Source organism: Nonomuraea sp. NPDC049419 (assembly GCF_040676995.1).
GTDB classification, from domain to species: Bacteria; Actinomycetota; Actinomycetes; order Streptosporangiales; family Streptosporangiaceae; genus Nonomuraea; species Nonomuraea salmonea.
In genome coordinates, this window is sequence record NZ_JBFAQB010000005.1 from 449,622 (window position 1) to 505,666 (window position 56,045).

A 56,045-nucleotide genomic window follows, 5' to 3' on the forward strand; every position below is an offset into this window, starting at 1 on the left:
GCCACCGCTACTGAGCGCTCAGACGCCGGGTGCGACGCGCTCCAGCACGCGCAGCGACCCGGTCACCGACACCTCTTTGAACGCGCCGGAGGCCAGCGCCCGCAGGTAGACCCGGTAGGGGGCCTGGCCCCCGTCGGCCGGGTCGGGGTAGATGTCGTGGAAGACGAGCGCGCCGCGCTCCATGACGTGGGGCGCCCAGCCCTCGTAGTCGCGGGTGACCGGCTCGTCGGAGTGGCCGCCGTCGATGAACAGCAGGCCGAGCGGGGTGCTCCAGAGCCGGGCCACCTGCTCGGAGCGCCCGACGACGGCGATCACCTCGTCCTCGAGCCCGGCCGCGGCGATCGTGGCGCGGAAGACCGGCAGTGAGTCCATCTTGCCGAAGCGCGGGTCGACCAGGCTCGGGTCGTGGTGCTCCCAGCCGGGCTGGATCTCCTCCGAGCCGCGGTGGTGATCGACGGTGACGACGACGGTGCCGGTCTGCCGGGCCGCCGCGCCGAGGTAGACGGCCGACTTGCCGCAGTAGGTGCCGATCTCGCCGATGGGGCCGAGCGAGCCGTAGCGGCGGGCCGCCTCATAGAGGGCCAGGCCCTCGTCGTCGGGCATGAATCCCTTGGCCTCGCGGGCCGCGCGCAGCAGCTCTGGCGGCATCGTCATAGCCCCTGACCCTAGCCGAACCGAACAACATTCCGCCGGGCTCTTGCCGGGCCGTTCTGGAACCTGTTCTACTTGGCACGTGAATCAGCGCGCTCGCATCGCGATGCCGGACGACGACGTCGCCGCGTTCCTCGAGAACTCCGGCAAACTGCAGCTGGCCACCATCAATCCTGACGGAACACCGCACCTGGTCACCATGTTCTACGGCCTCGACGAGGGCCGCATCGCGTTCTGGACGTACGCCAAGTCCCAGAAGGCCAGGAACCTCGCCCGCGACCCCCGCGTGAGCTGCCTCGTCGAGGCCGGCGAGAGCTACGACGAGCTGCGCGGCGTGCTCGTCTACGGCACCGCCACGCTCGTGGACGAGCGCGACCACGTCATGGCCGTCGGGCTCAAGGTCGCCCGCCGCACGACGCCGGGCGTCGCCGACGAGCTGCTGCTCCCGTACGTGGAGAAGACCGGGCTCAAGCGGGTTGCGTACGTCGTCGAGAGCACCAAAGTGGTCTCATGGGATCACAGGAGGCTCAGATGAAGGTGAAGGTCGACGAGCTGGTCTGCGAGGCCAACGCCGTGTGCATGGGGCTCGCGCCCGAGGTGTTCGAGGTGGACGACGACGACCGGCTCCACATCCTGCTCCCCGAGCCACCCCCCGAGTTGCGGGACCGCGTCCGCCACGCGGTCAGGTCCTGCCCGAAAGCAGCCCTGTTCATTGAGCCGTCCATCGAGGACTAGCCCCCCAGCACGAGGAGGAACCTCATGCGCGCCGCGATCCTGCACGCCGTAGGCACCGACAGCAAGCTCGACCTCCGCGACGACGTCACCCTGGCCCCCGTCGGGCCGACCGACGTGCGCGTCAGGATCCGGGCCACCGGCGTGTGCCACTCGGACCTGTCGGCCATGTCCGGCGTGCTGCCGCAACCGGTGCCGCTCATCCCGGGCCACGAGGGCGCGGGCGAGGTGGTCGAGGTGGGCGAGCACGTCAGCACCGTCAAACCGGGCGACCACGTGGTCATCAGCTGGCGCCCGGCGTGCGGCGAGTGCGACCTGTGCGTGGGCGGGCAGCCGTACCTGTGCATGAAGTACGTGATCGAGTCCTTCAGCAAGGGCAACTTCCGCTTCGGCGGCGACGGGGCGACGGCGTTCGGCATGGCCGGCTGCGGCACCTGGGCGGAGGAGGTGATCGTGCCCTGGCAGGGCGCGATCAAGATCGACGAGGACGTGCCGTGGGAGGCCGCGGCGCTGATCGGCTGCGGCATCACGACCGGCGTCGGCGCCGCGATCAACACCGCGAAGGTGCGGCCGGGCTCGACGGTCGTGGTGATCGGCTGCGGCGGCGTCGGCCTGTCGGTCATCCAGGGCGCCCGCGTCTCCGGCGCCAGGACGATCCTGGCCGTCGACCCGCTGGTGTCCAAGCACGAGCTGGCCAGGAAGGTCGGCGCCACCCACACCGCCACCCCCGAGCAGGTGCCTGAGTCGCTCAGCGAGCTCACCGGCGGCGCGGGCTTCGACTACGGCTTCGAGGTGGTCGGCAAGTCCGCCACGATCCAGAGCGCGTGGCAGCTCACCCGCGCGGGCGGCGACGTGATCGTGGTCGGGGCGGGCGCGATGGACGACATGGTGTCGATCTCGGCGTTCAGCCTGCTGTTCGACGGCAAGAACCTGCTGTCCAGCCTGTACGGCGAGGCCGACGTGCGGCACGACTTCCCGTACTTCGCCAAGCTCTACAAGGCCGGCCTGCTCGACCTCGAGTCGATGATCAGCTCCCGTATCCGGCTCGGCGACCTCAACGAGGCCGTCGAGGCGCTGCGCGGCGGCGAGGTGCTGCGGCAGATCGTCGTCATGGACTGAGACCCCGCCACATGGGCACGACATACGCCGGCCGGCGCCCCTCCCAGAGGAAGGGAGGCGCCGGCCGGTTCGGTCCCCCGCCGCTCAGGTGGTGGAGAAGGCGGCGTCGAAGGCCGTGGTGGGCGGGGTGATGGCGTTGAGCCTGCGGATGTAGCCCAGCGCCTCCTTGGCCCCGTCGAGCCGGTCCATGCCCGCGTCCTCCCACTCGACCGAGATCGGCCCCTCGTAGCCGATCGCGTTGAGTGCGCGGAAGCAGTCCTCCCACGGCACGTCGCCGCGGCCGGTCGAGACGAAGTCCCAGCCCCTGCGCATGTCGGCCCACGGCAGGTGCGACGACAGGCGGCCCTTGCGGCCGTCGCCGACGCGGAGCCGGGTGTCCTTGCAGTCGACGTGGTAGATGCGGTCCTTGAAGTCGAGGATGAACCCGACCGGGTCGATGTCCTGCCACACCATGTGCGAGGGGTCCCAGTTGAGGCCGAACGCCGGCCGGTGGCCGATGGCCTCGAGGGTGCGCACGGTGGTGTGGTAGTCGTAGGCGATCTCGCTCGGGTGCACCTCGTGGGCGAAGCGCACGCCGACCTCGTCGAAGACGTCGAGGATCGGGTTCCAGCGGTCGGCGAAGTCCTGGTAGCCCGCGTCCACCATCGAGGCGGGCACCGGCGGGAACATCGCGACCGTGTGCCAGATCGACGAGCCGGTGAAGCCCACCACGGTGTCCACGCCGAGCGCCGCCGCGGCGCGCGCGGTGTTCTTCAGCTCCTCCGCCGCCGCCTGGCGCACCGATTCGGGGTCGCCGTTGCCCCAGATGCGGGCGGGCAGGATCGCCTTGTGCCGCTCGTCGATCGGGTGGTCACAGACGGCCTGGCCCACCAGGTGGTTGGAGATCGTCCACACCTTCAGGCCGTGCTTGTCGAGCTGGGCTCGCTTCTGCTCCACGTACGAGGGGTCGGACACCGCCTGCGCCACGTCGAAGTGGTCGCCCGAGCAGGCGATCTCCAGGCCGTCGTAGCCCCACTCGGCGGCCAGCCTGCACACCTCCTCGAAGGGCAGGTCGGCCCACTGTCCGGTGAACAGCGTGACTGGTCTCATCAATCCTCCACGTTCGTGTAGCGGCTGCCGTCAGCCGCGCTGCGCTCGACCGCCTCCAGCACCCGCTGCACCCGTAGCCCGTCGGCGAACGAGGGCGTCGGGTCGGCGCCGGTGGCGACCGCCTCCAGGAAGTCCCTGACCTCGTGGGTGAAAGTGTGCTCATAGCCGAGGCCGTGGCCGGGCGGCCACCAGGCGCCGACGTACGGGTGGTCGGGCTCGGTGACCAGGATGCGCTCGAACCCGCCGCCGCCGGCGCTGAACCACAGCTCGTTCATCGACTCGAAGTCGAACGCGAGGCTGCCGAGCGAGCCGTTGATCTCGATGCGCATCGCGTTCTTGCGCCCGTTGGCGAAGCGGGTGGCCTCGAAGGAGGCCAGCGCGCCGCCGGACATCCGCCCGATGAACAGGGCGGCGTCGTCCACCGTGACCTCGCCCCTGGCCGACGAGCCGGTGGCGCCGAGCCCGGCCGACTCGGTGGCGAGCGGACGCTCCTTGATGAACGTCTCCGTCAGCGCGGAGACGCCCACGAGGTTCTGGCCGGTGATGAACTGGGCGGCGTCCACGATGTGGGCGCCGATGTCGCCCAGCGCGCCCGAGCCGGCCTTGTCCTTCTGCAGCCGCCAGACCAGCGGGAACTCCGGGTCGACGATCCAGTCCTGCAGATAGACGGCGCGGACGTGCCGGATCTCGCCGATGCGTCCCTCTTCGACGTAGCGGCGGGCGAGCGCGACCGCGGGCACCCGCCGGTAGTTGAAGGCCACCATGCTCTTGCCCGGCGCCGTGGCGGCCGCCGCCGCCATGGCCTCGGCCTCGGCGACGGTGTTGGCCAGCGGCTTCTCGCAGATCACGTGCTTGCCTGCGGCCAGCGCGGCGATGGCGATCTCGGCGTGCGAGTCGCCCGGCGTGCAGATGTCCACGATCTGCACGTCGTCACGCTTGATGACCTCTCTCCAGTCGGTCTCGGCGTCGGCCCAGCCGAGCTGCGCCGCGGCCGCCGCGGTGCGTTCCTTCGACCGGCCCGCGAGCACCGCCATGCGCGGCGCCAGCGGCAGGTCGAAGAACGCTCCGACACTGCGCCAGGCCTGGGAGTGGACACGGCCCATGAAGGCGTAGCCGATCATGCCCACGCCGATGGTGGTTCTGTCTGACATGCAACCCCCGATCAGGATCAGGATTCGAAGCCGAGCGCCAGGTACTTCTCGACGTTCTCCTTGGTGATGGTCTCGGACGCGAGCGTGATGGACTGGGGAACCTGGTTCTCCACCAGATCACTCATGCCCTTCCCCTGTGCTATCAGACGCGCCAGCTTGATCGCCGAGGAGGCCATGGTCGGGCTGTAGGTGACCGTCGCCTGCAGCACGGACGAGCCCGACTGGATCTCCCGCATCGCGTTCAGCGAGCCGGCGCCGCCGACCATGATGAACTCGTCGCGGCCGGCCTCCTTGATCGCGGCCAGCACGCCGACGCCCTGGTCGTCGTCGTGGTTCCACATCGCGTCGATCTTCTTGTGCGCCTGCAGCAGCGAGGTGGCGACCTCGTTGCCGGTCTCGACCGTGAACTGCGCGTCCTGCTTGGCCGTGACGCTGAACCCGTACGTCTTCAGCGCGTCCTCGAAGCCCTTGGTGCGGTCCTGGGTGAGCGGCAGCGTGGCGATGCCCTGGATCTCGACGATCACCGGGTTCGACACGCCCTTGTCCTTGAGCTGCTTGCCGATGAAGTGGCCGGCCGCGACGCCCATGCCGTAGTTGTCGCCGCCGACCCACGTCCGGTAGGCCAGCTTGTCGGGGAAGATGCGGTCGAGGTTGACGACCGGGATGCCCGCCTCGGTGGCCTGCAGCGCGACCTGGTTGAGCTGCTGGCCGTCGTTGGGCAGGATCACCAGCGCGTTCACCTTGGCGGCGATCAGCGACTCCACGGCGGAGATCTGCTGGTTGATGTCGTTGGTCGGCTCGACCGGCTTGAACTCGATGTCCGAATACTGCTTCGCGGTCGCCTCGGCGTTCTTGGCGATGGCGGCGATCCAGCCGTGGTCGGCCGCCGGAGCGGAGAAGCCGATCACCACCTTCTCGCCCGGCTGGTCGTTGCCGCCGGTGGCAGCGGGGGCCGGCTGGGGCGCCGCGCTGCTCGGCGCCGCAGCGGGCTCGTTGCTGGTGCAGCCCGCCGCCAACAGCACGGCTCCGCCGACGAGGAATCCCCTGCGCGCGACGTTGTCACTCATGGTGCTCTCTCCTTCAGGTTCCGCCGCTGGAGAAGGACGGCGACGACGATGATCAGGCCCTTGGCGATCAGCTGGTCGCTGGTGTTGAGGCCGTTGAGGATGAAGAGGTTGGTGATCAGGGTGAAGATCAGCAGGCCCAGGATCGAGCCGATGATCGTGCCCCGGCCACCCGTGAGCAGCGTGCCGCCGATGATGACGGCCGCGATGGCGTCCAGCTCGTACAGGTCGCCGTGGGTGGACGAGCCCGTCGTCGTACGCGCCATGATGAGGATCGCGGCGATGCCGCAGCACAGCCCCGACAGGGCGTACAGCAGCATCGTGTGCCTGCGTACGTCGATGCCGGCCAGGCGGGCGGCCTCGGGGTTGCCGCCCACCGCGTACGTGCGCCGCCCGAAGGTCGTGCGGTTGAGCAGGATCCAGCCCAGCACCACGACCAGCGCGAAGATGTAGACCAGCAGCGGCATGCCGAGCAGCCGGGTGGTCGACAGGTCCACGATGGCCGTGTTGTCGGCCTGGATGAGCTGCGTCTTGCGGTCGGACATGCGCTGGGCGAGCCCGCGGGCGGCCACCAGCATGGCCAGCGTCGCGATGAACGGCACCAGCCGCCCGTACGCGATGAGCCATCCGTTGACCAGCCCGGCCCCGGTACCGACGAGGATGGCGCAGATCGCCATCACCACCGGCCCGTACGACTGGGTGGCCAGCGTGGTCGCCCACACGCTGGCCAGCGCCATGACCGCGCCCACCGACAGGTCGATGCCCCCGCCGATGATGACGAACGTGGCACCGACCGTGATGACGCCGATCGTGGCGGCCAGTGACAGGATGCTGACCAGGTTGGAGGCGGTCGCGAAGTTCTCGTATCTGGTGACCAGGCCGACGACCACCAGCAGCGCGAGCGCGCCGATCAGCCCGAGGTGGCGCATCTCGCTCACCCCGCGGATCGACGGCAGCGCCGGCAGGCTCGCCTTCCCGGCACGCCGGTCTGTTGCGGGCTCGCTCATCACGCCGCCCTCCCATTCATGATCATGTCCAGTACGCGATGCTCGTCCAGCTCGGCCGCCTCCCCTTCGTGGATGACCTGGCCCTCGCGCAGCACCAGCACCCGGTCGGAGAGCCCGAGCACCTCGGGCACCTCGCTGGAGACCAGCAGCACCCCGATGCCCTGCTCGGCGAGGTCGCGGATGACCGCGTACAGCTCGGCCCTGGCGCCCACGTCCACGCCTCTGGTCGGTTCGTCGAGCAGGAGCAGCTTGCGGCCGCCGAGCAGCCAGCGGGCCAGCACGGCCTTCTGCTGGTTGCCGCCCGACAAGGTCCTGATCGGGCGTTCGGGGTCGGGTGGCCGGATGTCGAGCATCTCCGACAGGCGGCGGGCCTCGGCGCGCTCCCGTTTCCTGTCCAGCCAGCCGAACTTCGCGAAGCCCGGCAGGGTGCCCAGCGTGATGTTCGCGGTGACGCTCTGGTCGAGGAGCAGGGCCTGGGCCTTGCGCTCCTCGGGGGCGAGCCCCATGCCGCGCCGTACGGTGCCGACCACGCCGCGCCGCGTCCGGCGGCCGTCCAGCAGGACGCGGCCGGTGGCGTGGCGGGCGCCGTAGACGGCTTCGAGAATCTCCGAGCGGCCCGATCCGACGAGCCCGGCGAGGCCGACGATCTCGCCCGCCCGCACCGAGAACGACACGCCGGAGAAGACGCCCGGCGAGGCCAGGTTCTCCACCCTGAGCACCTCCTCCCCCGGTTCGCGGCCGGCCCTGGGCGGGAAGACGTACTCGACGTTGCGGCCGGTCATCAGGGAGACGATCTCGTTGGTCGGCGTGTCGCGGGCGGACAGGCCGACCGCGACCGTGCGGCCGTCCTTGAGCACCGTCACCCGGTCGCCGATCTCGCGGATCTCCTCCAGGCGGTGGGAGATGTAGACCACGGCGACGCCCTGGGCGGTCAGCTCGCGGATGATGCGGAAGAGGTTGTTCACCTCGTCGTGGGCGAGCGCGGCCGACGGCTCGTCCATGATGATGAGGCGGGCGTCGTGGGAGAGCGCGCGGGCCATCGAGACGACCTGCTTGGCGGCCGGCGACAGCCGCCCGACCTCCGCCGACGGGCGGATCTCCGCGTGGCCGAGGCGTTCCAGCACGGCCGTGGCGGCGCGGCGGCCCGCCGCCCTGTTGACGAAGCCCAGGCGGGCGTGCTCGTGGCCGAGGAAGATGTTCTCGGCCACGGTGAGCCCGTCGACCAGGTCGAGCTCCTGGTAGATGGTGGCGAAACCGAGCCTGATGGCGTCGATCGGGCTGCCGGGGCGCACTTCCGCGCCGTTGAAGCTGATGGTGCCCTCGTCCGGCTGGTGCACCCCGGCCAGTACTTTGATCAGGGTGGACTTGCCGGCGCCGTTCTGGCCGAGCAGGCAGTGCACCTCGCCCGCCCGTACGTCCAGATCGACCCCGTCGAGCGCGCGCACGCCGGGGAACTGCTTGACGATGCCCTTCATGACCAGCATCGGGGAGTCCCTTTCAGGCGTTGACGATGCGGTTGATGTTGTCCGGTGACAGGTAGTGCTCTATCGCGAGGATTCCGGCGCCCAGTGCGGCGGCGTTGCTCCCCGTACGACTCGGCGTGATCGACAGATGGTGGGTGGCCAGCGGCAGCGACCGGCGGTAGACGGTCTCCCTGATGCCGGCCACCAAGTGCTCGTGCACCCGCGACAGTGCGCCGCCGATGACGATGACCTCGGGGTTGAAGAAGTTGACCAGGCTGGCCAGCACCTCGCCGATGAGGCGGCCGGCCTCCCTGACCAGGCGCAGCGCCTGGGTGTTGCCGGACTGCACGAGCGCCACCACGTCGCCGCCCGACTCGGCGGGCAGGCCGAGCTCGCTCAGGCGGCGCGCGATGGCGGCGCCGCCTGCCACGGCCTCCAGGCAGGCGCTGTTGCCGCACCGGCAGCCGGCGTCGTCGTGGCCGCTGACCCTGATGTGGCCGATGTCGCCGGCCGAGCCCTGGGCGCCCCTGTGCAGCCGGCCGGCGGCCATGATGCCGCAGCCGATGCCGGTGCCGACCTTGACGAACAGCAGGTGGCGGGTGTCGGGGAAGGCGTTGCGGTGCTCGCCCAGCGCCATCACGTTGACGTCGTTGTCCACCAGGACCTCGACGCCGTCGAAGTACTCGGGGATGGGGTAGTCGTTCCAGCCGGGCATGATCGGCGGGTTGTTGGGCCGGCCGGTGGCGAACTCGACCGGGCCTGGCACGCCTATCCCGAGCGCGCGCAGTGCGCTGCGGGGCCGGCTCGCCTGGTCGAGCAGGTGGTCGAGGCGCTGGTCCACGTGGGCGAGCACGCTTTCAGGGCCGTCGCCGATGAGCAGGCCGTCCTCGCACTCGGCGAGCACGTTGCCCGAGATGTCCATGAGCGCGACCCGGCAGTGGGTGGCGCCCAGATCCACGCCGGCGAAGGCGTGGTCCTCGGTGTGCAGGCGCAGCTGGCGCGGCGGCCGGCCACCGGTGGACTCGCCGCTCTCGGTCTCCTCGATCAGGCCGCGCTCGATCAGGGCGTCGACACGCTGGGAGATGGTGGATCTGGCCAGGCCGGTGAGCCTCGCCAGATCGGAACGGGTCGTCGCCGAGCCCGCGCTGATGAGCGTCAGCACGTCGCCGGCGGAACCCGGCTGGGGGGTCATGCCGCGACAATAAGATCACCGATGCGGCAAATCAAGAGCCTTAATCGACCAAACTCGCCTAACTTCCGCCGAAGATCGAACAAAGACCTGTTTGTGCTCAAAATTCCACCGTTCCGACACAAAGGCCCTGTCATCGCGCGCACGACGACAGGGCCCCCGAGAAAAAGCGGACGTGCTAGAGCATGGCCTTCATGGAGTCGCCCGCGGTCAGCACGTACGGCTGCTCGGCCATCACCGACTCCCAGTTGCCGGCGATCACCTCGGGCGTGACGTCGTCGGTCTTGAAGCCGGGGCCCTCAGCCACGAACACCCGCGCCACCCTGCCGCCCCCGACCGTGAACACCTCGCCGCTCGTCTCGCACGACTCGTGCACGAGGTAGGCGACCAGGGCGCTGACCCGCTCGGGGGTGAACTTGGCCTCGAACTCGGCCGGCAGCAGCGCCTCCGTCATGCGGGTCCAGGCGATGGGCGCGATGGCGTTGGCCCTGATGCCGTTGCGCGCGCCCTCGATGCCGATCGTCTTGGTCAGGCCGACCAGGCCCATCTTGGCGGTGGAGTAGTTGGCCTGGCCGAAGTTGCCGAACAGGCCGGCCGGGCTCGAGGTGTTGACGACGCGGCCGTAACCGGCGGCCTTCATCAGCGGGTACGCGGCCTGGCTGACGAGGTAGGAGCCGCGTACGTGCACGGCCAGCACCTGGTCGAAGTCCTCGACGGTCATCTTGCCGAACGACCTGTCACGCAGGATGCCCGCGTTGTTGACGACGATGTCCACCTTGCCGAAGGCGTCGACGGCGGTCTGGACGATGGCCCTGGCGCCTTCGGGGGTCGCGACGTTGTCGGTGCTGGCCACGGCCTGGCCGCCGTTCTTGACGATGAGGTCGGCGACCTCGGCGGCGGGGCCGGCGGACGCGCCGGTGCCGTCGAGCGCGCCGCCGAGGTCGTTGACGACGACCTTGGCCCCCCGCTCGGCCAGCAGGAGCGCGTGCGACCTGCCGAGGCCGTGCCCGGCCCCCGTGATGATCGCGACCCTGTCATCGAACCGAAGCATCGAACCTCCCAGGCAGGAGAACAACATTCTAGTACGCCTACGATAACCGGCTCAGGGCGCGCGCCACAGGTCCGGCTCGCCCGGCTCCCTGACCACTCTCCCCTTGGCCTCCAGCCACGCCAGGTGCGCCAGCGTCTCGTTGTTGGCCGAGCGCCGCATGAACGGCGGGATCGTCTCCCAGGGCCGCGACCAGGTGAGCCGGGTGGCGACGTCCCAGCAGGCCGCCGCGCCGCCCTCGGCCAGCACCTGCTCGATCTCGGCCAGCCGGGCGTCGTGGTGCGCCATCGCGGTGTCCACCCGCTCGGCCAGCTCCAGGAAGCGGTACTCGTGCGCGGGCAGCACCTCGTCCACCTCCAGCTTGCGCACGGCGGCCAGCGCGTCGAGGTAGTCGGCCAGCGGGTTCGGCCCCGACTGCGGGTGCACGGCCACGATGGGCGTGATCTTGGCGAGCACGTGGTCGCCGGAGAACAGCACCCGCCGCTCCGGCGAGACGAAGCACAGGTGGCCGGGCGAGTGCCCCGGCGTCCAGACGGCGCGCAGGTCCCAGCCGGGCAGCTTCATGTCGTCGCCGTCCTCGACCAGGCGGTCCGGCTTGGCCATCGTGACCACGTGCCTGATCATCATGGAGGCGCCGGCCAGCTCGTCCAGGGTCAGGTCGGGCACGCCGCAGCGGCGCAGCAGCGCGCGCTCGCGCTCCACCAAGGAGTCGATGAGCGCGTCGTCGTAGCGCTCGCGGATGAGGCGGGCGTCGGCCGGGTGCAGCGCGATCCAGGCGCCCGACGCCTCGCGGACCCGCCCGGCCAGGCCGTAGTGGTCGGGGTGGATGTGGGTGACGAGCACGCCCTTGACGTCGGTGATCGCGTATCCGGCCACGCCCAGGCCGGCCGCGAGCGCGTCGTACGCCTCGTCGGTGTTCCAGCCGGCGTCGATGATCGCCACGCCGTCGGGCAGCTCGAGTGCGTAGACCAGCACGTACCGGAGGGGGTTGATCGGGATCGGGACCGGGATGGACCACAAACCGGGACGTACGCGCTCGACGCCGGGGACGGCCCCGCCGAGCCACGCCTCCCGCTGTGCCACGTTCGCAGGGGTCACCATGAATTTCGCCACGTGCCGAATATAGTTCTGTAGCAGAATCGTGTTCTACTAGGGGTCATGAAGCTGAGCCGCGAGATCTCGAATGATGGCCGCTTCGTCCGCCAGCCGAACCGTTTCACGGATCGGCTCGGCCCGCCCGAGCCCGGCCGCTACCGCCTCTACGCCTCCTACGCCTGCCCGTGGGCCCAGCGCGTGCTCATCGTCCGCAAGCTGCTCGGCCTCGAAGAGCTGCTCGACGTCGCGATCACCGACCCCATCCGCGACGAGAAGGGCTGGCGGGTGCCCGGCGGCGACCCCGAGTACCTGTCGGAGCTCTACCACGCCACCGACCCCGGCTACGTGGGCCGCTACACCGTCCCGTGCATCTGGGACACCCAGGACGAGCGCATCGTCACCAACGACTTCCCCCAGATCACCCTCGATCTGGAGACGTCATGGGGCACCTCGCCCAACCTCTATCCCGAGCGCCTGCGCCCCGACGTCGACATCATGAACGACCGCCTCTATCACGGCCTGAACAACGCGGTCTACGAGGCGGGCTTCTCCCGTGACCAGCAGGTGTACGAGGAGGCGGTGGCCCGCGTCTTCACCACCCTCGACTTCCTGGAGGTGCGCCTGGCGGAGTCGGAGTTCCTCTTCGACACCCTCACCGACAGCGACGTGCGCCTCTACACCACGCTGGCGCGCTTCGACACGGTCTACCACACGCACTTCAAGTGCTCCGTCCGGCGACTGGTGGACTATCCGGCGCTGTGGGCGTACGCCAGGCGCCTCTATGCCATCCCGGCCTTCCACGAGACCACCGACTTCGACCAGATCAAGCGTCATTACTACCTCACCCAGACCGCCATCAACCCGAGCCGGATCGTGCCGGTAGGGCCTGAGCTGGACTGGAGCCTCTAGCGCCGCCGGCCGGCATCCGGACGAACAGCAGCGTCGAGGCCAGCAGCACCACGACCACGACCCCCCAGGCCGTGGCCAGGCCCGCCTGGGCGGCCAGCGCGCCGAGCGCCAGGTTCGCCGCCGCGCCGCCGCCCTGCAGGGCCAGCGAGGACGTCGAGGTCACGGTGGTGCGGTCGGCCGCGGTGACCGCCTTGTGCGTCAGCTCCAGGCAGAGCACCGAGGCGATCGCGAGGCCGACGAACAGCACGACGTAGGCGAGGCCCGCGCTCGCCGTGCCCGCCGGGCCGTCCAGCTCCGCCGTGGCGGCCAGCGCGGCGACGGCCAGGGCGCTCAGCACCGTCCCCGTGATCGCTCCCCGCGCCGAGCTCCCGGTGAGCCGGGCCGCGCGGGGCGCGAGCGCGCTGCCCGCCGCGCTGCCGGCGAACCCGAGCGCCGCGACCACCGCGTAGAACAGGCTGCCCCGCTCGGCCGTGCCGGCCAGCTCGGCCAGCCGGCCCGGCGTGAGCAGCTCGACACTCGTCAGCATGACGCCCGAGACCGCGGCGGCGCCCATCATGCGGCGCAGCACCGGCCCGCCCGCCGCCAGCCTGACGCCGGAGACGATCGTGGCGGGCACCTCGCGCAGCACGTCCGCGAACGTCCTGCGGCCGTGCGCCGGCTCGGGCAGCGTGAACAGCACCACGACCAGCAGCACCGCAGCAGCCACCGCGCCCGCCAGCGGGGGCGCGGCCAGCGGGAACATCAGCGAAGGCGGCACCAGCAGCGGCAGGCAGCCGCCGGCCAGCACGCCCGCGCACAAGGCCACGGACTCCATCACCGCGCCCTTGGCCAGGCCCGGCTTGAGGTCGGCGTCGTGGCCCTCGACGGCGTGCAGCGTGTCGACGTACCAGGAGGTGGCGGGGCCGCTGGACAGCGCCCTGGCCACGCCCTTGAGCACGCCGCTCACCAGGAACATCCAGAACGTCGTTGACACGCTGAGCATCGCGAGCGAGACCACCGTGAAGGCGGCCGACGCGGCCAGCACCACCCGGCGCCCCACGACGTCGGACAGCCCGCCGGTGGGCAGCTCCAGGCTAAGGGTGACGATCGAGAACACGGTGGTGACCAGCCCGATCTGGGCCAGGCCGAGCCCCCGTTCGCTCATCAGCAGCACCATGCCGGCCACCATCAGCCCCATGGGAAGCCAGGTCAGGAAATTGACCAGCATGTAGCGACGCAGTGCCGATCGTGCGGTCATGACTCGTCCCTCCGCTTCTGGGGAAAGCCCCCCACGAAAACGTGGACCGGCTGCACGCCGGGGGCGCTCTCGTGGCGGGCGGCGAGCTCGTTCAGCAGGTCCTGGGACCGCCTCAGGAACTCCGTCAGCGCCGCAGGGGGCAGCTCGAAGAGGTGGTCGTCGATGCCGGCCGCCTCGACCCACTCCGGCGACCAGGCGTCCTCGTCGAAGCCCAGCACCGCCTCGGCCAGCACCTCGGCCTGCCGCGTCCTGATGACCTCGACCGCCTCGCGCCCGCCCGGCACCTCGACCATCTCGCGGCTGTTCCACGAGGTGTAGCGGTGGCGGGCGCGCCAGCGGCGCTCGCGGCCGTCGCGGCCTTCCGTGTCCTCCTCGATGAAGCCGTACTTGAACAGCTCGCGCAGGTGGTAGCTGGTCGAGCCCGAGCTCTCGCCGGTCCTGCGGCCGAGCTCGCTGGCCGTGGCGGGGCCTTCCGAGCGCAGCAGGCCGAGCAGTCGGCCGCGCAGCGGGTGCGCGACCACCTTGAGCGCCTGCGGGTCACTGATCTTGTACCGGTCCTCCATGTCCCTGACGATAGACCGCAAAGACCTTTTTGCAAAGGGATTTTTGCGGTTTTCCCGGCTCCTAGACTGTGGGGATGCTCGACGACATCTGGGTTGACGACTCCGTCTTCGCACTGCGCCCCGACTTCGCGGTGCTGGTCATGACCGCACACGGCCTGCGCAACGGGCCCACCGACGACCGGTCGCGCGCCTGGCTGAAGGCGGCCGGCGAAGAGGAGATCCAGACCGCCAAGATCGACGCCTGGAAAGAGGCCTACCGCGCGTTCGGCGCCAAGCCGCAGCGCACCCGCCCCTCGGTCGACGCGCTCACCCGGCGCATGCCGCTGCCGGAGATCAACCAGGCGGTCGACGCGTACAACTCGGTGAGCGTCAGGCACGCGCTGCCCATCGGCGGCGAGGACCTCGACCGCTACGTCGGCCCCGCGCGGCTCGTACGGGCCGCCGGCGACGAGCCGTCGGAGGAGGCGCTCGGTCAGCCCGAGCCAGGCGAGGTCATCTGGCGCGACGACGAGGGCGTCACCTGCCGCCGCTGGAACTGGCGCCAGGTCGTGCGCACCCGGCTCACCGAGGACACCACCAACGCGATCTTCCTGCTCGAACGCCTAGAGCCGATGTCGCTGGAGGAGCTGGAGCAGGCCGGCGACGAGCTCGCCGCGCTCCTCGCGGAGCTGTCGCCTGACGTGCGCATCGCCCGCAGACTGCTGACCTCGGGGAAATAAACCTCCCCCACAGGTGTTGATACCAAAGAGTAATAAAGGCTGCACCACCCGGATTGACTAGGGGGGCGTGACGTCTTTGCACGGTCCTGGGACGATCGTTCGAGGCGGCACGCCCTCTTGGGCGCGCAGTGCCGGTCCGGGCGAGTAGCCTTGGACAGGTTCTCTAACATCAACGCCGATCTGCGGAAGAGGGCGATTTCCGCCGTGTCGTCTGAGTCGTCGCGGACAAACCCGCTGGCAAGCTTTGGTCAGAACGAATGGCTTGTCGACGAGCTGTACCAGAAGTACCTCCAAGATCCAGAGTCGGTCGACAAGGCCTGGTGGAACTTCTTCGCTGACTACAACCCTGATTACGGACCGGGCCGATCCCCGGTCAGGGAGGCGGCGAACGGCACTGTGACCGCGCCCGCGCCTCCCAAGGCGCCGCCGAAGGCGCCACCCGCGGCTCCGGCCGCGGCTGACAAGCCGAAGCAGCCCGCCACCCCGGTGCCCAAGGGCGCCGAGGAGGTCAAGCTGCGCGGTGCGGCGGCCCGCACGGCCGCCAACATGGACCTGTCGCTGTCGGTGCCGACCGCGACCAGCGTCCGTGCCATCCCGGCCAAGCTGCTCATCGACAACCGCATCGTGATCAACAATCACCTCAAGCGGGGCCGCGGCGGCAAGGTCTCCTTCACGCACCTGATCGGGTTCGCGATCGTCAAGGCGCTGAAGGCCATGCCGGAGATGAACTACTCCTACGCGGAGATCGACGGCAAGCCCACGCTGGTCAAGCCCGAGCACGTCGGCTTCGGCCTGGCCATCGACGTCCAGAAGAGCAACGGCGACCGCCAGCTCCTCGTGCCCTCGATCAAGGGCGCCGAGGAGATGGACTTCCGCCAGTTCTGGATGGCCTACGAAGAGGTCGTACGCAAGGCGCGGGCCGGCAAGCTCGGCGTCGACGACTTCTCCGGCACCACGATCTCGCTGACCAACCCCGGCACCATCGGCACCGTCCACTCCGTGCCGCGCCTGATGCCCGGCCAGGGCACCATCATCGGCGTCGGCGCCATGGAATACCCGGCCGAATACCAGGGCGCGTCGCCCGACACGCTGTCGCGCCTGGCCGTCTCCAAGGTCATGACGCTGACCAGCACCTACGACCACCGGATCATCCAGGGCGCCCAGTCGGGCGACTTCCTGCGCCAGATCCACCGGTTGCTGCTCGGCGAGGACGGCTTCTACGACGAGATCTTCGAGGCGCTGCGGATCCCGTACGAGCCGGTCCGCTGGGTCCAGGACATCTCGGCCTCCCACGACGACGACGTGGCCAAGTCCGCCCGCGTGATCGAGCTGATCCACGCCTACCGCGTGCGCGGCCACCTCATGGCCGAGACCGACCCGCTGGAGTACAAGCAGCGCAAGCACCCCGACCTCGACATCCAGAGCCACGGCCTGACGCTGTGGGACCTCGAGCGCGAGTTCGCCACCGGCGGTTTCGGCGGCCGCCCGCTGATGAAGCTGCGCGAGATCCTGGGCGTGCTGCGCGACTCCTACTGCCGCACGGTCGGCATCGAGTACATGCACATCCAGAACCCCGAGGAGCGGGCCTGGATCCAGGCGCGGGTGGAGAAGCCGCACAAGTCGCCCGAGCGCGACGAGCAGCTCAACATCCTGTCGCGGCTCAACACCGCCGAGGCGTTCGAGACGTTCCTGCAGACGAAGTTCGTCGGCCAGAAGCGCTTCTCGCTGGAGGGCGGCGAGTCCCTCATCCCGCTGCTCGACTCGGTGATCAGCGACGCCGCCGACGAGGACCTCGACGAGGTCGTCATCGGCATGGCCCACCGCGGCCGGCTCAACGTGCTGGCCAACATCGTCGGCAAGTCCTACGCGCAGATCTTCGGCGAGTTCGAGGGCAACATCGACCCCCGCACCGCCCACGGCTCCGGCGACGTGAAGTACCACCTGGGCGCCACCGGCACGTTCACCGCGCCGAGCGGCAAGACGATCACCGCGTCCGTGGTCGCCAACCCCTCCCACCTGGAGGCGGTCGACCCGGTGCTGGAGGGCGTCGTCCGCGCCAAGCAGGACCTTCTCGAACGCGGCGAGGAGGGCTTCACCGTCCTTCCCGTCCTCGTCCACGGCGACGCGGCCTTCGCCGGCCAGGGCGTGGTGGCCGAGACGCTCAACCTGTCGCAGCTGCGCGGCTACCGCACCGGCGGCACCGTGCACGTCGTGGTCAACAACCAGGTCGGCTTCACCACCTCGCCCGCCTCGTCCCGCTCGTCGGTCTACGCGACCGACGTCGCGCGGATGATCCAGGCGCCGATCTTCCACGTCAACGGCGACGACCCCGAGGCCGTCGTGCGGGTGGGCCAGCTGGCCTACGAATACCGCCAGGCGTTCCGCAAGGACGTCGTCATCGACCTCATCTGCTACCGCCGCCGCGGCCACAACGAGGGCGACAACCCCGCCTTCACCCAGCCGCTGATGTACGACCTCATCGACGCCAAGCGCTCGACCCGCAAGCTCTACACCGAGGCCCTGATCGGCCGCGGCGACATCACGGTCGAAGAGGCCGAGCAGGCGCTGCGCGACTACCAGGCCAAGCTGGAGCAGGCGTTCACCGAGGTCCGCGAGGCGGCGAAGAAGCCCAAGGAGGCGGCCGCCATGCGGGTGCCGCCGACCGAGGTCGTCAAGTGGTCCCACGCCGACACCCCGACCGCGATCAGCGACGAGACGCTCAAGCGCATCGTCGACACCCAGCTCAGCCTGCCCGAGGGCTTCACGCCGCATCCGCGTCTCGCGCCGGTGCTGCAGCGCCGCGGCCAGATGGTCGAGCAGGACTCGATCGACTGGGCGATGGGCGAGACGCTGGCCTTCGGCTCGCTGCTGATCGACGGCCACCCGGTGCGCCTGGTCGGCCAGGACTCCAGGCGCGGCACGTTCACCCAGCGCCACGCCGTCCTCGTCGACCGCATGACCGGCGCCGACCACACGCCGCTCAAGACCTTCAACCAGGGCACCACGAAGTTCTACGTCTACGACTCGCTGCTCAGCGAGTTCGCGGCGCTCGGCTTCGAATACGGCTACAGCGTGGTCAGGCCCGACGCCCTGGTCTGCTGGGAGGCGCAGTTCGGCGATTTCGTCAACGGCGCCCAGACGATCATCGACGAGTTCATCTCGTCGGGCGAGCAGAAGTGGGGCCAGAGGTCCTCGGTCGTGCTGCTGCTGCCGCACGGCTACGAGGGCCAGGGCCCCGACCACTCCTCGGCCCGCATCGAGCGCTTCCTCCAGGTGTGCGCGCTCGACAACATGACCGTCGCCCAGCCCACCACGCCGGCCAACTACTTCCACCTGCTGCGCTGGCAGGTGGAGTCCGAGCGGCACAAGCCGCTGGTGGTCTTCACGCCGAAGGTGCTGCTGCGTCACAAGGCGGCCACCTCCAAGGCGTCCGACTTCACCTCGGGCACCTTCCAGCCGGTCCTCGGTGACACCACCGTCGACCCGGCCAAGGTGACCAAGGTCGTGCTCACCTCGGGCAAGCTCTACTACGAGCTGCTCGCGCAGCGCGAGAAGACCGGGCGCGACGACGTGGCGCTGGTCCGGCTGGAGCGGCTCTACCCGTTCCCGGCGGAGGAGCTGGCGGCCGAGCTGACCCGCTACGGCGCGCAGGCCGAGCTGGTCTGGGCCCAGGACGAGCCCACCAACATGGGTCCGTGGCCCTACCTCACGCTCAAGCTGGCCGAGGACCCGCAGGTGCTGGGCGGCCGGTCGCTCCGCCGGGTGTCGCGGACGGCCAACAGCTCGCCGGCGACCGGTTCGCACAACGCGCACGACCGGGAGCTCGAGGAGATCCTGCACCAGATCTTCGGCTGAGCATTCATGTGATCGACGGTGAGCCCCCTGCCCCGCGTGGCCGGGGGCTCACTGCTGTCAGTCAGACGGGGCGGCGTCGCCCCGGGTAGTCGAGGGAGAACCATGTACTTCACCGATCGGGGGATCGAAGAGCTGGTCGAGCGGCGTGGCGAGGAAGAGGTCAGCCTGCTGTGGCTGGGCGAGCGGCTGCGCGAGTTCGTCGATCTCAACCCCGAGTTCGAGACGCCGATCGAGCGGCTGGCCACGTGGCTGGCCCGGCTCGACGACGACGAGGACGACTGACCGCCGCTCGCCTGGAGGAGCGCGGCGGTAGTCTCGAAGCAAAACGCGATACATCTTGAGTTTCGGGCATACGCGACATATCGTGTCTTGCGTAGGGATGACGCCAGGGAAAGGGCGGGAGCATGCAACAGTGGACGATCGACGCGCCGGACCGGCTCACCTTCGACCAGGTCGACGACCTCGACGTACGCATCGTCGCGGGTCGGCTCGACGTCCTGGCCAGTGACGGACCGCCCACCCTGGAGATCGCCGAGATCGCGTCGGCCTCGCCGCTCCTCGTCACCTACGACGAGGAGACCCGCACGCTCACCGTCGCCTACCGCGACCTCACCTGGGACGGCCTGCTCGGCTGGCTGCGCCGCGACCAACGCAGAACCGTGCTGTCCATCGCCGTCCCCAAGACCTGCCGGGTCAAAGCGGGCGTCGTCACGGCGCCGGCCGTGGTCGCCGGGTTCGAGCGCGTCACGGACGTCAAGAGCGTCTCCGGCGAGATCGTGCTCGACGGCGTCAGCGGCGAGGTGACGGCCAACACCGTCTCCGGCCCGGTCGAGACCCGCGCCATGGACGGCGACCTGTCGTTCATCAGCGTCTCGGGCGACCTCACCGTGGCCGACGGCACGCCGCACCGGCTCAAGGCCAACACCGTCTCCGGCCGCATCACCGCCGACCTGTCCCTGCGCCCCACCGGACACGTGACACTCAACAGCGTCTCCGGTGACATCCTGGTCAGGCTGCCCGAGAACGTGGAGGCGGACGTCACCGCCCGATCCACCTCCGGCCGGCTCGTCAGCACCTTCGAGGAACTGTCCACCAAGAGCTCCCCCGGCATGAAGTCGATGTCCGGGCGGCTCGGCGGCGGCATGGCCTCGCTGTCGGCCACCACGGTCTCCGGCGAGGTCACGCTGCTCAAGGGAGAGAAGGAATGAGCCCTGTCTTCGGTCACGGCCGGCTCCGGCTGTACCTGCTCAAGCTGCTGGACGAGAGCCCGCGCCACGGCTACGAGGTCATCCGGCTGCTCCAGGACCGCTTCCTCGGCGTCTACTCGCCCTCCCCCGGCACCATCTACCCACGCCTGGCCAGGCTGGAGGAAGAGGGCCTGGTGACGCACGAGGTGGTCGAGGGCAAGAAGGTGTTCTCCATCACCGACAAGGGCCGCGAGGAGCTCAACGACCGGCTCGACGAGCTCGCCGACCTGGAGCAGGAGATCTCCGCCTCCGTCCGCGACATCGCGCGCGAGGTCAAGGAGGACGTTCGCGACACCGTACGCTCACTGCGCGACGAGCTGACCCGAATGGCCAAGGACGTGCGCACCGGCGCCGCCGAGGACACCAGGCGGCTGCGCCGCCAGCAGAAGGAGGACCTCAAGCGGCTGCGGGACGAGCAGAAACGCCAGTGGATGGAGCACGCCTACCACTGGCAGGACGAGGGCGAGCGGCTCAGCAGGGAGTGGCGCAGGATCTGGCAGGAGGCGTGGAGCACGCTCGGCGGCCCACCGCCCGGCGGCCCCGCCGGCCGCGCCGACCTGGACGCCGAGCTGGGCGAGCTGCTCGCCGACTTCGTCGGCCAGGCCCGCCGCGACGCCTCCGAGGCCCGCCTGACCCCCGACAAACTGGCCGAACTCCGCACGACCCTCACCGAAAGCGCCACCCGCATCCGCGAAATCCTCGACCGCTGACCCACCCACACCCCTGGCCGGGGCGGGGGCTCCTCCGGCGAACGTGGAGTCAGGCGGAGCGGAGGTGCTGGGGGGTGGGGCGGCGGGTCCGGCGGGCCGCTCGGCGGGCCTGGTAGGCGAGCGGCATGTAGCGCAGGCGTTCCGGGAGGCGCGGGTTGAGCATCGCCACCGCGTGGCCCAAGCGGCGTAAGCGGCGTTCGTCGCGGGCCGTCCAACGTAAGCCGAGCGTGCGCCGGACGGCCGGTGGCAGGGTGCCGGCCGTGAGGAAGGACGTCAACTCCCCCGCTCCGGCCCCGACCGGCCGCCACAACCGCCGCAGCGGAACGGGCAGTCCGGGCGGCGCGGGAGTGCCGCGCATGGCGGCCAGCACGTCGAGGGCGGTCGGGTGAGCTTCGAGCCGCTCGGCCACCATCCTGTCGAAGTACGCACGGAACGCCGGCAGATCGGCGGGCACCTCACGCTCGGGCACCCGCAGGATCGCTCCGAGCTGCCGCGACTCCTCGTAGAACAGCTCCAACTGGCCCGTCGTGTACGGGGTGCCGAAATAGCGGTTGAGCGTGATGAACCGCTCGAACAACGTCAGATGCACCCAGGCCCACGCCTCACCGTTCAGGGCGTGGTAGCGCCGGCCCTGCTCGTCCACACCGCCGATCGGCTCGTGCAACCGCCGCAGCCGCTGCCCTTCGGCCGGCCCCTCGGCGCCGCCGTACACCCACTTCTGCACGGAGATCAGCGTGCGCTGCAGCCGCCCCCACGGATCCTGCTTGTACGTCGAGTGCTCCCCCACCGCGGCCCCCACGGCCGGATGCATGGTCTGCAGCACCAGCGCGCTGCCCGCGATGAGCAGGTTGCGGTACTCCCCAGCGGTGTCCCAGTGCATCGAACCCGGGCCGAACGGCACAACGTCCACGCTGATCACTCCTGGGTGAGACGCCTCATCCTTCTTGTATCACCCAGAAGTCAGCAGAAGTAACTTGTCACTTATCTAACGGGTAAAGACGATCTTCCCGAAGATGTCCCCTGACGCCAGCGCGGAGAACCCGTCGCGCGCCTCCGCCATCGGCATCACCCGGTCGACCACCGGCCGCACCCCCGTCTGCTCCAGGAACACCGCCAGCCGCCGCAACTGCTCCCGCGTCCCCATCGTCGAACCCACCACCGACAGCTGCAGGAAGAAGACCCGGTTGAGGTCGGCGGGCGGCACCGCGCCACTGGTCGCCCCGCACACGACGATGCGCCCGCCCGGCTTGAGCGACTTGAGCGAGTGGTCCCACGTGGCCTGCCCGACCGTCTCCATCACCGCGTCCACCCGCTCGGGCAGCCGCGCCCCCGGCTCGAACACCTGGTCCGCACCCAGCTCCAGGGCCGCCGCCCGCTTGCCCTCCGTCCGGCTGGTGGCCCAGATCCGGTAGCCGGCCGCCCGGCCCAGCGCGATCAGCGCCGTCGCCACGCCGCCGCCCGCTCCCTGCACGAGCACGGTCGAGCCCGGCTCCAGCCCGGCCTTCTCGAACAACATCCGGTACGCGGTCAGCCACGCCGTCGGCAGGCAGGCGGCGTGCTCGAAACTCAGCGCCGCCGGCTTGGGCACCAGGTTGCGCCGCGGCACCGCCACCCGGTCGGCGAACGTGCCGTCGTGCACCTCCGACAGCAGCGAACGCTTCGGGTCGAGCGTCTCGTCGGGGCCGGAGCCGATCACGGAGTGCACGATGACCTCGTTGCCCTCCTCGTCCACGCCGGCGGCGTCGCAGCCCAGCACGATCGGCAGGCGGTCCTGGCGGATGCCGACGCCCTTGAGCGTCCACAGGTCGTGGTGGTTGAGCGCGGCGGCGCGTACGGTGACGGTCGTCCACCCGTCCGGCACCTTCGGCTCGGGGTGCTCGCCCAGCGTCAGTCCGGCGAGCGGGTTGTCGGGATCGATCTGCGTGGCGGTAACGGCGAACATGGCCGCACCCTACAACCGCCACCCACATCCGGCGGTCAGCGGAGGGTGATGCGGAGGTCGTTGAGGACGGCGCGGCGGAACTCGGGTGGGCCGGTGACCGCTACCAGGACGTCGCCGCGGCAGACCATCTCGCCGCGCCGCCCGCGGCCGTCGGTGACCGCCGGCATCTTGGCCTTGGACGCGCAGTCGGGCGTCGGGACGAGTGCCACCAGCTCGCCCATCCCGCCGCCGAACCACAGTTGCGGCCCCGCGGGATAGCCCCGCACGACCGTGCCGGGCGGGGCCAGCCGGACGTCCTTGCCGGCCGACAGCACGAGGTAGCCGTCCTTGGTCACCCGGCCCTTCATCTGGCGGGCCAGCGTCATCCGCTGCTCGAACGTCAGCCCCGGCCCCCGGTCATAGACGGCCAGCCGCCACGGCCCGAACGCGAACAGCAGCACCTGCCCGTAGGACCCGCCACCGGCCTGGCGCGGCCAGAGGGTGACGTTGGAGGTGAAGTTCCTGATGGGCTGCCCGCCCCGGGTGATCTCGACCTCACCGAGGTAGGGAGCGACGAACTGCCGGAACCGCCCGTCGACCCACCCGCCCCAGAACGGCCGCGACCCCATCTCAGCGAGCCCCAGCTCAGCCGGATAGCGCACCTCACCCCGGGCGCCGTCGGGGAACACGAGCCGCAGCACCCGGTCGCCGCCCTTGCGGGTGGCGGGCGCGGTGAGGATGTTGGGCTCGCTCTGCACCCTGGTGAGGGACCGGACCGGCGCGGGCGTCGGCCCCTCGGCGTCGGTCATGGGGGCGGGCTCGCGCCGGTTGAGCAGGTTGACGGCACAGATGACCACCAGCGCCACCACCACCGTCACTCCGACCCACCGGCGGCGGCCGCGCCCTCCTGCCTCGATGACGTCGAACCGGTCAGCCACCGAAGTTCCTAGCCGAGTAGTGCTGGCTTGCGCCCTTTGTCCTCAGTTCAGTTGAGCGGCGACCGCCAGCGCAACCCCTCGAACCGGGCGAAGTCGGTATCGCAGGTCACAAATTCACAACCGTGCTCGATGGCGAGCGCGGCGAGATAGGCGTCGGGGATGAGGTTGCCCATGGCCCCGGCCTGGCGACTGAGCCGGGTGAAGATCTCCCAGTGTCGGCCGGCGGCGCTGATCACCGTCGCCTGCGGCCGGTCGCGATAGGCCTCGGCGAAGGCCAGGGCGCTTTCCAGCGGATCGGGCTCCTTGTAGATGCGCGAATGGGTGACGATGCGGATGAAGCCGTTGACGACGAAGTCGCTCACGGCGTAGGCGGACTCGCCGTTGACCATCTCCTCGAGGAAGGCGTGGCAGAGCTTGTGGTCGGCCGACTCGGGCCGGAAGGCGTTGACGAGGACGTTGGTGTCAGCGAGCAGCATCGCGCGCCTCCTTGAGGATCCGCTCCTCGTCGTCGAGGTCGTAGACGATGTGCTCCAGCTTCTCGCCGGCGTCGAGCCGCTCCTGAACCCAGGGCTGGAACCCGGCCGGAGCCGTTGACATGACGAGCTCCACGCGGGGCCGTTCGGCCGCCTCCGTGGAGCGGTTGAGCAGTTGGCGCAAGGCGTCCTCCATCACTGAGGTGAGACTTCGTCCGTTTCTGGCCGCGTATGCCTTCGCCTCGTTGAGGAGCGCTTCGTCGATGCGCACTGTTGTCCTCCGCATGGCTCCAGCGTGGGCCGGTGACATAAAAATGTCAAGAACAGATAGTAGTCACATCGTCACAGCTTTGCGCTCACTTCACGTCACCACGAGGCCACATTGACCTTGCCGTCCGTGACCACCCGCACCTCCTGCCCGACCAGTTCCCGCGACTCGGCCTCGGCCAGCAGCTCCTCCTCCACCACCACCGCATAAGCCCGCCCAGAGCCCGGCACCTCCACCACGACGAACCCCTTCTCGAACCCCCCGTCCCGCCCGTGCGCCACCGTGTACCCGGCCACCGTCCCGGTCCCCGAGCAGGCGGAAACCAGGGGCACCTCCTTGCCGACGTGAACGGGGGCGGGGTCCCCCACCCGCCCGCCTGGCTCGCTCGACCACACCGCGCAGCTGTGCTTGGTCAGGTGCATCCCGACCCCGGTCACCAGCCCGTGCCCCGACTGGGCGCGCAGCAGGCCGGCCATGGTGGCCGTCGAGTGCAGCACGTAGTCGCTGGCGGGCCCGCCAGCGTACGGCAGCCCGCCCGTGACGGTGAGCCCCCGCCGATCAAAGGGGTCGAGCCCGAACGCGTCGCACGCCTGCCGGAGCGCGACCGCGAAGCAGCTGTAGACGTCGAGCGCGTCCATGTCGCCGAGCCCGAGCCCGGCGCGGTCGAAGGCGGCGCGGGCGGCGGCGCCGGCGGCGGGCGACGAGCCCAGCGAGGGCCGCGCGGCCACCTCCCAGGTGTCCTCCGCGTACGCCCACCCCCGCAGGTACACCCGCTGCTCGGCGGGCACCCCCAGCCGGTCGGCGAGCGCGGTGGCGGCGAGCACGACGGCCGCCGCCTGGTCGACCTCCAGCACGGCCACGGTGGAGCGCGTGTACGGCCAGCCGACGTACCGCGGGTCGGCGGCCAGCTCGTCGGGGGTGCGCACGGCCCGCCGCCACGCATGGGGGTTGGCGGCAGCGACCTCGGTCATCGGCGCCATCATCAGAGCCCGTTCGCGCACCTCCTCCTCGATCGTCACCCCGAGGCGGGCCCGCCGGGCGGTCTCCATGATCGGGTAGGTGTGCACGGGCAGGAACAGCCCGTGCGCCAGCGCGGACGGGTGCGGCGGGCGCTCCCACCCGTATGGCGGCTTGGGGTCGGCCGGGTGGCTCCACGGCACGTGCTCCCCCGCCTTCCTGTACGCCCGCCGCGTCGCCAGCGCCTCGGCCCCGGCCACGAGCGCGCTGTCGAACTCGCCCGCCGCGATCCCGGCCGCCGCCGCCCCGATGAGCAGCTGCGGCGCCGTGCCGCCGACGGCCGAGTACGCGCGATGGCGTGGCGCGGCCCCCAGCCGCTCCGCGAGCCGGCCGACGGGCGAGTCGTACTGCCAGGAGTCGGTCCAGACGACCTGGAGCGAGCCGAGCCGCGAAAGAGGCAGCCGCGCGTCGTCGGCGGCCTCGCGCGCGACCGACTCCCACAGATCGAGCGGTTCTGGGCCGGGCTGTTCGCGAATGGTGCGTTGCGCGATGCCGATGAGACAGGGGGTGCGTGGATCCATGAACACAGCTAACCAGAACATCGCTCTGTTGATAAGCACCGTGCGTCGAGTGGCCCGTGATAATAACGGTTACCACTGATGCTCAGGACAATAAAACACGGCTCCGACCAGCGAAGATGCTCAGAGGTAATACCTGCGACTTCGCCATTCAGGTAACGGAACGGAACCGTCCCATGCTTTTTCTCGTCGCTTTATGGCGACCCGGGAGCGCCATTCATTAACGTTTCGAACGTTTTCCTGGCCCACCGGGGCGCAGTACCCCGCTCTGGGCCGCCGAAAGCCGAGAGGAGCTCCATGTTTTCCCGAGCAAGGCGCGTCGCGATCCCCCTGGCCGGCCTGATGGCCATCGGGCTGACGGCGGGGACGGTCAACAGCGCCGCAGCCGGCACCGCGACAGGCACGACGGCACGCTCCGACGTCATCTCCAGGAACGCGGCCACCCCCGCCGAGCAGGCCGTCCAGTTCTGGACCCCCGACCGCGTCAAGCGAGCCACCGACTACGACGACGGCCTCGACGTCTCCACCAGGGGCGTCAAGGGCAGCAACGACACCCCCGACGGCCCGCCCGGCTCCGTCCCGCCGATCGGCGCGGAGAAGAGCGGCAAGACCAAGAAGAGCAAGCAGGTCAACCTGCCCAACACCGTCGGCCGGGTGTTCTTCACCCTGCCGAAGACCGACCCCCGCAACCCGAAGAACTGGCGCTACTGCTCGGCCAGCTCCGTGCAGGGCAAGTACCGCAACCTCGTGGCGACCTCGGCCCACTGCGTGTACGACACGAAGAAGAACACCTTCTACGACAACTGGGTCTTCATCCCGTCGTACTGGGACGGCGACACCGCCTGGACCGGCAAGGCCCCCTACGGCATCTACGCCGCCAAGACCTTCAACGCGCACGACGACTTCGTGGTGAAGGAGGACTACGACTACGACTACGCGTTCGTCAACGTCTACAACGGCATCAAGGTCAACTGGGAGAAGTCCGGCAACCGGTGGCGGTGGACGGTCAAGAACGTCGGCAGGCTCGGCGACAACGTCGGCGGTCAGGGCTTCACCTGGAACAGGAGCACCAAGCTGAACGTGTTCTCCTTCGGCTACCCCGCGGGTGAGCACCCCGACGGCGACAAGCCGTTCACCGGGCGCACGATGAAGTGGTGCTACGGCAAGACCAAGGCGATGCCGGAGGCCAGGAAGTACAACCTCCAGGAGCACATCGGCGTCAAGTGCTCGTTCACGGCCGGCGCGAGCGGCGGCCCGCTCCTCTACAACTACAAGAGCGCGTCACGCACGGGTTACCTCGTCGGCGTCAACAGCGTCGCGTGGGACACCGACGGCAACGACCGCTACGACCACATCTCCTCGCCGTACTTCAACGGCGACACCTACAAGGTCTACAAGGCCGCGGCCAACCGCTGGACCGGCAACATGCCGCGGTGATCGAACGGCACCCGGGCCCCGGTTCCCCTGGTTCCGGGGCCTCCGGCCATGCCCAAATGCGATCGCGCCGAGCACCCGCGCCCCCGCCGTGCCACGCACAATTCCAGGTGCGCCGAACCCGCCCCCGACCTGCGGCAACACGGCAAGTTAATGATCATTTACGCGTATGCCTGACGGAGTCCTTATACCTCACGGCGCACTCTTGATCAGGTAACGAATCTCTATCCGAGCTGCAATACAGTCAACACTTCTGGAAAAATCCACCCTTACGACCCGAGAAAGGCAATTGATGATCCCCCGAGCCAGGCACCTCGCGGCCGCTGCCCTCAGCAGCGCGCTGCTGATGCTGCCTGCGCTGACCCTGTCCACCTTCACGGGGATCGCCCATGCCGCCCCGGCGAGCAAGGTCTACGCCGTCCCGCTGGCCAAGACCGCCGCCGACGTCCAGCGGGTCGCCGAGTACTGGAAGCCCGACCGCCTGAAGAAGGCCGACAGCTTCAACCCGGCGACGCCGGGCACCTCGGAGAACGCCGCCGCGACCACCACCGCCTCCGCCGCCCCCGTGGCGGCGGTCAAGCGCTCGATCGCCGCGCAGAGCGTCAACGCCGTGCCGCCGCGCAAGGGCGGTGCCGCCGCCACCATGGGCAAGGTCTTCTTCCGGTTCGGCGACAAGGAGTACTGGTGCTCGGCCAGCTCGGTCGCTGCCAGGAACCGCAGCGTCGTCGCCACGGCGGGACACTGCGCGTACGACTCCCGCCAGGCCAAGCCCGCCGACTACTGGATCTTCGTCCCCAACCCCGGTCCCAGCGGCGAGACGCCGTACGGCATCTACGTGGGCTCGTCGATCAGCCTGCACGAGGACTGGTCGGGCCGGGCCGACTACGACTTCGACTACGCGTTCGTCACCGTGCACCGGGGCTTCACCTGGACGGCCAAGGACGGCGGCTACGTCATGCAGGACGTCGGCCGGCTCCAGGACAACGTGGGCGGGCTCGGCATCGCACTGAACAAGAAGCCGGGCACGTACGCCTCGGCCGCCTTCGGCTACCCGGCGGGCGTGCAGCCCGACGGCTCGACCCCGTTCAACGGCAAGAAGCTGATGAAGTGCAGGGAGCGCACGACGCGCTTCACCGTCGCACCCAGCCGTGACCTGCAGAAGGGCGTGGAGCTGGCGCCGTGCGACTTCAGCCCGGGCGCCAGCGGCGGCCCGTGGGTGATCGGCTACGACGACACGCGCCGGCTCGGCAGCCTCAACGGCGTCAACAGCCTGACCTGGAACAGAGACGCCAAGGGCGGCTATGACGCGGTGTCGTCCCCTTACTTCGACACCACCACCGGGGAGGTCTACCGGCACGCGGCCGGGCTGACCACGCCGGCAAATGTGACGTAGATCATAGAAACCGATCGGCACCCTCAGACGTCCAGCAGCTTCTCTGTCACGAGACGATCACGGCGCGCTTGGAGACCATGGGGATGATCTACAGCAAATTCCCAGGAAGAGGATCAAAGCTGTAGGTTCCGGGCTGTCCATTTGCTGAGTTCAGGAGGGCCACGAGGCGCCTCCTCGCCAGCGCAACCTGGAGTTACGTTGAAGCGAATCCTCCTGCCCGCCGGCGGCGCCGTCCTGGCCACCGGTCTGCTCGCCACCGGCCTGACCGGGACATCGCAGGCCGCCGCGCGTGTCGCCCACGACCCGATGGCCCGCAACTCCTCGGCCGCGGTCTCCATCGCCTCTTTCTGGCTCGCCTCCAACGGTGCCGCGCTCCGATCGGCGACCCAGTACACGTGGGACTCGAAGGAAGTCAGGAAGGTCGTCTCCAAGGGCGGCTACACCCCTGACGGCCGGCCCGGCACGACCGCGCCCACCGGAGGCACGAAGGCAGCCGGCGGCCAGAACGTGAACCTGCCCAAGACCGTCGGCAAGGTCTTTTTCGTCGACGCGCACGGCAAGTTCCGCTGGTGCTCGGCCACCTCGATCCAGTCGAACTACCGCAACCTGGTCGCCACGGCCGGCCACTGCGTGTACGACACCGACAGCAACAAGGACACGCTCGACAAGTGGGTCTTCGTCCCCGGCTACTACCAGGGCAAGGCTCCTTGGGGCATCTACGTGGGCAAGCAGGCCTTCACCCACTACGACTTCGACGTCTACGAGGACTACGACCGCGACTACGCGTTCGTCACCGTCTACAACGGCATCACCCTCCAGCGCGTCAAGCCGGTGAGCAAGCGCGACTACCAGCGCTTCACCGGCCCCAAGCGCTCCTGGGGCGGCCGCTACCACCTCCTGGTGGTCAAGGACGCGGGCCGGCTCGGTGACAACGTCGGCGGCCAGGGCTTCGCGTGGAACCAGCCCACGGGCAAGCCGGTCCGCACGTTCGGCTACCCGGCCGCGCCGCACCCCGACGGCGACCGGCCGTACAGCGGCGTGACGCCGAAGCACTGCTACGGCAAGACGACCGGCAAGAAGCTCGGCGCCTCCTGGCTGAAGATCGAGGAGCACGTCGGCCTCAAGTGCGCGGTGACCCCGGGCTACGACGGCGGCCCGTGGCTGCTGAACTACAGCAACGGCAAGCGCACCGGTTACGTCAACGGCGTCACCAGCACCTTCGCCGACCAGGACGGCAACGACCGCATCGACTACATCACCTCGCCGTACTTCGACGGCGAGACGGCCTCGGTCTACAACGCGGCCAAGAACGTGTGGTCGGGCAAGATCGTCGGCCCGAACGGCGAGCTGTACAAGTAAGCCCTACCAGGGGAAGCGAGGGCCTCGGTCTCCGAGGCCCTCGTCTTGTTTACGGGCCCAGCAAGGCCCCTGGCGCCCTCAGAAGACCTCCGGCCGGCCAACGGCACGGAGGTCTTCGCATGTCCGGAACCTTTCCGGAACCTGTCGGGAACGTGCCGGGAACGCGTCCAGAAACCCCGCGCGGACGGCCTTCCTGAGAGGTCAATAGACCGAAGCTGAAGATCACCTGGGAGCGAGGGTGAGCTTAGACGGGCTGAGGCTCCAATTCGGTTCCTGTGATCTGAGTCACGATCAGCCGATCACCGAGAGTATCGGGGCACTAACGAAACTTCCGTACCAAGAGCATCACCCCACGCGTACCCTGCAAAAACGTGATCTCCCCGTCACGCCGCGCGAAGATCTCTGACTGGTAACGGAAAGGTCACGGCGGTAAGGGTGACTACCGGATCTTCCCAACCGGGTTTCACCTGCGGAGATCACCACGCTATGTTCCTTGCTATCCCTTTACTGACGCATGGGACGCAAATTGCGACCCACGACAGAGCAAGGAGCAGTTCCCTTGAAGCGCATCCTCATCCCCGCCGGTGGCGTTATCGCCGCCACCGGTCTGCTGGCCGCCGGCCTCGCCGGTACGGCCTCCGCCGCGTCTGACGTCGCCAAGGACAACCTGGCGACCTCTGCGGCCAACGCGAACGCGATCGCCTCCTTCTGGGCCGAGAACAACGGTGCCGCCCTCAAGGCCGCCACCGAGTCCAACGTCTGGGAGAAGAGCGACGTCGCCAAGCTGCAGAGCAAGGGCGGCTCCACCACGGACACCAAGCCGGGCTCCACCGCGCCGATCGGCGAGGAGAAGAAGACCGCCGCCAAGGTGCAGAACGTCAACATGCCGAAGACCATCGGCAAGGTCTTCTTCGTCAACGGCAAGGGCGAGAAGAAGTGGTGCTCCGCCACCTCGATCCAGTCGCAGTACCGCAACCTGGTCGCCACGGCCGGGCACTGCGTCTACGACACCGGCGCCAACGCTGACGTGATGGACAAGTGGGTCTTCGTCCCCGGTTACTACCAGGGCAAGGCTCCTTGGGGCATCTACGTGGGTAAGCAGGCCTTCACCCACTACGACTTCGACGTCTACGAGGACTACGACCGCGACTACGCGTTCGTCACCGTTTACAACGGTGTCAAGGTCGACGGTTCCGAGTCCAGCAAGAACGTCTCCAAGGCCGAGTGGGACAAGTACACGGGCCTGAAGGACTCCAAGGACGTCGAGATCAGCAAGGAAGAGTACCTGAAGGGTTCGGTTGACCCCACGTCGACCGAGTCCTACTGGGTCAAGCGTGGCTCCGCCCCCGAGGCGACGGGCCCCGACTTCCCTGGTGCCACCGTCGGCAAGGTCGAGGTCTCCGAGGGTCGTTACAACCGCGCCGGCATCGGCAAGGGCAACGGCCGCAAGTTCGGTGAGCCCGTCACCGAGAACGTGACCGCCAACGAGGCCGCTGCCTACAAGGCCAAGCAGCGTCGGAACTCCTTCAAGTACCCGGCCAAGGTCGAGCGCGACCGTCGCGGCAACTGGACCATCACGCACTTCTTCGTGCAGCAGTGGTACAAGCCGGGCTCGGACACGAAGTTCTACAAGACCGTCTTCTACATCATCGACCACAAGTCCCTGGACGCGGGTCGGCTCGGTGACAACGTCGGCGGTCAGGGCTTCGCGTGGAACCAGCCCACGGGCAAGGCCATCCGCGTGTTCGGCTACCCGGCCGCTGCGCACCCCGACGGCAACAAGAACTACACCGGCATTACTCCGAAGTGGTGCTACGGCAAGACCACCAAGAAGCTGGTCGGTTCGGCTGCCAAGAAGATCGAGGAGCACGTCGCCCTCAAGTGCGCCATGACCGAGGGCGCCGACGGTGGTCCGTGGCTGTACAACTACAGCAACGCCAAGCGTCTCGGCTACGTGAACGGTGTCACCAGCACCTTCAACGACCAGGACGGCAACGGCCGCGTTGACTACATCTCGTCGCCGTACTTCGACGGCGAGACCAACACCGTCTACAAGGCCGCTGCGGCCTCGTGGTCCGGCAAGGTTGTCTGACGTAACAGCCGGCGACCGGTCCTGAACCGTTCGTAGACCTGTTACACGCGAAGGGCCCGGCATCTGCCGGGCCCTTCTGCGTTCCGTCCCCGGATGTGAAGCGCTTTGGACGCACGGGAGCCCGATACGGTGCCATCAACCCAATGTGATGTGCGTCACATGGTCAACGCCGGCCGGAACGACGCAACGCCTCGCTCCCCGGGCGCCCCACTGACACCGTCTTTATGTTGATCAGGGCAAATGGAAGAGAGATCGCCTTCTTCCGAGCTTCTGCGCCAACGCCTCTTAAACATCACAGATCGATCACGCCCGACGAGTCGCCTCTTTTCCTTCCAAAGCGGCTACCGGACCTCAAGATCGACACTGTATGTTCCTGCCATCCCTTTACTGACGCATGGGACGCAAGAGGCGTTCCACGACAGCGCAAGGAGTTACCGTGAAGCGCATCCTCCTCCCGGCCGGTGGCGCCGTTCTGGCCACTGGTCTCCTGGCTGCCGGCCTGGCCGGCACCGCTCAGGCCGACAACACCGTGGCCAACGCCGACCTGGCGAAGACCGCGGCCCAGGCCCAGGAAGTCGTCGAGTTCTGGACCAAGTCGAACAACGCGGCGCTCAAGGGCGCCACGGCCTTCAGCCCCGACGCGCTCGAGGTCAAGAAGACCGTGACCGGTGGCGGCTATACCTCTGACACCAAGCCGGGCTCCACGCAGCCCATCGGCGAGGAGAAGAAGACCACCGCCAAGGTCCAGAACGTCAACCTGCCGAAGACCATCGGCAAGGTGTTCTTCGAGGGCCACGACGGCAAGCTGTACTGGTGCTCCGGCACCTCGATCCAGTCGCAGTACCGCAACCTGGTCGCCACGGCCGGGCACTGCGTCTACGACGTGGTCTCGAACAAGGAAGTCGTCTCCCGCTGGGTGTTCGTCCCCGGTTACTACCAGGGCAAGGCTCCGTGGGGTCTGTACGTGGGTAAGCAGGCCTTCACCCACTACGACTTCGAGGTGTACGAGGACTTCGACCGCGACTACGCCTTCGTCACCGTCTACGACGCCCTCGCCGGTTCCGCCAAGGAGCCCAAGAAGGTGTACTGGGACGAGTACCGCAAGTACCGCGGCGAGAAGTTCGTCAAGGAGGTCCCGGTTAGCCGGGAAGAGGCTCGCAAGCGCCTCGACCCGCACAACAAGGACGTCTACTACTTCAAGGGTGGTACCCCCGACGAGGCTGTCGGCCCCAACTACCCGGGCGCCGAGGTGACCAAGCACGAGGTCACCGCGCGCGAGTACTTCCGCGCCCGCTCCGGCCAGGGCCAGGGCCGCAAGTACGGTGAGCCCGAGGTTGAGCAGGTTACCTACAACCAGGCGCTTGAGTACCTCAAGGGTCAGGGCTGGAAGCCTGGCACGGAGGCCAAGCCGAACGCGGAGTTCCCCGGCACCGTCAAGCTGGACCGCGCGGGCAACAGCACCATCACGCACTACTACACCCAGCTGTGGGTGAAGAAGGGCGAGGACAAGGGCTGGGTCCGCAAGGACTTCTACACCGTGGTCAGCGGCCTCAAGAGCGGCGGCCGTCTGGGTGACAACGTCGGTGGCCAGGGCTTCGCGTGGAACCAGCCGTCCGGGAAGTACGTCCGGACGTTCGGTTACCCGCAGGGCGCGCACCCCGACGGCAACAAGCCCTACACGGGTGTCACGCCGAAGTGGTGCTACGGCAAGACCTCGCACAAGGCCCTGCAGATCCCGTCCCGCAAGGTCGAGGAGCAGCAGTCCTTCAAGTGCGCCGTGACCGCCGGCTACGACGGTGGCCCGTGGCTGTACAAGTACAGCAACGCCAAGCGTCTCGGCTACGTCAACGGTGTCACCAGCCTCATCGCCGACACCGACAAGAACAACCGCTACGACACGATCACCACGCCTTACTTCGACGGTGAGACCAACGTCGTCTACAAGGCCGCTGCGGCCTCGTGGTCCGGCAAGCTCGTCCCGTAGTAAGACGCGGCTTCGTGGACAGCGATTTGTTCCTGTCCAGCAGCTAGGAACCGAAGGGCTCGGCAGCCAGCCGGGCCCTTCGGCCTTTTTCGGCCCAATTTGGGAATATCCCTTACCAGAGTGACTGGTGGGTCGATAGGGTCTTTACACCCTTTTTGACAACAGTGGAGCCCCCGTTGAAGCGCCTGCTCATCCCCCTTGTAAGCGCCGGCCTCAGCGCCGCAGTACTCGCCGCACCCGCCTCAGCCCAGCCGAGCTGGGCTTCCGAGAACCTCACGCCGAAGGCGGCCGACGCGTACGGCGACGCCTTCTTCTGGCTGGACGCCAACGGAGCCGCGCTCCGCAAGGCGACGCAGTACACCCTGGACACCAAGGACGTCCCGAAGCTCGTCTCCGCGCAGAGCAAGACCGTGCCGGACGGCAAGCCGGGCATGACCGGCCCGACGACCACCAGCAAGGCCACCACCAGCAAGAACGTCAACCTGCCCAAGACGATCGGCAAGGTCTTCTTCCTTGACGAGCAGGGCCGGTACCGCTGGTGCTCCGCCACCTCCATCCAGTCGAGGAACCGCAACCTCGTCGCCACCGCCGGTCACTGCGTGTTCGAGCACGGCAAGGACGACGTGTTCGACAAGTGGGTCTTCGTCCCCGGCTACTACCAGGGCAAGGCCCCCTGGGGCGTGTACGTCGGCGCGTACGCCTTCACCGCCTACGATCTCGACACCTACGACGACTACGACGGCGACTTTGCCTTCGTCGCGGTCCACAACGGCTTCGCCCTGGCTCCCGAGCGGGCGGTCTCCCGCAAGGAGTTCAACGAGTGGCTCGGCGACAAGTGGATGAAGCCGCGCGAGATCACCGCGCAGGAGTTCGTCAAGTGCAAGCTCAACCTGGGCGAGTGCTGGTCGCAGGGTCACGGGACGCCGTCGCTGGTCGGTCCTGACCACCCGGACGCCGCGCTCGAGCGGGTCGAGGTCAGCAAGGCGACCTACGACCGTGCCGGCGAGGGCAGGGGCCAGGGCTTCAAGTTCGGCGAGCCGATCGTGGAGCAGGTGACGGCCAACCAGTACCAGGCGTACAAGGGCCTCGGCACCAAGGGCAAGGACAAGGTCGGCAACTACACCATCACCCACTACTACACGCAGAAGTGGGTCAAGCCCGACAGCGGCCGTAAGTACTACCAGGCGCAGTGGATGGTCGGCATCGCCAAGGACCTCGGCGCGCTCGGCGACGTGGTCGGCGGCCAGGGCGTGGCCTGGAACCAGCCGCTGGGCCAGAGCGTGACGGCCTTCGGCTACCCGAGCGCCCCGCACCCCGACGGCAACAAGCCGTACTCCGGTGTGACGCCCAAGTGGTGCTCCGGCAAGACCTACACCAAGTCCGTGCAGGTCAACACGTTCAAGGTCGAGACGCACCAGATGCTGAAGTGCTCGATGACCGGCGGCGCCGACGGCGGCCCCTGGCTCATCAAGTACAACAACAGCAAGCGCACCGGCTACGTCAACGGCGTGACCAGCGTGTTCGCCGACAACGACGGCAACGACCGGATCGACCACATCAGCTCGGCCATCTTCGACGGCGAGGTCGCCGACGTCTACAACAAGGCCAGCTTCAAGGACACCGGGGCCATCGTGACCCCCAAGGGCGAGCTGCTGACGTAAGCACCAGCCACCGACGGCCCGCACCCCGGCGTTTCGCCGGGGTGCGGGCCGTTCGCGCGTTCATACGGCAGGTTCATACGGCCGTGAGCTCGCGGGTGCGCTCCCGCAGCACCATCACCGGCCGCTCGTTCTTGTACGGTTCGAGCCGCCGCCGCAGGTCGGCCGCGTACGACCGGGACCGCGCCGACTGCAGCTCACCCGCCAGCGCCAGCGCGCCGCCGGCGGCCGAGCACGCCTCCTCCAGCTCGCCGCACTGGAGCAGCCCCGCCGCCAGCAGCGACAGGTTGAACATCCGCCCCCGTACGTAACGGCCGTCCATGTCGAGGGACCGCCGCGCCTGGCGGACGACCCGCTCGCCCTCACCGAGGTCACGGAAGCAGTGGGCGAACTTGGCGGACAGATAGGCCTCGTCGAAGTAGCCGAGCCAGGTGGGCTCGTCGGCGGGCCTGCGGGTCTCGAAGGCGCGCTCCGCCTCGTTGAGCGAGGCGCCGCAGGACCGGGCGTCACCCAGCCCGGCGTGCGCGTGCGCCTCGAGGACGTGGGCGGAGGCGAGGAGCGTCTGCACGCCGGCCTTGCGCGCCGCCAGCTGGGAGGCCCTGGCGAGGTCGAGCGCGTGTGCCGGCTGGCCCATGTAGATGGCCTGGTGAGCCATCCCGGCCAGGATCTCGCCGCCCAGGGTCTGGTCGTCGGCGCCCCTGGCCAGGCGCAGGGCCTGGATGAGGTAGCGCTGGGCGAGACCGTGCTGCTCCATGTCGTAGGCCATCCAGCCGGCCAGCCTGGTCAGCTCCGCGGCCGCGGAGGCCAGCTTGCGGCCGGTGGCCTCGTCGTAGGCGCCGTCCTTGAGCAACGGGGAGACGGCGGTGTCGAGGTATTTGATCACGGACGAGCGGACCCTGCCGCTGCCGAACCGGTTGTCGAGCTCACTGAACGAACGGGTGACCTCGTGGATCGCGGCGATGTCGGCGCGGCCTATCCGCCGCGTCCCCATGCCGCTCATGCGTCCCTCCTGCGGGGACGTCAGCCAGCGTACGGCTCCAACGGAGCCGGCTCCTATCGCGAACGTCGAGTCGATCAGGAACCTCCGTCTCTCTACATCGGCCCGCCACAGTGCCGTCACGGTCGCGACCCCCTCCTGCCACGTGTGCGTGAACTCCTGCCCGAGATCGAGGGGTGTGATGGTGGCCGGCATGCCGAGGTCCTCAGAGGTGACCGGCCTGCCCAGCCGCAGCGCGAAGATCTCGCCGAGCAGGCTGGGAACCGGGTCGCGCGGCCGTTGACCGCCGATCCAGCGCAGCACGGAGCTGTGGTCGTACTTGAGGCCCGGGGTGCCACGGGCGGCTCCGAGATCATTGAGGCGCCTGGCCAGTCCCTTGTGGGAGAAGCCCGCCTCTGCGATGAGCTGCTGCAGCAGTCGGTTCGGCTCGCGTTCCATCGCTCTCCTCGTCACAGGAGTCGGCGCCCACATCCTTACAGAGAGCTACTGTTATAGCACCTTGAGTAAAGGATTTTTGACGGTTCCCAAAGGTCACCCCAACTCCATCCCACCCCACCGCCGGTCTCGCGCCAGGTCGTGCCGGCGACCCTGCTCCTGGACGGCGACTTCACCTACCCGCGAAACGGTGGGGTAATCGGCGCGTCGAGGAGTGCGAAAGGGGCGGGCGCGGGCCGGAAGGCCCGCACCCGCCCCTGTGCGGAGTCAGAGGCGTGCGACGCCGTCGGCCCTGGCCTGCGCGGCCACCGCGGCGATGACGGCCGGCGCCACCCGCTCGTCGAAGGGGCTGGGGATGACGTACGCCGCCGACAGGTCGTCGCCCACGACCCCGGCCAGCGCGTCGGCGGCGGCCACCTTCATGTTCTCGGTGATCGATCCGGCCCGCACGTCGAGCGCGCCGCGGAAGACGCCGGGGAAGGCGAGCACGTTGTTGATCTGGTTGGGGAAGTCGGAGCGGCCGGTGGCGACCACCGTGGCGTGCCTGGCGGCCACGTCGGGGTGCACCTCGGGTGTCGGGTTGGACAGCGCGAAGACGATGGAGCCCGGCGCCATGGACGCGATGGCCTCCTCGGAGACCGTCGAGCCCGACAGCCCCACGAACACGTCGGCGCCCGCCAGCGCCTCCTCCGTCGAGCCGGTGTGCCCCGCCTTGTTGGTGTCGCGGGCGAGCGCCTGCTTGACCGGGTTGAGCCCGTCGCGGCCGTCGTAGATGAGGCCCTTGGAGTCGGCGACCGCGATGTCGCCGATGCCCGCCTCCAGCAGGATGCGGGTGACGGCGACGCCGGACGCGCCGGCTCCGGCCACGACGGCGCGCAGGTCGCCCAGCGTGCGGCCGGTCAGGCGGGCGGCGTTCTTCAGCGCGGCCAGCACGACGATGGCGGTGCCGTGCTGGTCGTCGTGGAAGACGGGGATGTCGAGCGCGTCGCGCAGCCGCTGCTCGACCTCGAAGCAGCGGGGGGCGCTGATGTCCTCGAGGTTGATGCCGCCGAACGAGGGCGCGAGCCTGGTGACGGTCTCGACCAAGGCGTCGACGTCGGTGCAGTCGAGGCAGAGCGGGACGGCGTCGACGTTCGCGAACTCCTTGAACAGCAGCGCCTTGCCCTCCATGACCGGCATGGCGGCCGACGGGCCGATGTCGCCGAGGCCGAGCACGGCGGTGCCGTCGGAGATCACCGCGACCACGCGGGAGACCCACGTGTAGTCGGCGGCGAGCGCGGGATCGTCGGCGATGCCGGAGCAGACCCTGGCGACTCCCGGCGTGTAGGCGAGCGACAGGTCGTCCGCGTCGCGGACGGGCACGGTGGAGCGGATCTCGATCTTGCCGCCGCGATGCAGGGCGAAGGCAGGATCGGCGTCGAGTGCGGTGGAATCAGAAGCGGGCGTGGCAGCCACAGCGACCCCTGTAGTGATTGGTAGCGGAGAAACCTTCGGCGGACGAGCGCGAGCGGGCTGGCTTCGGTAGCTGCCAGAGTCCCCTCGCCGATCGTCTCGTTGAGGGGGTTCGGGGGTCACCCGTGTCCCCATAGTGCCACATGGTGAGATGGTGATCGATGCCGTTGCCGCGGAGTCACCGCGCTCACAGGACTCTCAAGGCCGTCTCCATCCGGCCTGGTGTCGGCTCTGACGCCGTTCCGTTGACGCATCGTTAAACGTCCGATGACAGATACGCACAAAACCCCATTTAAACTGCACAAAACGCACGTCATGGCATTTCACTTCTCGAGGAGGCCGTACATGGCCCTCAGCCCCAAGGGCCGCCGCGGCTACGCCGCCGGCGCGCTCGCCCTGACCGCCGCCCTCGCGCTGTCCGCGTGCGGCGGCGAGAGCGGCTCGAGCTCCGGCACCACCAGCGCGAGCGCCACCGGCGCGGCCGCCGGCGTCAAGCTGGTGCAGCCCGGCAAGCTCACCGTCTGCACGAACATCCCGTACGAGCCGTTCCAGTTCAAGGACGACAGCGGCAAGGTCGTCGGCTTCGACGTGGACATCGTCGACCTGGCCGCGAAGAAGCTCGGCGTCGAGCAGAACATCGTCGACATCGACTTTGCCGTCATCAAGAGCGGCGCCGCGATGGCCGCGGGCAAGTGCGACGTCGCCGCCGCCGGCATGACCATCACCCCCGAGCGGCAGCAGAACATCGACTTCTCCGAGCCCTACTTCGACGCCACGCAGGCGCTGCTGGCCAAGAAGGGCACCGGCGCCAAGTCGCTCGAGGACGTCAAGGCCAAGGGTCTCAAGCTGGGCGCGCAGGCCAGCACCACCGGCCTCGACTACGTCAAGAAGCAGGGCTTCGACCCCACCGAGTACGCCGACTCCGCCAAGGAGCTGCTCGCCCTGCAGGCGGGCCAGGCCGACGTCGTCGTCCAGGACCTGCCGGTCGTGCTCACCTGGCTGAAGAAGTCCGACATCGCCGAGAAGTTCGAGCTGATCGCCAGCCTCGACACCGGCGAGCAGTACGGCATCGGCCTGAAGAAGAACGCCGACCCGACCCTGCTCAAGACGATCAACGAGGAGATCGCCAAGGCCAAGCAGGACGGCACCTACGAGAAGATCTACGTGAAGTGGTTCGGCAAGAAGCCCGGCGAGCTGGGCAGCTGATCCATGGCCGAGCAGCCCAAGACGGCTGAGCCTGCTCGCGCCAGGCTCAGCCCCCGCAAGAAGCAGCAGATCAGCCGGGGCATCCAGTACGCCGTCCTGGTCCTCGCGCTGGTCGGCGTCGTCCTCTACGCCGACTGGGGCAGCCTCGCCCAGAACTTCGCCAAGGGCGAGGTCGCGCGCCAGGCCCTGCCGGAGCTGTTCACCATCGCGCTGCGCAACACGATCATCTACGCAGTCACCGGGTTCGTGCTCGCCTTCGTGGCGGGCCTGGTGCTGGCGCTCATGCGGCTGTCGTCGGTGGGTCCCTACCGGTGGATCGCGATCCTCTACATCGAGATCTTCCGGGGCCTGCCGGCACTGCTGATCTTCATCCTGATCACGTTCCTGCCGCTGGCGCTGCCCGGGTTCGTGGTGCCGTTCGGCACGTATGGGCAGGTCGCGCTCGGTCTCGGCGTGATCGGCGCGGCCTACCAGGCCGAGGTCTTCCGCGCGGGCCTGCAGGCCGTGCCGAAGGGGCAGATCGAAGCCGCGAGGTCGCTCGGCATGTCGGCCTTCCGCTCCCAGGTCACCGTGGTGATCCCGCAGGCCATCCGCATGGTCATCCCGCCCACCACCAACCAGTTCGTCGCGCTGCTCAAGGACTCGTCGCTGGTGTTGTTCCTCGGCGTGTCCAGCGAGTACGTCGAGCTGGCCAAGTTCGGCAACGACCTGGCCTCCCAGTATGCGAACGCGACGCCCATCATGATCGCGGGACTGACGTACCTGATCGTCACCATCCCGCTGGGCTACCTCGCGTCCCGGCTGGAGGGACGTAAGGGGAGGACGCGATGACGCACGCCATCGAACTGCGCGACCTGCACAAGTACTTCGGCCAGAACGAGGTGCTCAAGGGCATCGACATGACCGTGGACACCGGCCAGGTGGTCTGCGTGATCGGGCCCTCCGGCTCGGGCAAGTCCACGCTGCTGCGCTGCGTGAACCTGCTGGAGACGCCGACCAGGGGCAAAGTGTTCGTGGAGGGCGTCGAGGTGACCGACCCCGACGTGGACATCGACGCCGTACGCCGCCGCATCGGCATGGTCTTCCAGCAGTTCAACCTGTTCCCGCACATGACCGCGCTGGAGAACGTGATGATCGCCCAGCGGCGGGTGCTCAAGCGGGGCAAGAAGGAGGCCGAGGTCATCGCCCGGGAGAACCTGGACAAGGTGGGCGTCGGCGCCAAGTGCGACGCCCTCCCGAGCCAGCTCTCCGGCGGCCAGCAGCAGCGGGTCGCCATCGCCAGGGCGCTGGCCATGAGCCCCGACCTGATGCTCTTCGACGAGCCCACCTCGGCGCTCGACCCCGAGCTGGTCGGCGACGTGCTCACCGTCATGCGCAAGCTGGCGGAGGAGGGCATGACGATGCTGGTGGTCACCCACGAGATGGGCTTCGCCCGCCAGGTGGCCGACCGGGTGGTGTTCATGGACGGCGGCGTGGTCGTCGAGGACGGGCCGTCGTCCCAGGTGATCGGCGATCCGCAGCAGGAGCGCACGCGGATGTTCCTGCACCGCGTCCTGCACCCGGAGGACTGACGCCTTTCTCAGGACCGGAGGGCGGGACGCGCGCGGCGCGCCCGCCCTTCTGGTGTAATACACCGGCATGGACCTGACCTCTTACGCGGAGTGGGCGGTCCGGCTGGCCAACGACCTCGCGCCGCCGGCCGAGCTGCGCAGGCTGCGCGACGAGCTGGCCGCCGTGTTCGACGCCGCCGGTGACGAGCGCGCGGTGGCGTCGCGGCTCAACGCCCTGCTGGAGCGCTATCCCGTACGCCCGCAGCTGTCCGACCACGACGGCCACGGCTGGCACCTGCACCTGGCCGACGACCCCGCGGCGACGGCCGTGATGGGCCTGGCCGCCGTCGTGGCGGAGCTGGGCGTCGACCGGCTGGGGCGCTGCCACGAGCCGCGCTGCCGCCGTGCCTTCCTCGACACCTCGTCCAACCGCTCGCGCCGCTACTGCTCGGCCCGCTGCGCCAGCCGCGCCAACGTGGCCGCCTACCGGGCCCGCCGCCGCGACGCCGCCCGGCCGGCCGGCGGGCGGCGGATCAGCGGCCAGTAGCGCAGCACGACGCGGCCCACGACGTCCTGGACCGGCCCGAAGTCCCAGCTGTCGCGGCGCCCGCTGGCCCGCTGGTTGTCGCTCTCCAGCCACCAGCCGTCGGCGCCGTGCCATTGGGCGCGTTTGACGATCAGCCGGTCGGGGTCGCCGGGCAGGCGGGCGACGACGAGGTCGCCAGGACGTACGGCGGCGCCCCGCCGGACCAGCAGCCAGTCGCCCGGCAGCAGCGCGGGCCGCATCGAATCCCCTTCGACACGCACTCTCATCGGCTGTGACCCCCTACTCCGCAGGCGTCGGGACCCGAGTAAGGTCGGTTGTGGACCAAGCTGATTCAGCATCCAGGAAGGACTTTCTGATGCTCGCACGACTGCTACGACCCAAGCATGTCGCTTCCGCACACTGCGACCTGCCCTGTGGGGTCTACGACCCCGCTCAGGCCCGCATCGAGGCCGAGTCGGTCAAGGCGATCATGGAGAAGTACGCGGCCAACGAGGACCCGGTCTTCCGCGCCCGCGCCATCAAGATCAAGGAAGAGCGCGCCGAGCTGGTCAAGCACCACCTCTGGGTGCTCTGGACCGACTACTTCAAGCCCCCGCACCTGGAGCAGTACCCGCAGCTGCACCAGCTCTTCTGGGACGCCACGAAGCTGGCCGGCGCGGCCGGCGCCAAGGGCACCGTCGAGGTGGCCAAGGCCGAGGACCTGCTGGGCAAGATCGACGAAATCTCCAAGATCTTCTGGGAGACCAAGGCCGCCTAAAACGGCACATAAGGCTCTGTGCGGTCCCGTGCCGCGCAGAGCCTTTTCCGTTGATGGCGAGTCTGAATCGTCCAAGCACCGCTCAGGGGCGGTAAGTTGCAGTCAGCGGCGGATTCGCGAGGAGGAACGTGACCGAGGAAACCGAGACGCGCGCGGAAGGCGTGGCCGGCATCCGCGACGTGGTGAGCATCAGGCTCCCCGCGGCGAGTGCCTACCTGTCTGTGCTGCGTACGGCTACCGCCGGCCTGGCCGCGCGGCTTGACTTCACCCTGGACGAGATCGAGGACCTGCGCATCGCGGTCGACGAGGCCTGCGCCATGCTGCTCAGCGAGGCGGTGCCGGGCACCGACCTGACCGCCGAGTTCGAGCTGACGGGGCAGGAGATGCAGGTCAGAGTGGAGGTGACCACCGTCGGCAGCTCCGCGCCCAAACGCGATGACTTCGCCTGGATGGTCCTGACCGCCCTGGCCGACGACGTCGACGCGGTGACCGGCTCCCCCGACCGTATGGCGATCGTCCTGCGTAAGCGCCGAGGCGCTGCCCAGAATGCGGCGGGGCCGGCGTGACGGAAAGGACTGGAGCCATGGCCACCAGCGAACACGCCGTGCCCGACCGGGTGCGCGCCCGCATGCTCTTCGCCGAGCTGGCCGAGCTGGGCCCCGAGGAGCCGCGCCGCCAGCGCATCAGGGACGAGCTGGTCGAGCTTCACCTTCCCCTGGTCGAATACCTGGCGCGCCGCTTCCGCAACAGGGGCGAGTGGCTCGACGACCTCACCCAGGTCGCCACCATCGGTCTGATCAAGTCCATCGACCGGTTCGATCTCAACCGCGGCGTGGAGTTCTCCACCTACGCCACGCCCACCATCGTCGGCGAGATCAAGCGGCACTTCCGTGACAAGGGCTGGGCGGTTCGCGTGCCGCGCAGGCTGCAGGAGCTCAAGCTCTCGCTGACCAAGGCGATCAGCGACCTGTCGCAGCGCGAGGGGCGTGCCCCGACGGTGGCCGAGCTGGCCTCCTACCTCAAGATGACCGAGGAGGAGGTGCTGGAGGGGCTCGAGTCGGCCAACGCCTACTCCACGGTCTCGCTCGACGCGCCCGACTCTGGCGACGACGACGCGCCCGCGGTCTCCGACTCGCTCGGCATCGTGGACGAGTCGCTGGAGGGCGTCGAATATCGCGAGTCGCTCAAGCCGTTGCTGGAGCGGCTCCCGCCGCGCGAGAAGCGCATCCTGCTGCTGCGCTTCTTCGGCAACATGACGCAGTCGCAGATCGCCACCGAGCTGGGCATCTCCCAGATGCACGTCTCGCGCCTGCTGGCCCGCACCCTGGCCCAGCTGCGCGAGGGCCTGACGGCCGACGACTGACCGGGTTTTCCGCACCCGCCCGGCGCGACGTGCGGAAAACGCGGCTAACCGTCACCGTAGAGCGCGTGGGTGGTGGGAGGAGCGAGCAGCGTCACCAGCCCGGTCAGGGCCACCACGATCAGCGGGATGCCGAGCTGCGGCTGGTCCGACTGGATCAGCGTGACGGAGACCGGCAGCATGAAGATCTGGGTCAGCACCGCGGGCGACCTCCCCCACCGCTCCATCTTGAACAGCCCGCCCCAGGCCACCCAGAGCAGCCCGGCGCCCACCAGCAACCCGAAGACCGCCTCCGCCACGGCGGTGGTCATGTCGTCTGGCCTGCCTGTCAGGGTCTCCACGGCGACGAAGACGCCGAGCCCGAGCGCCACGAGGCCCTCGACGGCGACGACCGCGGCGGCGATGAGGAGGGTAAGCGGGCGACCGTTCACGGTCCGTACCCTACCTCCCGGGACGCGCGACGCGGGAAACAGGACGTTCGGCGGATAAGCCGGACAAGCTCCACCGGATACGCTGGCGACATGCGCGCCATGCTGCTGGTCAACCCCAAGGCCACGACCACGAACGCCCGTACGCGCGACGTGCTCATCCGCGCACTCGGGGCGGCCGTGGAGCTCGCCGTCGAAGAGACCCGCTACCGGGGTCACGCGGCGTCACTGGCGGCCACCGCCCGCGCCAAGGGCTACGACGTGGTGGCCGTGCTGGGCGGCGACGGCACGATCAACGAGACCGTCAACGGCCTGCTCAATCCCGTCGACGGCGGCGCGGCGCCGCCTCTCGACGACCCCAGCACCGGACGCCCTGGGCTGATCGTCATCCCCGGCGGCAGCGCCAACGTCTTCGCCCGCGCGCTCGGCCTGCCCAACGACCCGGTGGAGTCGACGGGCCAGGTGCTGGAGGCCCTCAGGGAGGGCCGGCGCAGGACCGTGGGTTTGGGGCAGGCCCTGTGGGAGGGCCAGAGCCGCTACTTCACGTTCTGCTCGGGCATGGGATACGACGCCGAGGTTGTACGGGCCGTGGAGGGCCTGAGGGGCACCGGCCGTAAAGCAACCCCCACACGGTATGTGAACACGGCTCTGAGGCACTATCTGGCCACGGACAAACGGCATCCGGCGATGACGGTGACCGGCCCTGGCATCCCGGTGGCCGGCGGGGTGTTCATGGCGATCATCTCCAACACCTCGCCCTGGACGTACGTCGGCAGCCGCCCCGTGCGTCCCACCCCGTGGGCGAGCTTCGAGACCGGCCTGGACCTCCTCGGCCTGCGCAGGATGAGCCCTATCACACTCGCACCGGTGATCAGGCACATCCTCACGGAGAGTGAGGCCCTTCCGTCCGGCCGGAACCTCGTCCAGCTCCACGACGAGGCCGAGTTCACGCTCACCGCCGACCGTCCTGTGGCCTTCCAGCTGGACGGTGACTACCTGGGCGAACGCGAGAGGGTGACGTTCCGGTCTACACCGAACGCGTTACAAGTTCTGGTCTAGCCGGTTACATTCGGTCATTGTGTGACGCATCCGACATCCATAACCGCCAAAACTTACCGCCAACCCCCTTGCGTGCACTCTGCGTGGCTGACAGGCTCAACCATGACGTCCGAACGTAGGACCTTTAACAACCCCAGGGTCCTCGACGGGCGGCGGGCAAGCCCGGTCCTCACAGGATGCGGGTCATTGTTCGCGCGAGTTAGTGAAACTCTTCACAAAGTAGCCGCACGGAGCCCGACCGAAGGCTCCATCTACTAAGGAGTGGACGCATGGACTGGCGCCACCGAGCTGCCTGCCGTGACGTGGACCCCGAGCTGTTCTTCCCGATCGGCAACACCGGCCCGGCACTCATGCAGATCGAAGAGGCCAAGCAGGTCTGTCGTTCCTGCCCGGCCGTCGATGCCTGCCTGAAGTGGGCCCTCGAGTCCGGCCAGGACGCCGGCGTCTGGGGCGGCCTGAGCGAGGACGAGCGTCGCGCGCTCAAGCGCCGCACCGCCCGCGCCCGTGCCCGCGCCACCGCCTGAAGACCTTCATAGTCTCCCCACCCTACGACGGCGCTGTCAGCAGGGCGGAAGCGGGATCGACAGAACGACCTCCGTGCCGCCTTCCAGGCGCGGCTCGACGGTGAGCCGCCCGGACAGCTCCCCTTCCACCAGCGTGCGCACGATCTGCAACCCCAGGCTGGTGGAACTGTCGAGATCGAAGCCGTCGGGCAGCCCGCGGCCGTCGTCCCAGACGGTCACGTTGAGCCGCTCGTGCGCGGACTCGACCATCACCTCCAGCCGCTTGGGCCGCCCATGCTGCAACGCGTTCTGCAACAGCTCGGTCAGCGCCATCGCCAGCGGGGTGGCGATCAGCGACGGCAGCACGCCGAACTCCCCCACCCGCCGCGGCGTGACCGCCACCTCGGGGGAGGAGACCTCGCCCGCCATGGCGATCACCCTGTCGGCGATCTCGTCGAAGTCGACGAACTCCTCCGGCGCGTGCGAGAGCGTCTCGTGCACGATCGCGATCGAGCCGACCCGGCGTACGGCCTCCTCCAGCGCCTCGCGGCCCTCCGGCACCTGAAGCCGCCTGGCCTGCAGGCGCAGCAGCGCGGCCACGGTCTGCAGGTTGTTCTTGACCCGGTGGTGGATCTCGCGGATGGTGGCGTCCTTCGTCATCAGCTCGCGCTCGCGCCTGCGCAGCTCGGTGACGTCCCTGATGAGGACGAGCGCGCCGATGCGGCCGCCGCCGACGATCAGCGGGATCGCGCGCAGCTGCACGATCGTGCCGCCCGACTCGACCTCCGTCTCCTTGGCCGCCCGCCCGCTGGCCACGATCATGAGGTCTTCGTTGATGGGCTCGTCGGAGTAGCAGAGCTGTGCGGTGACCCGGCCCAGCTCGGCACCCACCAGGTCGGCGTGCAGGCCGAGCCTGCGGTAGGCCGACAGCGCGTTCGGCGAGGCGTACGTGACGCGTCCGGCCCTGTCGAGCCTGAGCAGGCCGTCGCCCACGCGCGGCGAGCGCACCAGGATCGGCTCATCGCCCGAGAAGGGGAAGCGCCCCTCCGCCACCATCTGCGCCAGGTCGGAGGCGCTCTGCAGGTAGGTCAGCTCCAGGCGGGAGGGGGTGCGGGCCGAGGAGAGGTTCGTCGAGCGCTGGATGACCGCGAGGAAGCGGGCCTCGCCGTCCTCGACCGCCCGGCGTACGGGGATGGTCTCCTCCCTCACCGGCACGCCCGTGGACCAGTCGGGGTCGCCCTCGCGGCAGATGCGCCGCTCGTTCCATGCGGTGTCGATGAGCTGGCGCTCGCCCTTGGCCGCGACCGTGCCGACGATGTCGTCGTGATAGACCGTCGGGCCCGTCGTGGGGCGCATCTGGGCGATGGCGATCCAGCCGTTCTCTCCCAGCAGCGGCGCCCACAGCACGAGGTCGGCGAACGACAGGTCGGCCAGCAGCTGCCAGTCGGAGACCAGCGAGTGCAGCCAGTCGAGATCCGCTTCGTCGAGCGCGGTGTGGCGGGCTACGAGGTCGCTGAGAGTCGGCACGAGTGCATCATGCGTGCTTTCCCCCGCAACAACCAAACCGACCCCCGGGCAGGCGGGCATGTTTGACGACAAGGGTGACGGCATCGCCCACATAGTTGGACTTGGCACGAAATCTCATACTGTGAGAAGCGTCATACCGCCGAAGCCGCGAGCCACCGAGAACGAGCCGCTCCGCGACGATCCGGAGGTGATCCACACGAGCGCGACGTCCTCCCGGCACCGGCGCGACACGGCGCGCGAGCCCGTCTCGGTTGCGATCGCGCACACTGCTGTGGATATCCTTCACCATCAACCTGAGCTGCCCGGATCCGCGCGTGCCCACACCCGCACGCGCCCGGCGCCGGTCGGCCGCCGCGGCCCGCGGTTGACCACTCGGGCCGAAGTGAGTTCCGATGATCTCGCGGTGACCAGACACGCCCTCACCGCCGTGGCAGAAGTGAAGGTGAGAGCGTGAGCGACGACAGCCCCCGCGTGCCGAAGTACTACGACGTGAAACGGGCCCTGCTCGAACTCACCAAGACCCTCTCCCCCGGCACCGCGCTCCCGCCGGAACGCACGCTCGCCGTCCGGTTCGAGACCTCGCGCACCACCGTCCGCCAGGCCCTGACCGAGCTGGTCGTCGAAGGGCGGCTGCTGCGCATCCAGGGCAAGGGCACCTTCGTCGCGCAGCCCAAGGTGGCCCAGGTGCTGCAGCTCACCTCGTACATCGGGGACCTGCGCACCGCCGGCCTCGAACCCGACACCAAGATCCTCGAGATCGGCTACATCACCGCCGACGAGGCACTCGCCCGCCGCCTGGCCATCAACCCCGGCGGCCGCGTCCTGCGCATCCACCGCCTCCGCCTGGCCAACGGCGAGCCCGTCTCCATCGACACCACCCACCTGTCCGCCCGCCGCTTCCCCCGCCTGCGCCGCGAGCTCGAAGTGCACGCCTCCTTGTACGAGACGCTGCACAACGCCTACAACGTGCGCCTGACGGACGCCGAGGAGATCATCGAGACCGTCCTCGCCACCCCCTACGACGCCAAGGCCCTGGGCGTGGACGTCGGCCTCCCCATGCTCCTGCTCACCCGGCACGCCTTCGACGCCGACGGCAACCCGGTGGAGTGGGCCCAGAGCCTCTACCGCGGCGACCGCTACAAGTTCGTCACCCGCCTCCGCCGCCCCTGACCGCCCCTTCCCTACGCTTGAGTCATGAGCGTTCTCGTCGTCGCGGGTACCGGCAGCGGTGTGGGGAAGAGCGTGGTGACGGCGGCGGTGGCTGCGCTGGCCGTCGCTCGGAAAGCCGAGGTGGCCGTGGTCAAGGCGGCGCAGACCGGAGTCGGTGCCGGGGACGACGGCGACGTCGATCGGGTGATGCGGCTCTCCGGGGTCAGGACGACGTTCGAGCTGGGGCGGTTCCCCGACGCGTTGCCGCCCGCCGCGGCCGCTCGGGCCGCCGGGCTGCCGCCCGTGTCCATGACGGCGGCGGTCACCCTCGTGCGGGAGCTGTCGGAGAGCAACCGGCTGGTGCTCGTGGAGGGGACCGGCGGGCTGCTCGATCGCTACGACGAGGACGGCGCCACCGTGGCCGACCTCGCGCGTACGTTGCGGGCCCAGGTGCTCGTGGTGGTGAGCCCCGCCGCCGGCACGGTGAACGACACCGCGCTCACCCTGGAGGCGCTGGCGCATCGGGGGCTCGACCTCGCGGGGGTCGTCATCGGGCGGTGGCCTGCCGCGCCCGGGCTCGCGGAGCGCTCCGCCGTGGCCGACCTGGAGATGCTGGCGGCGCGGCCCCTGGCCGGTGCGCTGCCCGACGGGGCCGGTGCGCTGCCCGGGCCTGAGACGTTCCTGGACGTGGCCAGGCGTGGCCTCAGTGCCACGCTGGGCGGCGCCTTCGACCCGGCCCGCTTCCGCCAGACCGCCTGAAGGGTGGGGTTAGCTCTACCATCCACCGGCACACCAGGCCCATTTCGCGGCGCCGCCGCCGATCAATACCGTTGATGACATGAAAGTCCCCCGTCCCTGGTCGGCGCGTGCCTGGCTGGACACGGCGCACGTGATGGTGGGCCTGCCCGTGGCCATGCTGCTCGGCGCGCTCACGCTGGCCCTGGCCGTGGCGCCGCCGCTGCTGGTGCGGGCGGTCCCGAGGTTCACGGGGGTGCAGCGGTCGAGGTTCGAGGCGTTCCTGGGCTCCCGCATCCCGCCCGTACGCTCTCCTCCGAACCTGCGCGCCACCGCGACGTGGCGGCAGATCTGCTACCACCTGCTCTCCCCCTGGGTGAGCCTGGTGGGCGTGTTCCTGGTGGCGCTGGCGTGGGGTGGCGCCGTCGTGGGGCTGCTGGCGTTTCTGCCGCCCAAGCTGCAGCCGCCGCCGCTGGAGTTCGAGTTCGACCTCAGGGACGGCAAGGTCGTGTTCGTCTACATGCTCGTGGGCCTGAGCCTGGCGCTGCTCGCGCCGCTGCTGGCGCGCGGCATGGCGGTGCTGGACCTGTCGGTGGCGCGTGCGCTGCTCGGCCCGAGCCGCAGCGAGCTGGGCCAGCGCATCGAGACGCTGACCGAGAGCCGGGCCGGCGTGATCGACGCGGCCGACGCCGAGCGCCGCAGGATCGAGCGCGACCTGCACGACGGCGCCCAGCAGCGGCTGGTGTCGCTGGCGATGAACCTGGGCCTGGCCAGGGCGACGCTGACCGACCTGCCTGACCCGGCGCGCGAGGCCATCGAGCAGGCCCACGAGGAGGCCAAGCAGGCGCTCAAGGAGCTGCGCGACTTCGTCCGCGGCCTGCATCCGGCGGTGCTCAACGACCAGGGCCTGGACGCGGCGCTGTCGGGCGTGGCGGCCCGCGCGCCGTTCCCGGTGAAGCTGCGCGTGGACATCGAGCGTCGGACGACGCCGACGATCGAGGCGGTGGCGTTCTTCATCGTGTCGGAGGCGCTGACGAACATCGCCAAGCACGCGGCGGCCACCAAGGCCGAGGTGAGCGTGCGGCGGGAGCGAGACCGCCTGCATCTGCTCGTGTGGGACGACGGCTGCGGTGGTGCGAGGATGGACGGCGGCACCGGGCTGCGCGGCCTGGCCCAGCGGGTCGACTCCGTGGACGGCGCCCTGCGGCTGTCCAGCCCGCTCGGGGGACCGACGACGATCGAGGTGGAGCTGCCGTGCGAGTAGTGCTCGCAGAGGATTCCGTGCTGCTGCGCGAGGGGCTGATCCGGCTGCTCGACGCGGCCGGCATGCAGGTGGTGGCGGCCGTTGACGAGGCCGAGGGGTTACTGCGCGCGGTCGAGGAGCATCAGCCCGAGCTGGTCATCACCGACGTGCGCATGCCGCCCACGCACACCGACGAGGGCCTGCGCGCCGCGCTGGTGCTGCGCCGCCAGCAGCCGAAGCTGGCGGTGCTGGTGCTCTCGCAGTACGTCGAGGAGCGCTACGCCGCCCAGCTGCTGGCCTCGGCCGCGACCGGCGGGGTCGGCTACCTGCTGAAGGACCGGGTGGCCGACGTGGCGGAGTTCATCGACGCGCTGCGCCGAGTGGGGCAGGGCGGCACCGCGCTCGACCCCGAGGTGGTCTCTCAGCTGCTGCTGCGCGGCAACAACGACCCGCTTGAGCGCCTGACGCCGCGCGAGCACGAGGTGCTCCAGCTGATGGCGGAGGGCCGCTCCAACGCGGGCATCGGGCAGGCTCTGGTGCTCAGCGAGGGCGCGGTGGGCAAGCACATCGGCAACATCTTCACCAAGCTCGACCTGTCGCCGGCCGAGGGCGACCACCGGCGGGTGCTGGCGGTACTGCAGTTCCTGAAGATCAGGAGCCTGCCGTGAGAGCGGTCTGGCTGATGGCGGGCGCGGTGGCCACGGTGATCGCGCTGACGATCTCGACGGCCGTGCTCTGGCGGGGGTTCGCGCGGGCGCGCACGCCGACGGAGGTCACGATGCGCTCGATCCCGTTCGAGGGCGAGAGCCTGCGGGTGAAGGCCGGCAAGGGCAGGGTCGGCCTGTACGTGCTGCCGGGCAAGGCGGGCGAGCTGCTGCTCGAGCGCTCGCTGCGCTGGACCAGGGACCGCCCGACGGTGACGGAGGAGTGGGACGCCGGCTCCCGCACGCTCCTGCTCGACGCGGTCTGCCCCGGAGGCGACCAGCCCGACGGGCCGTTCTGCCACGCCGACTACACGTTGTTCGTGCCGCCGGAGACGAACCTCGACGCGAGCACCAGGGGCGGGGGCCTGGCGGTTTCCGAGCTGTTCGGCGACGTACGCCTGACCTCCGTGTCGGGTGACCTCGACGTGCACGCCGTCGCGGGCGACCTGTGGGCGCGCACGGGCACGGGCAGCGTGGACGCCGACGACCTCGGCGGGCAGCGGGCCGACGTGGAGGTCGGCACCGGTGACCTCGACCTGCGCTTCGCGGAAGCGCCGTCGCAGGTCAAGGCCGTCGTCCGCACCACCGGCGACGTGATGGTGAACGTGCCGCCGCAGGCGGGCCGCAGCCGCACGTACGACGTCACCGCGACCGGCACCAACACCACGGTCGACGTCCGGCAGGCCCCCGGCTCCCCCAAGACGATCGTCGCGACCACCGAGGACGGCTTGGTCACGATCTGTTGCCAATGACCGATCAACGCGTCGGTCGAGACCTGTTTACTCGGGTGACTGGTTGGTAAGTTCCCGGCATGGAGTCTGCGAAGCACGCCGGTGACGCCGCCGTCGCCGTGTCCAAGGCCTATGGCGTCGAGACGATGTTCACCCTGTCGGGAGGGCACGTCTTCCCCCTCTACGATGGCGCGGTGCACGAGGGCATGCGCATCCTCGACGTACGCCACGAGCAGAGCGCGGTCTTCGCCGCGGAGGCGACCGCCCGGCTGACCAGGAGCCCCGGTCTGGCCGTGCTGACGGCGGGCCCCGGCATCACCAACGGGGTGAGCGGCGTGGCGACGGCCCACTTCAACGGCTCACCGGTGGTGGTGCTCGGCGGCCGGGCGCCCCAGTCGCGCTGGGGCAGCGGAGCGCTCCAGGAGATGGACCATCCGCCGCTGCTCGACCCGATCACGAAGCTGGCGTTCACGGCGAGCGCCGCCGACTCGGTCGGGCAGGACGTCGAGGTCGCCTTCCGTACGGCGGTGGCGCCGCATCGCGGGCCCGTCTTCCTCGACTTCTCCATGGACCACCTGTTCTCGCCGTCCCCGGTGCACGAGGTGCGCACACAGACGCCGTCCCCCCTGGAGCCCGACCCCGACGACCTGGCGAGCATCGCGCGCCTGCTGGCCGAGGCCGAGCGTCCGGTCCTGGTCTACGGCTCCGACGTCTGGATGGACCGCGCCGAGGAGGCCGCCCGCGACTTCGCGGAGACCTGGCGGCTGCCGGTCATCCCCAACGGCCAGGGCCGCGGCATCCTGCCCGCGGGCCACGAGCTGCTGGCGACCAGGGCGAGGGGCATGGCGTTCGGCCAGGCGGACCTGGTGATCGTGGTGGGCACGCCGCTCGACTTCCGGCTCGGCTACGGCTGGTTCGGCGGGAAGGACGGCGCGCCGCTCGCCAGGGTGGTGCACATCGCCGACGCGCCCTCGCAGCTCGCCACGCACATGCAGCCGGCCGCGTCCGCCGCCGGTGACCTGTCGGTGGTGTTCTGGAGCCTCGGCACGGCGTGCGGGGAGGCGGGGGTCAAGCCCGACGCGTACGCGTCGTGGGTGACGAAGCTGTCCGACGCGGCCGCGGCCACCGTGGCGGGCGACGCGGAGCTGCTGGCCGCCGGCTCCGACCCGATCCATCCCATGCGCATCTACGGCGAGCTGGCCAAGGTCCTCGACGACGACGCCGTGGTGATCGGCGACGGCGGCGACTTCGTCTCGTACGCGGGCAAGTACGTCGAGCCGAAGCAGCCGGGCAACTGGCTCGACCCCGGCCCGTACGGCTGTCTCGGCACCGGCCTCGGCTACTCCATCGCCGCCCGCCTGGCCAGGCCGTCCTCACAGGTCGTGCTGCTGCTCGGCGACGGCGCCGCGGGCTTCTCGCTGATGGACGTCGACACCCTGGTCCGCCACAAACTGCCCGTCGTCATGATCTGCGGCAACAACGGCATGTGGGGCCTGGAGAAGCACCCCATGCAGCTGCTGTACGGCTACGACGTGGCCGCCGAGCTGCAGCCGCAGTGCCGCTACGACCAGGTGGTGACCGCGCTGGGCGGCGGCGGCGAGCTGGTGACCAAGCCGTCGGAGATCGGGCCGGCGCTGCGCAGGGCGTTCGACTCGGGGCTGCCGTACATGGTGAACATCGCGACGGACCCGCAGGTCGCCTACCCCCGCAACACCACGGGGGTCTGAGCCGTCACTGGTTCTTGGAGGGCGTGGGGGTCGGCGTGGGGCTGGGCGGCGGTTCGTCCTCGGGGCAGGCGCTGTCGACGATGACGAGCACGACCTCCGTGCCCTTCGCCACCGCCTTGCCCGGGCCTGGCGTGGTCTGCTTGATCCGGCCGCAGCGCCGCCCGTCGGTGGTGGTGGTGCGGTCGTCGACGCGGGGCGTGAGCCCGGCCGCCTCGATCATGCTCTGACCTTCGAGGAAACGCTTGCCGACCACGTTGGGCACCGGCACCTTCTTGTCCGTCGGGGTGCTGGTGGGCGTCTTCGACGGCGTGGGGCTGCTGGACGGCTTGGTGGTGGGCGTCTTGGTGGGCTCCGGGGTGGTCTTCGTGACCGAGGGCCTGGGGGTGTGCGGCCGGTTGACCGTCTGCTCCCGGGTCGGCTCCGGCTCGGGCTCCTCGGTGACCTCTGGCTCCTTGGTCGTCGGCTTCGGGGGCTTGCTGGTCTTGGGCTTGCCCTCCTTGCCGTCGCCCGCGTTGGCCTGGGGGGCGATGGACTGCGTCGGCTCGGCCGGTGTGGTGGCGATGCCGCTCAGGGCGACCGCGCCGGCGCCGGCGCCGAGCACGACGGCCGCCGCGATGCCGGCGACCAGCCCGGTCCTGCGCGGCGCCTTCGCGGCGCGCCTGCTCCCGCCGCGCCGCTCGGACAGCGCGGTGTCCTCGTGGGCCATCCGGGCGCCGGTCTGGTAGGGGTCGGTGTCGCGCTGCTGGTAGGAGTGGCCGGCCTGCTGGTACGCCTCCGGCGGCGGCGCCATCGTGGCCCCCGTGGCGGGCGTGCTGGAGGGCGGCTCCGGCAGGGCGGCCGGGGTGTGCCCGCTGGCGATCGCCCTGGCGGCCTCGCTCATCGCGCGCGCGTTGGGGTAGCGCCTCGCCGGGTCCTTCGACAGGGCGATGTCGACGAGCGTGCGCACCGACTGCGGGATGTCCTGCGGCAGCGGCGGCGGCGCCTCGCGGATGTGCTTGAGCGCGATCGTGACCGCGCTGTCACCGTCGAAGGGGCGCTGGCCGACCAGGCACTCGTACGCGACGACGCCCAGCGCGTAGATGTCCACGGCGGGCGTGACGGGAGCGCCTTCGGCCTGCTCGGGGGCGCAGTAGGCGGCGGTGCCGAGCACCATGCCGGCGTCGGTGAGCCGGCTCGCGATGTCGGAGCGCGCGATGCCGAAGTCGGTCAGGACGAGCGTGCCGTCGCGCTGCACGAGCAGGTTGCCCGGCTTGACGTCGCGATGCACGATGCCCTGGTCGTGGACGGCCTGCAGAGCCGATGCGGCCTGCGCGATGAGCTCCATGGCCGCCTGCGGCGGGATGCGGCCCAGCCGGGCGAGCAGCCGGTCGAGCGGCTCGCCGTCGACGAACTTCATCACCAGGTAGACGGTGTCGCCGCTGACGCCGTAGTCGTAGACGTCCACGACCCCGGAGTGGTTGATGGTGGCCATCGCCCGCGCCTCCCCCTGGAAGCGAGCGACGAAGCCGGGGTCCTGCATGCGGCCTGGGAGCAGCACTTTGACGGCGACGGTGCGGGCGAGGACGGTGTCCTCACCTCGCCACACCTCGCCCATGCCACCGGCGCCGATGCGGGTATCCAGTCGATACCGCCCCGCCAGCGTCGTCCCTTGGGCCACCATGATTCCCCCGCTACCCCCCTACGTCCGAAACCTCTCCCACCCCGCGGATCTCCAACAAAGCGAAGTTTTGTCGCGGTGAGGTAACACAGTGGTCACGGAACTCAGAGAGTGTACGACTCACCTGTCCCACATGCCACTCAAATGCCTCAAGCCGTACAAAGCCTATCCTGAGGCCTTGCAGCCGCACTTGTCCGCGTTTCCCGGGAAGTCAACAGGCCCATTCCACCACCCGTAGGCTGACCCCATGACGCTCGCACCAGGCCTGCGCGCCCAGCTCCCGACCGTGGTCGAGATGGCCGACACCGCCAAGGAGATCGGCAGCGGCGACGTGCCGGTGCTGGCCACGCCCAGGTTGCTCGCCCTCGCGGAGGC

General features: G+C 69.5%; 56 protein-coding genes (2 of these 56 cut by a window edge). 33 read left to right on the forward strand and 23 right to left on the reverse strand.

The window, feature by feature from the left end; all coding sequences use genetic code 11:
- On the forward strand, positions 1 to 14 hold the final stretch of the coding sequence (locus tag AB0K12_RS19280) for a DUF1702 family protein (protein WP_364562486.1). Its footprint begins 967 nt before the window's first position; the window shows 14 of its 981 coding nt (coding positions 968-981); its start codon lies off the left edge, out of view; its stop codon occupies positions 12 to 14.
- Positions 15 to 18: 4 nt separating this feature from the next.
- On the opposite strand, the gene AB0K12_RS19285 is transcribed toward AB0K12_RS19280, so the two are convergent.
- The gene (locus AB0K12_RS19285) at positions 19 to 654 is read right to left on the reverse strand and encodes a class I SAM-dependent methyltransferase (RefSeq protein WP_364562489.1); all 636 of its coding nucleotides are present in this window, start codon (positions 652 to 654) and stop codon (positions 19 to 21) included.
- A 79-nt stretch (positions 655 to 733) separates the two neighbouring features.
- On the opposite strand from AB0K12_RS19285, the gene AB0K12_RS19290 reads away from it, so the two are divergent.
- The 3 genes from AB0K12_RS19290 to AB0K12_RS19300 are packed head-to-tail and all read left to right on the forward strand — an operon-like array spanning position 734 to position 2,502.
- Positions 734 to 1,186 (forward strand): pyridoxamine 5'-phosphate oxidase family protein, encoded by a 453-nt coding sequence (locus AB0K12_RS19290; RefSeq protein ID WP_364562492.1) that lies wholly within the window; start codon positions 734 to 736, stop codon positions 1,184 to 1,186.
- Positions 1,183 to 1,386, forward strand: coding sequence for a ferredoxin (locus AB0K12_RS19295; RefSeq protein ID WP_364562495.1), 204 nt, complete (start codon positions 1,183 to 1,185; stop codon positions 1,384 to 1,386). Before AB0K12_RS19290 ends, AB0K12_RS19295 begins: the two co-directional genes overlap by 4 nt.
- 24 nt (positions 1,387 to 1,410) lie before the next feature.
- A complete protein-coding gene (locus AB0K12_RS19300; RefSeq protein ID WP_364562498.1) occupies positions 1,411 to 2,502 on the forward strand; it encodes a Zn-dependent alcohol dehydrogenase in 1,092 nt (363 codons plus the stop codon).
- A gap of 84 nt (positions 2,503 to 2,586) precedes the next feature.
- Here the strand turns inward: AB0K12_RS19300 and AB0K12_RS19305 are convergent, their stop codons facing one another.
- The 8 genes from AB0K12_RS19305 to AB0K12_RS19340 form a co-directional block, all read right to left on the reverse strand.
- Positions 2,587 to 3,594 (reverse strand): sugar phosphate isomerase/epimerase family protein, encoded by a 1,008-nt coding sequence (locus AB0K12_RS19305; protein ID WP_364562501.1) that lies wholly within the window; start codon positions 3,592 to 3,594, stop codon positions 2,587 to 2,589.
- A complete protein-coding gene (locus AB0K12_RS19310) occupies positions 3,591 to 4,742 on the reverse strand; it encodes a Gfo/Idh/MocA family oxidoreductase (protein WP_345389459.1) in 1,152 nt (383 codons plus the stop codon). Before AB0K12_RS19310 ends, AB0K12_RS19305 begins: the two co-directional genes overlap by 4 nt.
- Positions 4,743 to 4,759: 17 nt before the next feature.
- Positions 4,760 to 5,809, reverse strand: coding sequence for an ABC transporter substrate-binding protein (locus AB0K12_RS19315; protein WP_364562505.1), 1,050 nt, complete (start codon positions 5,807 to 5,809; stop codon positions 4,760 to 4,762).
- Positions 5,806 to 6,813, reverse strand: a complete 1,008-nt coding sequence (locus AB0K12_RS19320) for an ABC transporter permease (protein ID WP_364562508.1) — start codon at positions 6,811 to 6,813, stop codon at positions 5,806 to 5,808. The genes AB0K12_RS19315 and AB0K12_RS19320 overlap by 4 nt, the downstream gene beginning before the upstream one ends.
- Positions 6,813 to 8,297, reverse strand: coding sequence for a sugar ABC transporter ATP-binding protein (locus AB0K12_RS19325; RefSeq protein WP_364562511.1), 1,485 nt, complete (start codon positions 8,295 to 8,297; stop codon positions 6,813 to 6,815). Before AB0K12_RS19325 ends, AB0K12_RS19320 begins: the two co-directional genes overlap by 1 nt.
- A 13-nt stretch (positions 8,298 to 8,310) precedes the next feature.
- Positions 8,311 to 9,468, reverse strand: coding sequence for an ROK family transcriptional regulator (locus AB0K12_RS19330; RefSeq protein ID WP_364562513.1), 1,158 nt, complete (start codon positions 9,466 to 9,468; stop codon positions 8,311 to 8,313).
- Between the two features lie 175 nt (positions 9,469 to 9,643).
- Positions 9,644 to 10,516 carry an SDR family oxidoreductase gene (locus tag AB0K12_RS19335; RefSeq protein WP_345389477.1) on the reverse strand — a complete coding sequence of 291 codons (873 nt, stop codon included), beginning with the start codon at positions 10,514 to 10,516 and terminating at the stop codon, positions 9,644 to 9,646.
- 51 nt (positions 10,517 to 10,567) lie between these two features.
- Entirely contained in the window at positions 10,568 to 11,626 is a 1,059-nt protein-coding gene (locus AB0K12_RS19340; protein ID WP_364562516.1) for an MBL fold metallo-hydrolase, read from the reverse strand.
- A 45-nt stretch (positions 11,627 to 11,671) separates the two neighbouring features.
- Here AB0K12_RS19340 and AB0K12_RS19345 point away from each other — a divergent pair, with 45 nt between their 5' ends.
- A complete protein-coding gene (locus AB0K12_RS19345; protein WP_364562519.1) occupies positions 11,672 to 12,517 on the forward strand; it encodes a glutathione S-transferase C-terminal domain-containing protein in 846 nt (281 codons plus the stop codon).
- On the opposite strand, the gene AB0K12_RS19350 is transcribed toward AB0K12_RS19345, so the two are convergent.
- Both AB0K12_RS19350 and AB0K12_RS19355 read right to left on the reverse strand, forming a co-directional pair.
- Positions 12,465 to 13,754, reverse strand: coding sequence for an MFS transporter (locus tag AB0K12_RS19350; RefSeq protein WP_364562522.1), 1,290 nt, complete (start codon positions 13,752 to 13,754; stop codon positions 12,465 to 12,467). The genes AB0K12_RS19345 and AB0K12_RS19350 overlap by 53 nt on opposite strands.
- Positions 13,751 to 14,317, reverse strand: a complete 567-nt coding sequence (locus tag AB0K12_RS19355) for a winged helix-turn-helix domain-containing protein (protein ID WP_364562525.1) — start codon at positions 14,315 to 14,317, stop codon at positions 13,751 to 13,753. Before AB0K12_RS19355 ends, AB0K12_RS19350 begins: the two co-directional genes overlap by 4 nt.
- A 74-nt stretch (positions 14,318 to 14,391) precedes the next feature.
- Between AB0K12_RS19355 and AB0K12_RS19360 the strand changes: the two genes are divergently transcribed.
- From AB0K12_RS19360 to AB0K12_RS19380, 5 genes are all read left to right on the forward strand, one after another.
- A complete protein-coding gene (locus AB0K12_RS19360; RefSeq protein ID WP_364562528.1) occupies positions 14,392 to 15,036 on the forward strand; it encodes a phenylalanine--tRNA ligase beta subunit-related protein in 645 nt (214 codons plus the stop codon).
- 204 nt (positions 15,037 to 15,240) lie between these two features.
- Positions 15,241 to 18,891, forward strand: coding sequence for a multifunctional oxoglutarate decarboxylase/oxoglutarate dehydrogenase thiamine pyrophosphate-binding subunit/dihydrolipoyllysine-residue succinyltransferase subunit (locus AB0K12_RS19365; RefSeq protein ID WP_364562531.1), 3,651 nt, complete (start codon positions 15,241 to 15,243; stop codon positions 18,889 to 18,891).
- Positions 18,892 to 18,993: 102 nt separating this feature from the next.
- Complete coding sequence (locus AB0K12_RS19370) at positions 18,994 to 19,173, forward strand: DUF6104 family protein (protein WP_080045373.1); 180 nt, start codon at positions 18,994 to 18,996, stop codon at positions 19,171 to 19,173.
- A 122-nt stretch (positions 19,174 to 19,295) separates the two neighbouring features.
- Positions 19,296 to 20,099 carry a DUF4097 family beta strand repeat-containing protein gene (locus AB0K12_RS19375; protein ID WP_364562535.1) on the forward strand — a complete coding sequence of 268 codons (804 nt, stop codon included), beginning with the start codon at positions 19,296 to 19,298 and terminating at the stop codon, positions 20,097 to 20,099.
- Positions 20,096 to 20,848 carry a helix-turn-helix transcriptional regulator gene (locus AB0K12_RS19380; RefSeq protein ID WP_345389496.1) on the forward strand — a complete coding sequence of 251 codons (753 nt, stop codon included), beginning with the start codon at positions 20,096 to 20,098 and terminating at the stop codon, positions 20,846 to 20,848. The genes AB0K12_RS19375 and AB0K12_RS19380 overlap by 4 nt, the downstream gene beginning before the upstream one ends.
- A gap of 49 nt (positions 20,849 to 20,897) precedes the next feature.
- Here the strand turns inward: AB0K12_RS19380 and AB0K12_RS19385 are convergent, their stop codons facing one another.
- The 6 genes from AB0K12_RS19385 to AB0K12_RS19410 form a co-directional block, all read right to left on the reverse strand.
- Positions 20,898 to 21,758 carry an oxygenase MpaB family protein gene (locus AB0K12_RS19385; protein ID WP_364562544.1) on the reverse strand — a complete coding sequence of 287 codons (861 nt, stop codon included), beginning with the start codon at positions 21,756 to 21,758 and terminating at the stop codon, positions 20,898 to 20,900.
- A gap of 75 nt (positions 21,759 to 21,833) precedes the next feature.
- Positions 21,834 to 22,790, reverse strand: a complete 957-nt coding sequence (locus tag AB0K12_RS19390) for a zinc-binding dehydrogenase (protein WP_364562547.1) — start codon at positions 22,788 to 22,790, stop codon at positions 21,834 to 21,836.
- A 35-nt stretch (positions 22,791 to 22,825) separates the two neighbouring features.
- Positions 22,826 to 23,707, reverse strand: a complete 882-nt coding sequence (locus AB0K12_RS19395; RefSeq protein ID WP_364562550.1) for a hypothetical protein — start codon at positions 23,705 to 23,707, stop codon at positions 22,826 to 22,828.
- 47 nt (positions 23,708 to 23,754) lie between these two features.
- Complete coding sequence (locus AB0K12_RS19400; RefSeq protein ID WP_364562553.1) at positions 23,755 to 24,183, reverse strand: type II toxin-antitoxin system VapC family toxin; 429 nt, start codon at positions 24,181 to 24,183, stop codon at positions 23,755 to 23,757.
- Positions 24,170 to 24,451, reverse strand: a complete 282-nt coding sequence (locus AB0K12_RS19405; protein WP_364562556.1) for a DUF6364 family protein — start codon at positions 24,449 to 24,451, stop codon at positions 24,170 to 24,172. Before AB0K12_RS19405 ends, AB0K12_RS19400 begins: the two co-directional genes overlap by 14 nt.
- A 95-nt stretch (positions 24,452 to 24,546) precedes the next feature.
- Complete coding sequence (locus AB0K12_RS19410; protein ID WP_364562559.1) at positions 24,547 to 25,986, reverse strand: acetyl-CoA synthetase; 1,440 nt, start codon at positions 25,984 to 25,986, stop codon at positions 24,547 to 24,549.
- A gap of 294 nt (positions 25,987 to 26,280) precedes the next feature.
- On the opposite strand from AB0K12_RS19410, the gene AB0K12_RS19415 reads away from it, so the two are divergent.
- From AB0K12_RS19415 to AB0K12_RS19440, 6 genes are all read left to right on the forward strand, one after another.
- On the forward strand, positions 26,281 to 27,420 hold the full coding sequence (locus tag AB0K12_RS19415; protein WP_364562561.1) for a trypsin-like peptidase domain-containing protein: 1,140 nt from the start codon (positions 26,281 to 26,283) through the stop codon (positions 27,418 to 27,420).
- 286 nt (positions 27,421 to 27,706) lie between these two features.
- Positions 27,707 to 28,810, forward strand: coding sequence for a hypothetical protein (locus AB0K12_RS19420; RefSeq protein WP_364562564.1), 1,104 nt, complete (start codon positions 27,707 to 27,709; stop codon positions 28,808 to 28,810).
- 198 nt (positions 28,811 to 29,008) lie between these two features.
- Positions 29,009 to 30,169: a hypothetical protein gene (locus tag AB0K12_RS19425; RefSeq protein WP_364562567.1), complete on the forward strand. Its 1,161-nt coding sequence runs from the start codon at positions 29,009 to 29,011 to the stop codon at positions 30,167 to 30,169.
- Between the two features lie 559 nt (positions 30,170 to 30,728).
- A complete protein-coding gene (locus AB0K12_RS19430; RefSeq protein WP_364562569.1) occupies positions 30,729 to 32,261 on the forward strand; it encodes a hypothetical protein in 1,533 nt (510 codons plus the stop codon).
- A gap of 436 nt (positions 32,262 to 32,697) precedes the next feature.
- Entirely contained in the window at positions 32,698 to 34,245 is a 1,548-nt protein-coding gene (locus AB0K12_RS19435; protein WP_364376766.1) for a hypothetical protein, read from the forward strand.
- A gap of 176 nt (positions 34,246 to 34,421) precedes the next feature.
- A complete protein-coding gene (locus AB0K12_RS19440) occupies positions 34,422 to 35,906 on the forward strand; it encodes a hypothetical protein (RefSeq protein WP_364562573.1) in 1,485 nt (494 codons plus the stop codon).
- A 73-nt stretch (positions 35,907 to 35,979) separates the two neighbouring features.
- On the opposite strand, the gene AB0K12_RS19445 is transcribed toward AB0K12_RS19440, so the two are convergent.
- Together AB0K12_RS19445 and AB0K12_RS19450 are read right to left on the reverse strand one after the other, a co-directional pair.
- Entirely contained in the window at positions 35,980 to 37,338 is a 1,359-nt protein-coding gene (locus AB0K12_RS19445; protein WP_364562576.1) for a hypothetical protein, read from the reverse strand.
- A 264-nt stretch (positions 37,339 to 37,602) separates the two neighbouring features.
- Positions 37,603 to 38,790: an NADP-dependent malic enzyme gene (locus AB0K12_RS19450; protein WP_364562579.1), complete on the reverse strand. Its 1,188-nt coding sequence runs from the start codon at positions 38,788 to 38,790 to the stop codon at positions 37,603 to 37,605.
- 342 nt (positions 38,791 to 39,132) lie between these two features.
- Between AB0K12_RS19450 and AB0K12_RS19455 the strand changes: the two genes are divergently transcribed.
- The 4 genes from AB0K12_RS19455 (at position 39,133) to AB0K12_RS19470 (ending at position 42,090) form a co-directional block, all read left to right on the forward strand.
- Positions 39,133 to 39,993, forward strand: a complete 861-nt coding sequence (locus AB0K12_RS19455) for an ABC transporter substrate-binding protein (RefSeq protein WP_345389547.1) — start codon at positions 39,133 to 39,135, stop codon at positions 39,991 to 39,993.
- 3 nt (positions 39,994 to 39,996) lie between these two features.
- Positions 39,997 to 40,824 carry an amino acid ABC transporter permease gene (locus AB0K12_RS19460; RefSeq protein ID WP_364562584.1) on the forward strand — a complete coding sequence of 276 codons (828 nt, stop codon included), beginning with the start codon at positions 39,997 to 39,999 and terminating at the stop codon, positions 40,822 to 40,824.
- Positions 40,821 to 41,564 (forward strand): amino acid ABC transporter ATP-binding protein, encoded by a 744-nt coding sequence (locus AB0K12_RS19465; protein WP_364562587.1) that lies wholly within the window; start codon positions 40,821 to 40,823, stop codon positions 41,562 to 41,564. Before AB0K12_RS19460 ends, AB0K12_RS19465 begins: the two co-directional genes overlap by 4 nt.
- Before the next feature lie 67 nt (positions 41,565 to 41,631).
- Complete coding sequence (locus tag AB0K12_RS19470) at positions 41,632 to 42,090, forward strand: CGNR zinc finger domain-containing protein (protein WP_364562590.1); 459 nt, start codon at positions 41,632 to 41,634, stop codon at positions 42,088 to 42,090.
- Here AB0K12_RS19470 and AB0K12_RS19475 read toward each other — a convergent pair.
- Complete coding sequence (locus AB0K12_RS19475) at positions 42,027 to 42,428, reverse strand: S24 family peptidase (protein ID WP_364562593.1); 402 nt, start codon at positions 42,426 to 42,428, stop codon at positions 42,027 to 42,029. The two genes, AB0K12_RS19470 and AB0K12_RS19475, sit on opposite strands and share 64 nt — an antisense overlap.
- 17 nt (positions 42,429 to 42,445) lie before the next feature.
- On the opposite strand from AB0K12_RS19475, the gene sodN reads away from it, so the two are divergent.
- From sodN to AB0K12_RS19490, 3 genes are all read left to right on the forward strand, one after another.
- Positions 42,446 to 42,847, forward strand: coding sequence for a superoxide dismutase, Ni (gene sodN / locus AB0K12_RS19480; protein ID WP_148442130.1), 402 nt, complete (start codon positions 42,446 to 42,448; stop codon positions 42,845 to 42,847).
- A gap of 128 nt (positions 42,848 to 42,975) precedes the next feature.
- On the forward strand, positions 42,976 to 43,413 hold the full coding sequence (locus tag AB0K12_RS19485; protein WP_355414740.1) for an anti-sigma factor: 438 nt from the start codon (positions 42,976 to 42,978) through the stop codon (positions 43,411 to 43,413).
- Positions 43,414 to 43,430: 17 nt separating this feature from the next.
- On the forward strand, positions 43,431 to 44,210 hold the full coding sequence (locus tag AB0K12_RS19490; protein WP_171074665.1) for an RNA polymerase sigma factor SigF: 780 nt from the start codon (positions 43,431 to 43,433) through the stop codon (positions 44,208 to 44,210).
- A 44-nt stretch (positions 44,211 to 44,254) separates the two neighbouring features.
- Here the strand turns inward: AB0K12_RS19490 and AB0K12_RS19495 are convergent, their stop codons facing one another.
- Positions 44,255 to 44,638 (reverse strand): hypothetical protein, encoded by a 384-nt coding sequence (locus AB0K12_RS19495; RefSeq protein ID WP_364562598.1) that lies wholly within the window; start codon positions 44,636 to 44,638, stop codon positions 44,255 to 44,257.
- Positions 44,639 to 44,728: 90 nt separating this feature from the next.
- Here AB0K12_RS19495 and AB0K12_RS19500 point away from each other — a divergent pair, with 90 nt between their 5' ends.
- Complete coding sequence (locus AB0K12_RS19500; RefSeq protein WP_364562600.1) at positions 44,729 to 45,694, forward strand: diacylglycerol kinase family protein; 966 nt, start codon at positions 44,729 to 44,731, stop codon at positions 45,692 to 45,694.
- A 269-nt stretch (positions 45,695 to 45,963) separates the two neighbouring features.
- The gene (locus tag AB0K12_RS19505) at positions 45,964 to 46,218 is read left to right on the forward strand and encodes a WhiB family transcriptional regulator (protein ID WP_345389576.1); all 255 of its coding nucleotides are present in this window, start codon (positions 45,964 to 45,966) and stop codon (positions 46,216 to 46,218) included.
- A 36-nt stretch (positions 46,219 to 46,254) separates the two neighbouring features.
- Here the strand turns inward: AB0K12_RS19505 and AB0K12_RS19510 are convergent, their stop codons facing one another.
- Positions 46,255 to 47,724 carry a histidine kinase N-terminal domain-containing protein gene (locus AB0K12_RS19510; RefSeq protein ID WP_355414746.1) on the reverse strand — a complete coding sequence of 490 codons (1,470 nt, stop codon included), beginning with the start codon at positions 47,722 to 47,724 and terminating at the stop codon, positions 46,255 to 46,257.
- Between the two features lie 58 nt (positions 47,725 to 47,782).
- On the opposite strand from AB0K12_RS19510, the gene AB0K12_RS19515 reads away from it, so the two are divergent.
- The 7 genes from AB0K12_RS19515 (at position 47,783) to AB0K12_RS19545 (ending at position 54,013) form a co-directional block, all read left to right on the forward strand.
- A complete protein-coding gene (locus tag AB0K12_RS19515) occupies positions 47,783 to 48,178 on the forward strand; it encodes a hypothetical protein (protein WP_364562605.1) in 396 nt (131 codons plus the stop codon).
- Positions 48,175 to 48,894, forward strand: coding sequence for a GntR family transcriptional regulator (locus AB0K12_RS19520; RefSeq protein ID WP_364376788.1), 720 nt, complete (start codon positions 48,175 to 48,177; stop codon positions 48,892 to 48,894). The genes AB0K12_RS19515 and AB0K12_RS19520 overlap by 4 nt, the downstream gene beginning before the upstream one ends.
- Before the next feature lie 24 nt (positions 48,895 to 48,918).
- Positions 48,919 to 49,632, forward strand: a complete 714-nt coding sequence (locus tag AB0K12_RS19525; protein ID WP_364562609.1) for a dethiobiotin synthase — start codon at positions 48,919 to 48,921, stop codon at positions 49,630 to 49,632.
- Positions 49,633 to 49,711: 79 nt separating this feature from the next.
- Complete coding sequence (locus tag AB0K12_RS19530) at positions 49,712 to 50,872, forward strand: histidine kinase (RefSeq protein ID WP_364562612.1); 1,161 nt, start codon at positions 49,712 to 49,714, stop codon at positions 50,870 to 50,872.
- On the forward strand, positions 50,863 to 51,519 hold the full coding sequence (locus AB0K12_RS19535) for a response regulator transcription factor (RefSeq protein WP_355414754.1): 657 nt from the start codon (positions 50,863 to 50,865) through the stop codon (positions 51,517 to 51,519). The genes AB0K12_RS19530 and AB0K12_RS19535 overlap by 10 nt, the downstream gene beginning before the upstream one ends.
- Positions 51,516 to 52,307 (forward strand): hypothetical protein, encoded by a 792-nt coding sequence (locus AB0K12_RS19540; protein WP_364562616.1) that lies wholly within the window; start codon positions 51,516 to 51,518, stop codon positions 52,305 to 52,307. The genes AB0K12_RS19535 and AB0K12_RS19540 overlap by 4 nt, the downstream gene beginning before the upstream one ends.
- A gap of 59 nt (positions 52,308 to 52,366) precedes the next feature.
- Complete coding sequence (locus AB0K12_RS19545) at positions 52,367 to 54,013, forward strand: acetolactate synthase (protein WP_364562619.1); 1,647 nt, start codon at positions 52,367 to 52,369, stop codon at positions 54,011 to 54,013.
- 4 nt (positions 54,014 to 54,017) lie between these two features.
- Here AB0K12_RS19545 and AB0K12_RS19550 read toward each other — a convergent pair whose 3' ends face one another.
- Entirely contained in the window at positions 54,018 to 55,673 is a 1,656-nt protein-coding gene (locus AB0K12_RS19550; RefSeq protein WP_364562622.1) for a serine/threonine-protein kinase, read from the reverse strand.
- Positions 55,674 to 55,917: 244 nt separating this feature from the next.
- Between AB0K12_RS19550 and AB0K12_RS19555 the strand changes: the two genes are divergently transcribed.
- A protein-coding gene (locus AB0K12_RS19555) for a hotdog domain-containing protein (protein ID WP_364562625.1) crosses the window boundary here: on the forward strand, positions 55,918 to 56,045 show its 5' end (the start). The gene runs 256 nt beyond the window's last position; 128 of the gene's 384 nt are visible here — the first part of the coding sequence; it begins with the start codon at positions 55,918 to 55,920; its stop codon lies off the right edge, out of view.

Bases quoted from the DNA above. Each gene is read 5' to 3' on its own strand.
- AB0K12_RS19285 (WP_364562489.1), bottom strand. From the start codon at position 654: ATGACGATGCCGCCAGAGCTGCTGCGCGCGGCCCGCGAGGCCAAGGGA.
- AB0K12_RS19295 (WP_364562495.1), top strand. From the start codon at position 1,183: ATGAAGGTGAAGGTCGACGAGCTGGTCTGCGAGGCCAACGCCGTGTGC.
- AB0K12_RS19300 (WP_364562498.1), top strand. From the start codon at position 1,411: ATGCGCGCCGCGATCCTGCACGCCGTAGGCACCGACAGCAAGCTCGAC.
- AB0K12_RS19310 (WP_345389459.1), bottom strand. From the start codon at position 4,742: ATGTCAGACAGAACCACCATCGGCGTGGGCATGATCGGCTACGCCTTC.
- AB0K12_RS19315 (WP_364562505.1), bottom strand. From the start codon at position 5,809: ATGAGTGACAACGTCGCGCGCAGGGGATTCCTCGTCGGCGGAGCCGTG.
- AB0K12_RS19320 (WP_364562508.1), bottom strand. From the start codon at position 6,813: ATGAGCGAGCCCGCAACAGACCGGCGTGCCGGGAAGGCGAGCCTGCCG.
- AB0K12_RS19325 (WP_364562511.1), bottom strand. From the start codon at position 8,297: ATGCTGGTCATGAAGGGCATCGTCAAGCAGTTCCCCGGCGTGCGCGCG.
- AB0K12_RS19330 (WP_364562513.1), bottom strand. From the start codon at position 9,468: ATGACCCCCCAGCCGGGTTCCGCCGGCGACGTGCTGACGCTCATCAGC.
- AB0K12_RS19335 (WP_345389477.1), bottom strand. From the start codon at position 10,516: ATGCTTCGGTTCGATGACAGGGTCGCGATCATCACGGGGGCCGGGCAC.
- AB0K12_RS19345 (WP_364562519.1), top strand. From the start codon at position 11,672: ATGAAGCTGAGCCGCGAGATCTCGAATGATGGCCGCTTCGTCCGCCAG.
- AB0K12_RS19350 (WP_364562522.1), bottom strand. From the start codon at position 13,754: ATGACCGCACGATCGGCACTGCGTCGCTACATGCTGGTCAATTTCCTG.
- AB0K12_RS19355 (WP_364562525.1), bottom strand. From the start codon at position 14,317: ATGGAGGACCGGTACAAGATCAGTGACCCGCAGGCGCTCAAGGTGGTC.
- AB0K12_RS19360 (WP_364562528.1), top strand. From the start codon at position 14,392: ATGCTCGACGACATCTGGGTTGACGACTCCGTCTTCGCACTGCGCCCC.
- AB0K12_RS19370 (WP_080045373.1), top strand. From the start codon at position 18,994: ATGTACTTCACCGATCGGGGGATCGAAGAGCTGGTCGAGCGGCGTGGC.
- AB0K12_RS19375 (WP_364562535.1), top strand. From the start codon at position 19,296: ATGCAACAGTGGACGATCGACGCGCCGGACCGGCTCACCTTCGACCAG.
- AB0K12_RS19380 (WP_345389496.1), top strand. From the start codon at position 20,096: ATGAGCCCTGTCTTCGGTCACGGCCGGCTCCGGCTGTACCTGCTCAAG.
- AB0K12_RS19390 (WP_364562547.1), bottom strand. From the start codon at position 22,790: ATGTTCGCCGTTACCGCCACGCAGATCGATCCCGACAACCCGCTCGCC.
- AB0K12_RS19400 (WP_364562553.1), bottom strand. From the start codon at position 24,183: ATGCTGCTCGCTGACACCAACGTCCTCGTCAACGCCTTCCGGCCCGAG.
- AB0K12_RS19410 (WP_364562559.1), bottom strand. From the start codon at position 25,986: ATGGATCCACGCACCCCCTGTCTCATCGGCATCGCGCAACGCACCATT.
- AB0K12_RS19415 (WP_364562561.1), top strand. From the start codon at position 26,281: ATGTTTTCCCGAGCAAGGCGCGTCGCGATCCCCCTGGCCGGCCTGATG.
- AB0K12_RS19445 (WP_364562576.1), bottom strand. From the start codon at position 37,338: ATGGAACGCGAGCCGAACCGACTGCTGCAGCAGCTCATCGCAGAGGCG.
- AB0K12_RS19455 (WP_345389547.1), top strand. From the start codon at position 39,133: ATGGCCCTCAGCCCCAAGGGCCGCCGCGGCTACGCCGCCGGCGCGCTC.
- AB0K12_RS19460 (WP_364562584.1), top strand. From the start codon at position 39,997: ATGGCCGAGCAGCCCAAGACGGCTGAGCCTGCTCGCGCCAGGCTCAGC.
- AB0K12_RS19465 (WP_364562587.1), top strand. From the start codon at position 40,821: ATGACGCACGCCATCGAACTGCGCGACCTGCACAAGTACTTCGGCCAG.
- AB0K12_RS19470 (WP_364562590.1), top strand. From the start codon at position 41,632: ATGGACCTGACCTCTTACGCGGAGTGGGCGGTCCGGCTGGCCAACGAC.
- AB0K12_RS19475 (WP_364562593.1), bottom strand. From the start codon at position 42,428: ATGCTGAATCAGCTTGGTCCACAACCGACCTTACTCGGGTCCCGACGC.
- sodN (WP_148442130.1), top strand. From the start codon at position 42,446: ATGCTCGCACGACTGCTACGACCCAAGCATGTCGCTTCCGCACACTGC.
- AB0K12_RS19490 (WP_171074665.1), top strand. From the start codon at position 43,431: ATGGCCACCAGCGAACACGCCGTGCCCGACCGGGTGCGCGCCCGCATG.
- AB0K12_RS19500 (WP_364562600.1), top strand. From the start codon at position 44,729: ATGCGCGCCATGCTGCTGGTCAACCCCAAGGCCACGACCACGAACGCC.
- AB0K12_RS19505 (WP_345389576.1), top strand. From the start codon at position 45,964: ATGGACTGGCGCCACCGAGCTGCCTGCCGTGACGTGGACCCCGAGCTG.
- AB0K12_RS19515 (WP_364562605.1), top strand. From the start codon at position 47,783: ATGTTTGACGACAAGGGTGACGGCATCGCCCACATAGTTGGACTTGGC.
- AB0K12_RS19525 (WP_364562609.1), top strand. From the start codon at position 48,919: ATGAGCGTTCTCGTCGTCGCGGGTACCGGCAGCGGTGTGGGGAAGAGC.
- AB0K12_RS19530 (WP_364562612.1), top strand. From the start codon at position 49,712: ATGAAAGTCCCCCGTCCCTGGTCGGCGCGTGCCTGGCTGGACACGGCG.
- AB0K12_RS19545 (WP_364562619.1), top strand. From the start codon at position 52,367: ATGGAGTCTGCGAAGCACGCCGGTGACGCCGCCGTCGCCGTGTCCAAG.
- AB0K12_RS19550 (WP_364562622.1), bottom strand. From the start codon at position 55,673: ATGGTGGCCCAAGGGACGACGCTGGCGGGGCGGTATCGACTGGATACC.